Source organism: Streptomyces sp. 11-1-2, from assembly GCF_003595545.1.
GTDB lineage: Bacteria > Actinomycetota > Actinomycetes > Streptomycetales > Streptomycetaceae > Streptomyces > Streptomyces hygroscopicus_B.
This window is the reverse complement of record NZ_CP022545.1, coordinates 3,046,492-3,103,849: the sequence shown is the minus strand read 5'-3', so window position 1 is coordinate 3,103,849 and position 57,358 is coordinate 3,046,492. Positions and strand designations below refer to the sequence as shown.

The following is a 57,358-nucleotide window of genomic DNA, read 5'->3' as shown; positions in this document are numbered from 1 at the left end:
GCGGACGCCGAAGAGCAGCGGGGCGGGGGCCGAGCCCGGAAGTGGGGGTGCCCGGGCCCCCGGGGCCCGGGCCTGGGGTCAGCCTCCGTACGCGCCGGACGCCGTCAGCCGCAGCGCGGTGTCGATCAGCGGCACATGGCTGAACGCCTGCGGGAAGTTGCCCACCTGGCGCTGGTTCTTCGAGTCCCACTCCTCGGCCAGCAGCCCGAGGTCGTTGCGGAGCGCGAGCAGCTTCTCGAAGAGCTTCCGGGCCTCGTCCACCCGGCCGATCATCGCCAGGTCGTCGGCGAGCCAGAACGAGCAGGCCAGGAAGGCCCCTTCGTCGCCCTCGAGACCGTCCACCCCGGCGTCCTCGCCCGCGGTGGGGTAGCGCATGACGAAGCCGTCCTCGGTCGACAGCTCCCGCTGGATCGCCTCGATGGTGCCGATGACCCGCTTGTCGTCCGGCGGCAGAAAGCCCATCTGCGGGATGAGCAGCAGCGAGGCGTCCAGCTCCTTGGAGCCGTAGGACTGGGTGAAGGTGTTGCGCTCGGCGTCGTAGCCCCTCGCGCAGACGTCCCGGTGGATCTCGTCGCGCAGCTCCCGCCAGCGGTCCAACGGCCCGTCCACATCGCCGGATTCGACCAGCTTGACGGTGCGGTCGACCGCGACCCAGGCCATCACCTTGGAGTGCACGAAGTGGCGGCGCGGCCCGCGTACCTCCCAGATGCCCTCGTCCGGCTCGTCCCAGTGCTCCTCGAGGTAGCGGATCAGCTTCAGCTGCAGCACGCTCGCGTAGTCGTTGCGCGCCAGACCCGTCATATGGGCCAGGTGCAGCGCCTCGATGACCTCGCCGTAGACGTCGAGCTGGAGCTGGCCGGCCGCGCCGTTGCCGACCCGGACCGGCTGGGAGTTCTCGTAGCCGGGCAGCCAGGTCAGCTCGGCCTCGGCCAACTCCCGCTCGCCCGCGATGCCGTACATGATCTGCAGGTTCTCCGGGTCGCCCGCGACCGCGCGCAGCAGCCATTCGCGCCAGGCGCGCGCCTCCTCGCGGTAGCCGGTGCGCAGCAGCGAGGAGAGGGTGATCGCCGCGTCCCGCAGCCAGGTGAAGCGGTAGTCCCAGTTCCGGACGCCGCCGATGTCCTCGGGGAGCGAGGTGGTGGGCGCCGCGACGATGCCGCCGGTGGGGGCGTAGGTCAGCGCCTTGAGCGTGATCAGCGAGCGGACCACCGCATCCCGGTAGGGGCCGTGGTACGTGCAGTGCTCGACCCACTCCCGCCAGAACGCCTCGGTGGCCTCCAGCGCGACCTCCGGCTCGGGCAGCGCGGGCGGCTCGTTGTGCGAGGGCTGCCAACTGATGGTGAAGGCGATCCGGTCGCCGGGGCCCACCGTGAAGTCGGAGTAGGTGGTGAGGTCCTTGCCGTAGGTGTCGGCCTCGGTGTCCAGCCAGACGGAGTCCGGGCCGGCGACGGCGACGGTGCGGGTGTCCACCCGGTGCACCCACGGCACGACCCAGCCGTAGGAGAACCGCATCCGCAGCGCGGAGCGCATCGGCACCCGGCCGCTGACTCCCTCGACGATCCGCACCAGTTGCGGGGCGCCGTCACGGGGCGGCATGAAGTCGATCACACGGACCGTGCCGCGCGGAGTGTCCCACTCCGATTCGAGCACCAGTGAGTCGCCGCGGTAGCGGCGGCGGTCGGCGGCGGGCGGCTGGCTTCCCGAGGGGAAGGCGGGCCCGAGGCGCCAGAAACCGTGTTCCTCAGTGCCCAGCAGACCGGCGAAGACGGCATGGGAGTCGAATCGCGGCAGGCACAGCCAGTCGACCGTGCCGTCTCTGCAGACAAGGGCGGCCGTCTGCATATCACCAATCAGTGCGTAATCCTCGATACGCCCGGCCACGTGCATTCCCCATTCGAACGGCCGTACCACCCCGGAGGGCGTTTCTTACGGTCTCGGAAATTCTGACGAGCTCTTGTTCCGGGGGCGTGCTGGTGGTGCCGTGCCGGGTGGCTCGCATGCGTGCGTCCGATGAGGATACGACGGACAACGGTGATCCGCTTGAGCCCGTCCACATCGTGGCCCGTATCTCGCGGCCGATCGGGTGGCCAGGTCACCCATGGTGTTCGGGCGATTGCGCAGACCGAACGCGGGAACCAGGTCATCAGCGACCACTCCGGGGCGCTGATACCCTGGTAGCCCGTGGAGCGGCGGGCACAAAACCCCCGAACCATCAGCGACGGCACCCCCCGAATCCGGAGCGGCTGCCGTACGCCCCTCTCACGACGCGACCACGGGAGCCCCCTCTTGGCCATTGCCGCTAAGCCCATGACGACCAAGCACCTCTTCGTCACCGGGGGTGTCGCCTCCTCACTCGGCAAGGGTCTTACCGCCTCCAGTCTGGGGGCCCTGCTGAAGGCGCGCGGTCTGCGCGTCACCATGCAGAAGCTCGATCCGTATCTGAACGTCGACCCGGGCACGATGAACCCCTTCCAGCACGGTGAGGTGTTCGTCACCAACGACGGCGCCGAGACCGATCTGGACATCGGCCACTACGAGCGCTTCCTCGACGTCGACCTCGACGGCTCGGCCAATGTGACCACCGGACAGGTCTACTCCACCGTAATCGCCAAGGAGCGGCGCGGTGAGTACCTCGGTGACACCGTGCAGGTCATCCCGCACATCACCAACGAGATCAAGCACCGCATCCGGCGCATGGCCACCGACGACGTGGACGTCGTCATCACCGAGGTCGGCGGCACCGTCGGCGACATCGAGTCGCTGCCCTTCCTGGAGGCCGTCCGCCAGGTCCGGCACGAGGTCGGCCGGGACAACGTCTTCGTGGTGCACATCTCGCTGCTGCCCTACATCGGCCCGTCCGGTGAGCTGAAGACCAAGCCCACCCAGCACTCGGTGGCCGCGCTGCGCAACATCGGTATCCAGCCGGACGCGATCGTGCTGCGAGCCGACCGCGAGGTCCCGACCTCCATCAAGCGCAAGGTCTCGCTGATGTGTGACGTTGATGACGCGGCCGTGGTCGCCGCCATCGACGCCAAGTCGATCTACGACATCCCCAAGGTGCTGCACTCCGAGGGCCTGGACGCCTATGTCGTCCGCAAGCTGGATCTGCCCTTCCGCGACGTGGACTGGACCCAGTGGGACGATCTGCTGCGGCGGGTCCACCAGCCCGACCACGAGGTCACCGTGGCGCTCGTCGGCAAGTACATCGACCTGCCCGACGCCTACCTCTCGGTCACCGAGGCGCTGCGCGCCGGCGGCTTCGCCAACAACGCCCGCGTCAAGATCAAGTGGGTCACCTCCGACGACTGCAAGACGGCCGCCGGCGCCCGGGACCAGCTCGACGGCGTGGACGCGGTCTGCATCCCCGGTGGCTTCGGCGACCGCGGAGTGATCGGTAAGGTCGGCGCGATCACCTACGCCCGGGAGAACAAGCTCCCGCTGCTGGGGCTCTGCCTCGGACTGCAGTGCATCGTCATCGAGGCCGCGCGCAACCTCGCGGGCATCGAGGGCGCCAACTCCACCGAGTTCGAGCCCGCCACCACCGACCCGGTGATCTCCACCATGGCCGAGCAGCTCGACATCGTCGCGGGCGAGGGCGACATGGGCGGCACCATGCGGCTGGGCATGTACCCGGCCAAGCTGGCCGAGGGCTCGATCGTCCGCGAGGTCTACGACAACCAGCCGTACGTCGAGGAGCGCCACCGCCACCGCTACGAGGTCAACAACTCCTACCGCGGTGAGCTGGAGAAGAAGGCCGGGATCGTCTTCTCCGGCACCTCTCCGGACAACAAGCTCGTCGAGTACGTGGAGTACCCGCGCGAGGTCCACCCCTACCTGGTCGGCACCCAGGCGCACCCCGAACTGCGCTCCCGCCCGACCCGGCCGCACCCGCTCTTCGCGGGCCTGGTGAAGGCGGCGGTCGAGCGACAGACCGCTGGTCAGACGCGTAGCACCGGGGCCTGACCGATACGGTTGACGGGGGCGGGCAGCCGGCGCGGCCCGCCCCCGTCAACCGCACGCGGAAAGGACGCTGAGGCAAGCATGCGTATCCAGGACACCCCCGAGGAATGGCCGGTCACCGCCACCGCCACGCCGTTCACCGGCAATAAGACGAGCGTGCGCACCGACGAGGTCGAGATGCCCGACGGCAGCCGGGTCAACCGCGACTACCAGGTCCACCCCGGCTCCGTCGCCATCCTCGCCCTGGACGAGGACGGCCGCGTGATCGTGCTGCGGCAGTACCGGCACCCGGTCCGCCGGCGGCTGTGGGAGATCCCGGCCGGTCTCCTGGACATCCCCGGTGAGAACCCGCTGCACGCCGCCCAGCGGGAGTTGTACGAGGAGGCGCACGTCAAGGCCGAGGACTGGCGCGTCCTGATCGACGTCTACACCTCGCCCGGCGGCTCCGACGAGGCCGTACGGATCTTCCTGGCCCGGGAGATCTCCGCGGCCGAGGGCGAGCGGTTCGAGGTCTCCGAGGAGGAGGCCGACATGGAGCTGGCCCGGGTGTCCCTGGAGGAGCTGGTGCGCGGCGCGCTCGCGGGCGAGCTGCACAACACCTGCCTCGCGATGGGTGCGCTGGCACTGCAGGCCGCGCTCTCCGGCGACGGCATCGACGCCCTCCGCCCGGCCGACGCCTCCTGGCCGGCTCGCCCCTTCGCGGCGTAGGCCCACTGATGTGACGCATACGCGCTCCCCGGCCCCGGTGAAGATCCGATGGAGTGATTTTCGGTACGTGCCATGGGCCTGGAGTGCCGGGTACCTGACGCGGAGTGAACTACGCTCATAGTGGCCCCGGCCGCAGCGGCGCGGCGGGCTCGTAAGCGCAGGTGGACGGGAGTGGGCCCGTGGCGGAGCAGGCGGTCGACACCGAGGGGGAGCCGGCGGCCCCAAGGAAGCGGCAACCGCCGTCCGCCACGCCCGCTTCGTCCGCTTCCGGCCGTCCGCCGGAGGCCCGTTCCGACCGTTCACCAGAGGAAGGTTCACCCCCGCCCGACACCCCGCCGCGGCAGCGCTCCGCGGCCGGGCGCGCGGACGCCCAGGACGGCGGGGTGTGGAGCGGGGCGACCCGGGCCGTGCTGTTCGCGGCGGCGGCCACCGTGGGGCGGGGGTTCGCCGGGCGGCGGCGGGAGCTGCTCTCGCTGCGCGCCGATATCGAGCGCGCGGGCCTGGACACCCTCGCCGGCCGTAAGGCCGCCCGCAGCCGGGTGCTGCTGATCGCGGGCCGCCCCGGCTGGGGCCGTACGGCGCTGGCCGAGGAGCTCGCCCGGCGGCTCGCCGACGACTACCCCGACGGAGTGCTGAGCGCCCGGCTGACGACCTCCGCCGGCGACCCCGTACCCACCGAGCGCACCGCCCGTGAGCTGCTCGGACGCCTCGGCGTGACCGCCCCGCCGGGCGCGGACGAGGACGACCTGAGCGCGGCGCTGCGCGCGGCGCTCGACGGCAGGCGGGTGCTGTTGCTGCTCGACGACGTGGCCGGAGCCGAGCAGGTGGACGCGCTGCTGCCCGACGAGCCCGACTGCCTGGTGGTCGCCGTCTCGCGCGGCCCGCTGACCGGGGTGCCGGATGTGCGGCCGTGCACGGTGGGCGGGCTGGATGTGAGCGCGGCGGTCGGGCTGCTGGCGCAGTACACCGGCCCCACCCGGATCACCTGCGATCCGGTGGCCGCGCAGTCCCTCGTCGAGGAGTGCGCGGGCCAGCCCGCCGCGCTCGTCCTGGTCGGCGGCTGGCTCGCCGCCCGCCCCCAGGCGTCGGTCGACGACGCGCTGGCCCGGCTGCGCGAACTGCCGCCGGACGGGGGTGATCTCGACCATGGCGCCCGCCCGCTGAACCGCGCCTTCCGGCTGGCCTACGCCGCGCTGCCGTCCGCCGCCGCCCGGATGCTGCGGCTGCTGGTGCTGGCGCCCGGCGGATCGGCCGACGCCCAGATCGCATCCGCGCTGGCCGGATGCTCGGTGGCGGACGGCGAGGCGGCACTGGAGGGCTTCGCCGCGTACGGGATGCTGCGCCCGCGCGGGCCGGGCGACTACCAGGTGCCCGGCTGTCTCGATCCGCTGCTGCGGGAGCGGCTGGCGGCCGAGGAGCGCCCGGCGGAGGTGGAGCTGGCGCGGGCGCGGATGCTGGAGCGTGCCGTACGGCAGCTGCACGCGTGCCGGCTGGCCGCCGAGCCCGCCGGTTCGCCGGGCCGGAAGAAGCTGGCCGGGATGCCGAAGCCGTTGCGCTTTTCGTCGTCGGCGCAGGCGGCGGAATGGCTGGAGGCCCGGCTGGGCTCGCTGATCGAGGCCGCCCGGCTGGCCGTGGAGACCGGTGAACTCGACACCCTGGCACGGCGGTTGGTGGCCGCGCTCACGCATGCCCTCACCGCTCACCGGGGTGCCGAGGGCGCCGCGGTGGAGCTGTACGGGCTGCATCAGCTGGTGCTGGACGTGGCCCGGCGCCGCGACCTGCCGGTGGAGCGGGCGGCCGCGCTGCTGAACCTCGGCGATCTGGACGGCGGGGCGGGCCGGGTGGACAAGGCCCTCGCGCGGTACAAGAGCGCCCTGGAGGCGGCGCGTGAGTCGGGCGATCCGTATACGACCGGGCGGGCGCTGGAGTCGATCGGCGGCATGTACCAGGAGCTGGAGGACTGGCACCGGGCGGCCGACTGGTACGGACGCGCCCTGGAGCTGCGGCTGAGCCGCCGCGATCTGTCCGCGGTCGCCCGGATGTACGCCCGGCTCGGCACCGTCCACGGCTACGCCGGGCAGTGGGGCGAGGCGCTGCGCGACTGGCGTGCCGCCGCGGCCGCCTGCCGCCGGGCGGGGGACCGGCCGGGGTACGCACGGGCGCTCAGCGGCGCCGCGGAAGCCCAGGAGCGCACCGGACGGCCGAGGGAGGCGCTGCGCACCTGGGCGGAGGCCGCCGCGGCCGCCCGGACCTGCGGTGACACCGGGCTGCACGCCGATCTGGCGGGCCACGCTGCGGACGCGATGGACCGGCTCGGCGGGGACCCGGCGGTGGCGCGGTCGCTGCGGCGCACCGCCCGTAAGAGCGCCACGGCGGGGGCGGAGTACACGGGTCCGTCACCTCAGAGTGGGGAAGGAAACCCAGCCGACCTACGAAATCAGTAGTGGTCTTCCAAAAGATTGATGCATTGCAAGGCTAGACAGCGCGACGTCCTTCATTAGACTGGTCATGCCGCGATTGTTGCGGTCGTCTCCGGCATGCGGACGCGTTCCGGTTTGCCTGTCTATGATCGCTTATGTATCGATCCGTGACTGGCTGTGGCGATATGTTCATTTCCCCCCATTCAAGGACCGTGATCGACGTGAAGGTCGGTATCCCCCGCGAGGTCAAGAACAACGAGTTCCGTGTGGCCATCACCCCCGCCGGTGTGCACGAGCTGGTCCGAGGCGGCCATGAGGTCGTCGTGGAGCAGAGTGCCGGCCTCGGTTCCTCCATCACGGACGAGGAGTACACCGCCGCCGGTGCGCACATCCTCGGCACCGCCGACGAGGTCTGGGCCACCGCCGACCTGCTGCTGAAGGTCAAGGAGCCCGTCGCGGAGGAATACCACCGGATGCGCAAGGGCCAGACGCTCTTCACCTACCTGCATCTGGCCGCCTCCCGGGCCTGCACGGACGCGCTGCTGGAGTCCGGCACCACCGCCATCGCCTACGAGACCGTCGAGACCGCGAACCGCGCCCTGCCGCTGCTCGCGCCGATGTCCGAGGTCGCGGGCCGGATCGCGCCGCAGGTCGGCGCGTACCACCTGATGCGCTCGGCCGGCGGCCGTGGTGTGCTGCCCGCCGGGGTGCCGGGTGTGGCCGCCGCGCGGGCCGTCGTCATCGGCGGTGGCGTCTCCGGGTGGAACGCCGCCCAGATCGCCATCGGCATGGGCTTCCACGTCACCCTGCTCGACAAGGACATCAACAAGCTGCGCGAGGCCGACCGGATCTTCGGCACCCGGGTGCAGACCATCGCCTCCAACGCCTTTGAGCTGGAGAAGGCCGTCCTCGAGGCCGACCTGGTCATCGGCGCGGTGCTCATCCCGGGTGCCAAGGCGCCCAAGCTGGTCACCAACGAGCTGGTGTCCCGGATGAAGCCGGGAAGTGTCCTTGTCGACATCGCGATCGACCAGGGCGGCTGCTTCGAGGACTCCCGTCCCACCACCCACGCCGAGCCGACCTTCGCGGTCCACGACTCGGTCTTCTACTGCGTCGCGAACATGCCCGGCGCGGTGCCGAACACCTCCACCCACGCGCTCACCAACGCGACGCTCCCGTACATCGTGGAGCTGGCCAACCGTGGCTGGCGGGACGCGCTGCGCCGGGACGCCGCGCTGGCCAAGGGGCTCAACACCCATGAGGGACAGGTCGTCTACGGCCCGGTCGCCGAGGCGCATGACCTGCCCGCGGTCGAACTGGGCTCGCTGATCGGCTGAATGACGCTCGGAGTTCACCGGCCCGGCCGCCGGACCGGGTGAACTCCGGTTGCCGGACGGTCAACCCGGACCGTCAACCACATGTCAACAATGGGCATCCGGCCGGGTCTTGTCGAAGGATGAGGCCCGGCCGAAGGTGTGTCCGCTGTGCCCCGTATCGGGTGTGGCCCATGGCTCGGCCAACTCGCCCTAAATGCAACTATTCAGACGCTTTATGCGGCGGTGAAATCTCCGCGGCGCCGTTCACACGCCCTTGACATCGGGGTGTTCGATTGCCGACACATCATGCCGTGTCCGGTGGATTGTGTTGCTGCGGACCGCCGACACGCCATAGAGTCGCCAACCGTCGGCATGGTGTCACGCTGACCTATAGAGAAATTTCCTGGTCACCAAGGAGGTAGGACGACTTGTGAATGAGTCGACATTTTCTCCCGGGGGTGGTCAACCAGGACCGGCTGCGCGGGGCCAGGGCCCCTCGGGGCTCGAGGCTGTCGGCTCCGTCGCTGTCCGTACCTTCGCAACCCGCCAGAGCCCGACGACAGCCCACCAGAGCCACAGCATGGACGGCCATCACGTGAACGCCATGGCCGGCGACCAGGGGGGCACGGATCCCGCCCGCTTCGCCGACTACGACGACCTCCCCGACGGGCACTTCTACGACCCGGACGCGGAGTACGAGCCAGACCCCGAATACGCGGCCACGCTCGCGCCCGACGCTGCCCGCCAGCGCCGCGAGCGGATCGGCCCCACCGGGCGCCCGCTGCCGTACTTCCCGATCCCGGGGCCGCTGACCGATCACGGTCCAGCGAAGATCATCGCGATGTGCAACCAGAAGGGCGGGGTCGGTAAGACCACCTCCACCATCAACCTGGGCGCGGCCCTGGCCGAATACGGCCGCCGGGTGCTGCTCGTCGACTTCGACCCGCAGGGCGCCCTGTCGGTCGGCCTCGGGGTCAACCCGATGGAGCTCGACCTCACGGTCTACAACCTGCTCATGGAGCGGGGCATGTCGGCCGACGAGGTGCTGCTGAAGACGGCCGTGCCCAATATGGATCTGCTCCCCAGCAATATCGACTTGTCGGCCGCCGAGGTGCAGCTGGTGAGCGAGGTCGCCCGGGAGTCGACCCTGCAGCGCGCCCTCAAGCCGCTGATGGCCGACTACGACTACATCGTCATCGACTGCCAGCCCTCGCTCGGTCTGCTCACCGTCAACGCGCTGACCGCGGCGCACAAGGTGATCGTGCCGCTGGAGTGCGAGTTCTTCGCGCTGCGCGGTGTGGCGTTGCTCACGGAGACGATCGAGAAGGTCCAGGAGCGGCTCAACCCCGACCTGGAGCTGGACGGCATCCTCGCCACGATGTACGACTCGCGCACCGTGCACAGCCGTGAGGTCCTCGCCCGCGTGGTCGAGGCGTTCGACGATCACGTCTACCACACGGTCATCGGCCGCACGGTCCGCTTCCCCGAGACCACGGTCGCGGGTGAGCCGATCACCACGTACGCGTCCAACTCCGTCGGTGCCGCCGCCTATCGCCAGCTCGCCAGGGAGGTGCTCGCCCGGTGTCACGCCGAGTGAGTCTGCCGGGAGCCGACGAACTGTTCCGCACCACGGGAGGGATGGGGCTCCAGTCCTCCGCTCCCGCCGCCGGGCGCCGCCAGGCGAACGGCGAGGGCCCCCGGGTGCCCCCGCCCGCCGCCGACCCCGACGCCGAGCCCCGGGAAGGGCAGGAGCAGCGCCCGGACGGTGAGCAGTCCGGCTCGGGCGAACACACGGGACGCGAGACGGCGGCCTCCCAGGACGCGGTGGGCGAGCGGCGCCCCGGGGCCGGGGACCGGCCCAAGGGCCGCCAGGCCCAGGGCGGTTCGGCCGCGGCCGAGCAGAGCGGCCAGGCCCGCCGCCGCGCCCGTGCGGCGAACCGTCGGCCAAGCGGGCGCGAGCGCCACGACGAGAAAATCACGGTCTATGTCTCCGCCGAGGAGCTCATGGACCTCGAGCACGCGCGGTTGGTGCTCCGCGGTGAGCACGGGCTCGCCGTCGACCGCGGCCGGATCGTCCGCGAGGCGGTCGCGGTCGTCCTCGCCGACCTCGAGTCGCGCGGCGACGCGAGCATCCTGGTGCGCCGCCTCCGCGGCCGTTGACCGGGCCGGGCGATAGCCTGCCCGGTCGTACGGGCTGCCCCGCCCGGCCCTGAGCACCCTGGACCGCGATGCCGACGAACGACGATCCCGCCCCGCCGCCCCGCCCCTCTCGCCGCACCCTCGGCCGAGGCCCCGGCGCGGCGCCCCCCGACGCGGGCCCGGACCGTCCCTCGGAGCGTCCCACCGCGCCCCCGCCCCCACAGACGGCCTCTCAGTGCCCCGCGGCGCCGCCGCCCGAGCCCACGTCGCCCCCGGTGCCCGGAGAGCCGCAGAAAGGCGCTCAGGCGGCGCGTGAGGCTATTGCTGGGCCGTCTGCCGCGTCGGAGGCAGGCGAGGCGGCCCCGGGCACCGCTGCGCCGGAGGCCGAGCCCGAGGCACACGACGCAGCACCGGAGCGAAACGCAGCACCGGAGCGAAACGCCGCGCCGGAGGTCGAGCCCGAGCCGCCCCCGGCGGTCGATGAGCCCACTGCCCCGGTCCCAGCGGCCATTGAGCCCGCCGCCCCGGAGGAGCAGGCCGTGCCGAGGGGCGAGCCGGAGCCGGTGCATGCGCGGGCCGACCTCGATGTGGCGCCCTCCGGGAGTGGGCACGGTGGCGACGCGGCCGGGGCCGGGACCGGGACCGAAGCCGGCGGCGGGAGTGACACCGGCGGCGGGACCGGCCGGGGCGAGGCGCACGGCGGCGAGGTCCAGGCCGACGACGGCGGCAATCGGTTCACCGTGCGGCTGGACAACTTCGAGGGGCCCTTCGACCTCCTCCTCCAGCTGATCTCCAAGCACAAGCTGGATGTCACCGAGGTCGCGCTCTCCAAGGTCACCGACGAGTTCATGATCTACATCCGCGCCATGGGGCCGGACTGGGACCTCGACCAGACCACCGAGTTCCTCGTTGTCGCGGCGACCCTGCTGGACCTCAAGGCGGCCCGGCTGCTGCCCGCCGCCGAGGTCGAGGACGAGGCGGACCTGGCGCTGCTGGAGGCGCGTGACCTGCTCTTCGCGCGGCTGCTCCAGTACCGCGCGTACAAGCAGATCGCGGACATCTTCAACGACCGGCTGATCGCCGAGGCCACCCGTCACCCCCGTACGGTCGGCCTGGAGCCGCACCACGCCGAGCTGCTCCCCGACGTCGTCATCAGCATCGGCCCCGAGGGCTTCGCCAAGCTGGCGGTCAAGGCGATGCAGGCCAAGCCCAAGCCGCAGGTCTACATCGACCACATCCATGCCCCACTGGTCAGCGTCCGGGAGCAGGCCGAGGTGGTGGTCGCGCGGCTGCGGGAGCTGGGGGAGGCCACCTTCAGCACGCTCACCGAGGACGCTCCCGACGTCCTTACGGTCGTCGCGCGCTTCCTGGCGCTCCTGGAGCTCTACCGCGAGCGCGCGGTCCTGCTCGACCAGCCGGAGGCGCTCGGATCGCTCATGGTCCGCTGGACGGGCGAGGCGGGGCGGGAGCCGCTGGTCACCGACGAGTTCGACCAGGAGGCCCAGGCCAAGTCCCAGACCAAGCCCCAGGCGGAGTCCCAGACCAAGCCCCAGTCGGAGCCGCAGGACAAGCCCCCTGAGGAGACGGCCACGCCGGAGCCGGAGAAGGAGAAGGAGGAGGTACCGAGTTGAGTGAGCAGCGGACATCCGCCGGGCTCTCCGAGGTCGCCGAGCTGGACCTCAAGCCCGCCCTGGAGGCCGTCCTCATGGTCGTCGACGAGCCCGCCACCGAGGAGCACCTCGCCAAGGTGCTGGTACGGCCGCGCCGCGCCGTCGCGGAGGCCCTGCGCGAGCTGGCCGACGAGTACGCGACGCAGGGCCGGGGCTTCGAGCTGCGGCTGGTCGCGGGCGGCTGGCGCTACTACACGCGCCCGGCCTACGCCGCCGCCGTCGAGGGCTTCGTCCTGGACGGTCAGCAGGCCCGGCTCACCCAGGCCGCTTTGGAAACCCTCGCGGTGGTCGCGTACCGTCAGCCGGTCAGCCGTTCCCGTGTCTCGGCCGTCCGCGGTGTCAACTGCGACGGCGTGATGCGGACCCTCCTGCAGCGGGGACTGGTCGAGGAGGCGGGCACGGAACCCGAAACAGGTGCGATCCTGTACAGGACGACGAACTACTTCCTGGAGCGGATGGGCCTGCGAGGGCTGGACGAGCTTCCGGAGCTCGCACCGTTCCTCCCCGAGGCGGACGCGGTCGAGGGCGAGTCCCAGGAGGGCGTGCCGTCGTTCGATCCGGACGCCATCGACAGCGATGACGCGCACGACGACGTAGAACACCGAGCCCGTAGCGGCCACTCTCAGACGGAAACTTGATGCGAAGCAGCGGCAGGAACAGCAGGGGCAGCGGCAGCGGTAGCGGCGGCAACAACTACCGGGGCGCGGGGAACCGGCGCGACGAGCAGCAGCAGCGCGCCGGCCGCCCCCGCCCCGAGGAGCGCCGCTACGACGTGGGCGGCGGCCCCCAGTCGGGCCCCGGCCCCAAGGCGGGTCCCAAGGGAGGCTCCCAGGGCGGTCCCAAGGGCGGCCCCAAGGGCGGCACGGCCAAGAGCGGTGCCCCCAAGGGCGTCGGCGGCCGCGGCCGCAAGCCGAACGCACCGGCCCGTCCGCGCGAGTACGAGGCGCAGATGGAGGAGCGCAACCGCGCCCGCCACGACAAGCCGCGGATCGCGCTGCCCAAGACCTTCGGCGAGGTCGAGGGCGAGCGGCTGCAGAAGGTCCTCGCCCGCGCCGGGATGGGCTCGCGGCGCGCCTGTGAGGAGCTGATCGACCAGGCCCGGGTCGAGGTCAACGGCAAGATCGTGACCGAGCAGGGGCTGCGCGTCGACCCCGAGAAGGACGAGATCAAGGTCGACGGGCTGACCGTGGCCACCCAGTCGTACCTCTTCTTCGCGCTGAACAAGCCCGCCGGTGTCGTCTCCACCATGGAGGACCCCGACGGCCGCCAGTGCCTGGGCGACTATGTGACCAACCGCGAGACCCGGCTCTTCCACGTCGGCCGGCTCGACACCGAGACCGAGGGCATCATCCTGCTCACCAACCACGGTGAGCTGGCCCACCGCCTCACCCACCCCCGCTACGGCGTGAAGAAGACCTATCTCGCCGCCATCCAGGGCCCGCTCCCGCGCGACCTCGGCAAGCGGCTCAAGAGCGGCATCGAGCTGGAGGACGGCTACGCCCGCGCCGACCACTTCCGTGTGGTGCAGAACACCGGCAAGAACTATCTGGTCGAGGTGAGCCTGCACGAGGGCCGTAAGCACATCGTGCGGCGGATGCTCGCCGAGGCCGGTTTCCCGGTCGACAAGCTGGTGCGGACGGCCTTCGGCCCGATCGCGCTCGGCGACCAGAAGTCCGGCTGGCTGCGCCGGATGACCAACACCGAGGTCGGCATGCTGATGCGCGAGGTCGAGCTCTGAGAGCCGGGGACCTCTGAGGCCGGGGACCGCTGACGGCCCCGGCCGTCGTGGCGACCCGCCGCGTCTCGCCCAGCGGTCGCGCCGGGAGCCTGTCGGACCCGCTCGTTACGCTGATCGGGAGTGCGGCCGGCGACGCGGCCGCGCCCGACGCACGACAGGCACAGCGCGCACAGGGAGCGAGACGTGGCGGTACGAGCGGTCCGCGGGGCGGTCCAGCTGGAGCGGGACGAGCCGGAGCACATGCATGAGCAGGTCTCCGCGCTGCTGACGGCCATCCTGGGGCGCAATGCCCTCGGCCCCGACGATCTGATCAGCGTGTGGTTCACGGCCACCCCCGATCTGCACAGCGACTTCCCCGCGGCCGCTGCCCGCAAGCTGGGCATCACCGACGTGCCGCTGATCTGCGCCCAGGAGCTGGACATCGAGGGGGCCATGCCCCGCGTCGTCCGCATACTGGCGCATATCGAGACCTCCCTGCCCAAGTCCGAGATCGCCCATGTCTACCTCGGCGCCGCCGCCGCCCTCCGCAAGGACATCGCCCAATGAGAACCGCGCTCGTCATCGGCACCGGCCTGATCGGCACCTCCGCCGCCCTGGCCCTGGCCGGCCGCGGGGTCCAGGTGCACCTCGCCGACCATGACGCGGACCAGGCCCGCACCGCCGAGGCGCTGGGCGCCGGGACGCACGGCGAGCCCGACGGGCCCGTGGACCTGGCGATCGTCGCCGTGCCCCCGGCGTACGTGGCCGGGACGGTGGCCGATGTGCTGCGCCGCAGCCTGGCCCGCGGCGTGCTGGACGTCGCGAGCGTCAAGGGCGGCCCGCGCCGCGAGCTGGAGGCCCTCGGCTGCGATCTGACCCGCTACATCGGCACGCATCCGATGGCGGGCCGGGAGCGCTCCGGGCCGCTGGCCGCCACCGCCGACCTCTTCGAGGGACGGCCCTGGGTGCTCACGCCCACCGGCGGCACCGACACCGAGGTGCTCAACCTCGCGCTCGAGCTGGTCGCGCTGTGCCGGGCGGTGCCCGTGGTGATGGAGGACGAGGCCCACGACCGGGCGGTGGCGCTCGTTTCGCACACCCCGCACCTGCTGTCCAGCATGGTCGCCGCACGGCTCCAGGACGCCGATGAGACGGCGGTGCGGCTGTGCGGCCAGGGCATCCGCGACGTCACCCGGATCGCGGCCTCCGACCCCGCCATGTGGATCGACATCCTCTCCGCCAACCCCGGCCCGGTCGCCGATGTGCTCGCCGCCGTCGCCTCCGACCTCGATGAGACGGTGCGGGCGCTGCGCGCGCTCCAGTCCGCCGACGAGGCCAAGCGCGGCGACGGCACGGCCGGTATCGAGGACGTGCTGCGCCGGGGCAACGCCGGGCGCGAGCGGGTGCCGGGCAAGCACGGCGCCGCCTCGGCCGTCTATGAGACCGTGACGGTGCTCATCGGCGACCAGCCGGGCGAGCTGGCCCGGATCTTCGCCGACGCGGGCCGGGCGGGGGTCAACATCGAGGACGTCCGGATCGAGCACGCCACCGGGCAGCAGTCCGGTCTGATCCAGCTGATGGTCGAGCCCTCGGCGGCCCCGGGGCTCACCAAGGCCCTGCGCGAGCGGGGCTGGTCCATCCGGCAGTAGCGGCGGAGCGGACCGCGGGGCGCCCCGGGCGGACCGGGGCCGTCCACAGGGGTGCGAAGCCGTCCGTGGGAAGCCAGTAACCTTGTCCGAGGCTCACATGGCCCGTTCAACTCAGCCCCGTGCACACGAAAGGTGTCTGTCACCGTGGAAACCGCCGCCCGGACCGCCCCGGCAGCAGTGATTGTCGCGATCGACGGCCCCGCAGGCACGGGTAAGTCCAGTACCTCGAAGGCCGTCGCCGCCAAGCTGGGCCTGGGCTACCTGGACACCGGCGCCCAGTACCGGGCGATCACCTGGTGGATGGTGACCAACGGCATCGACGTCGACGACGCCGTGGCCGTGGCCGACGCCGCCGCCAAGCCCCACATCGTCTCCGGTATCGACCCGGCCGCCCCGACGATCAGCGTCGACGGCACCGATGTCTCCGGGCCGATCCGCACCCAGGAGGTCACCTCGCGGGTCAGCGCGGTCAGCGCGGTGCCCGAGGTGCGGGCCGTGATCACCGAGCTGCAGCGGACCATCGCCGCCGAGGCGCCGCGCGGCATCGTGGTCGAGGGCCGGGACATCGGCACCACGGTCCTCCCGGACGCCGACCTCAAGATCTTCCTGACCGCCTCCCCGGAGGTCCGGGCGGCCCGCCGCAGCGGTGAGCTGAAGGGCAAGGAGGCCGCCGACCTGGCCGCCACCCAGGCCGCGCTGGCCAAGCGGGACGCCCTGGACTCCGGCCGTAAGACCTCGCCGCTCGCCAAGGCGGACGACGCGGTCGAGGTGGACACCTCCGAACTCACCCTCGACCAGGTCATCGAGTGCGTCGTCACTCTCGTCGAGGAGAAGCGGACCGTCGCGTGAGCGCCACCGACGCGACGCTTCCCAGCGCGGCCGGAGCCGTCGTGGCGCGGCGGATCGGCATCGGCCTGATGTACGGGCTGTGGCGGCCCCGGGTGCTGGGCGCGTGGCGGATCCCGTCCGCCGGGCCCGTCATCCTCGCGGGGAACCACTCCCACAACATCGACGGCCCGATGCTGATCGGCACCTCGCCGCGGCCGGTGCACTTCCTGGTCAAGAAGGAGGCGTTCGTCGGCCCGCTGGACCCGTTCCTGCGCGGTATGGGGCAGCTGAAGGTGGACCGTGCGAGCGCCGACCGCGCCGCGATCGGCCAGGCCCTGGGGGTGCTGGAGCGCGGCGGGGTCCTCGGGATCTTCCCGGAGGGCAGCCGCGGCGACGGCGACTTCGCGTCGCTGCGCTCGGGGCTCGCGTACTTCGCCGTGCGCTCCGGCGCGCCGATCGTGCCGGTGGCGGTGCTCGGCACCGCCGCCCCGCGCGGCGGCGACGGGCGGGCCAGGGCGCTGCCCCGGCTGCGCAGCAGGGTCGACGTGGTGTTCGGCGACCCCTTCGAGGCGGGAGACGGAAGCGGCAGGCGGACGCGGGCGGTCCTGGACCAGGCCACCGAGCGCATCCAGAAGCGGCTGGGCGCGCATCTGGGCACCGCCAGGCGGCTGACCGGCCGCCCAGACCAGACATGAGATCCGCGAGCCCTCAGGGGCGGCCGCGGTATTGAGGGACGACGAGGAAATCTTCATGAACGACCAGATCCACAGCGGCGGCGACGAGCACGGGGAGCTTGGCGACGCCGAGTACGCGGAGTTCATGGAGCTCGCCGTGCAAGAGGGCTTCGACCTGGAGGAGGTCGAGGGCGACCTCGCCGCGGCGGGACACGGCCCGCTGCCGGTGCTGGCCGTCGTCGGCCGCCCCAATGTCGGCAAGTCCACCCTGGTGAACCGGATCCTCGGCCGCCGCGAGGCGGTCGTCGAGGACCGCCCCGGGGTCACCCGCGACCGGGTGACCTACGAGGCCGAGTGGTCCGGCCGCCGCTTCAAGGTGGTCGACACCGGCGGCTGGGAGCAGGACGTGCTCGGTCTCGACGCGTCCGTGGCGGCCCAGGCCGAGTTCGCGATCGAGGCCGCCGACGCGGTGGTCTTCGTCGTGGACGCGACGGTGGGCGCCACCGACACCGACGAGGCCGTGGTCAAACTGCTGCGCCGGGCCGGAAAGCCCGTGGTGCTGTGCGCCAACAAGGTCGACGGGCCCAGCGCCGAGGCGGACGCCGCGATGCTGTGGTCGCTCGGCCTCGGCGAGCCGTACGCGGTCTCCGCACTGCACGGCCGTGGCACCGGCGACATGCTCGACGCGGTCCTGGAGGCGCTGCCCGAGGCCCCGGCCCAGACCTTCGGGGCGACGCTCGGCGGGCCGCGCCGGATCGCCCTGGTCGGCCGCCCGAACGTGGGCAAGTCCTCGCTGCTCAACAAGGTCGCGAACGAGGAGCGGGTGGTCGTCAACGAGTTGGCGGGCACCACCCGCGACCCGGTCGACGAGATCATCGAACTCGGCGGCACCACCTGGAAGTTCGTCGACACCGCCGGTATCCGCCGCCGGGTCCACCTCCAGGAGGGCGCCGACTACTACGCCTCGCTGCGCACCGCGGCCGCCGTGGAGAAGGCGGAGGTCGCGGTCGTGCTGATCGACGCCAGTGAGTCCATCAGCGTCCAGGACCAGCGGATCATCACGATGGCCGTCGAGGCCGGGCGCGCGCTCGTCATCGCGTACAACAAGTGGGACACCCTCGACGAGGAGCGCCGCTACTACCTCGAGCGCGAGATCGAGACGGAGCTGGGGCAGATCCAGTGGGCGCCGCGGGTCAATGTCTCGGCGCGCACCGGCCGCCACATGGAGAAGCTGGTCCCGGCGATCGAGACGGCGCTGGCCGGCTGGGAGACCCGGGTCCCGACCGGGCGGCTCAACTCCTTCCTCGGCGAGATCGTCGCCTCCCATCCGCATCCGATCCGCGGCGGCAAGCAGCCGCGAATCCTCTTCGGGACGCAGGCCGGCACCCGGCCGCCGCGGTTCGTGCTCTTCGCCTCGGGCTTCCTGGAGGCGGGCTACCGCCGCTTCATCGAGCGGCGGCTGCGCGAGGAGTTCGGCTTCGAGGGGACGCCCCTGCAGATCTCGGTGCGGGTGCGCGAAAAGCGCGGCCGCAAGAGGTAACGGCGGCGGCGCGCGGTTGACGCCATCCCGGCCCCGGACTCACCGTCCGGCGGCGGGGCGGCGGCGCTGGACGCGCTCAGCGGCGGGTCGGTTCCGGCCCGCCGGGCGCGCATGATGGCACCACGTCAGTAAGTGTCCACGTCAGTAGGTGTGACCCCGCTCCTCGCCCCGGCCGGGCGGCAGGGCGGGGAGATAGCCGCGGTAGTACAGCTCGTCGGTGTGCCAGGCCCCGCTGTGGCTGTCCGGGCGGCCGTGGCCGCCGCTGATGAGGCCCCGGGGCTGGCCGATGGCGGCGAACGCCACGAAGTCCATGTTCTCCTCGTCCGAGCGGTCGCCGGGCAGCGCCCGGAACAGCCTGCGGTACTCCGCGTACAACGCGTCGTAGATCGGCGTGGCGGAGTGGCGCCAGGGATCGTGCGCTGCCTCCAGGGCGGGGCGCATGGCCGGAATGCAGCCGTATGACGGGGATCGGTAGGAGAGGTCGTATGCGTGCACGTATGTGCCAACGACCCGGCCGCCCGTCGGATGCGGCATCGGTGGCGAATGGGCTGCCCACCATGGGTCGCCGAGGTCCGGTGGGAGGTCCGGGACGGCGGCGGTCATGTGCCCGCGAGCGGCATCGACGCGCCGACCAGCGCACCGCGCGCCGCGGCCCGGTCCAGCGCCGCGCGCAGTTGGTCCTCGCGCGGCTGGGTGCCGATCGTGCCCGCGGCCGCGGCGTAGATCAGCACCTTCTGGGAACGGCCGACGGCGCTCCGCCAGCCCTCGCTGAGCGGCATCGGGCTGTGCGCCTGCCACCAGGCCACCGGTCGGCCGCCGCCCGGAGCCGGCATCAGCACCGCGTGCAGCCGCCCCATGGCCAGCAGCACCGACCAGCCGGGGTTGGGCGCGGGCGGCCGGCCCAGGTCGACCACCGGGGCGAACCCCTGCTCGCCGAGGAGCTGCAGGAACTCGTCGCCGTGCCCGGCCGAACCCGGACGGATGATCGGCGCGGTCGGCTCCACCACCAGCGCCGGGCACGTCTCCTGACCCACCAGCACCACCCCGCTGGTCACGCCGAGCACCGCCTGCTGGGGCACCGGTGCCTGACCGGACGGTGCGTGGCCGGACGGCGCGGAGGTGTGGGAGGCGGCGGCGGGCGAGGGGACCGGGGCGGCGTATGCGGGCGGGGCGGCCGGGGCGGGGAAGTGCGGCGCCGAAGCATGCGCCGCGGCCGGTACGGGCGGCGCGTACGACGGCGCGGTGTCCTCACCCGTGATGGACCGCACCGCACCGCGCAACTGGTCCTCGGAGACCGGGACGACCTGGGAGGGGACGCAGGTGGCGTGCGCGAAGGCCAGCACCGCCGTCTCCTGCCCCACGAAGAGCACGGTGCTGGTCCGCTCCTGCTCGGTGTTGCCGGGGGTGCGGCAGGACGTGCAGTCGTAGGCGCCCGGGGCGTTGTCCCCGGCGAGCAGCCGGTCGGCTTCTTCATCACCGATCTCGGCGCGTACGTCATTGCTGACGTCGAGCATGCGCGGCACGGGTGGCTCCTCGGTCTCGGTGGGTGCGCGGGGTGGGTCCCCGGCTCATACGTAGACAACGGGCCATGCGGGGCGGGGGTCACGCGGCCCGGCCGCCCCGGGGTCTGATGCGCCGTCGGGCCGGAAAGTTCCCCCGACTTCCTACCGATTGCACATCTGTTGGGGCACAAAAAGGTGATGAAACCCAACCCTGTGCCACTTTTCTCGGTCTAACACCGTGGTAGGCGGACGAGACTCCCGTCCGCGGGGAAGCCATGGGATACGGGGCCGGATGCACATCTCTTTCCTTATTCACAACGCGTACGGGATCGGCGGGACGATCCGGACCACGTACAACCTCGCCCGTTCCCTGGGGGAGCAGCACGATGTGGAGATCGTGTCGGTGTTCCGCCACCGTGACCAGCCGATCTTCGACCCCGGTCCGCGGGTGCGGCTCAGCCATCTCGTGGACATCCGGAAGAACAGCCCGTCCTACGACGGCGCCGACCCGGACCACGGCCGTCCGGCGGAGGTCTTCCCCGCGTCCGAGGGCCGCTACAAGCAGTACAGCGCTCTCACCGACCGCCGTATCGGGGACCATCTCCGCCGTCTCGAGGCCGATGTCGTTGTCGGGACCCGCCCCGGGCTCAATGTCCACATCGCCCGCGAGGCCCGCCGCGGTCCGGTACGGGTCGGCCAGGAGCATCTGACGCTCGGCACCCACTCCACGGGACTGAAGCGGGCCCTGCGCACCGTCTATCCCCGGCTGGACGCGGTGACCACCGTGACCGAGGCCGACGCGCGGACCTACCGCGACCAGATGCGGCTGCCCGGCGTACGGGTCGAGGCGGTACCCAACAGCGTGCCCGAGCCCGGTCTCGAGCCCGCCGACGGCACCGGCAAATGGGTCGTCGCGGCCGGCCGGCTGGCCCCGGTCAAACGCTACGACCTGCTGATACGCGCCTTCGCGAAGGTCAGCGCGGCCCGCCCCGACTGGCGGCTGCGGATCTACGGCGGCGGCGCCCAGCACGCCAAGCTGCGCGCCCTCATCGACCAGCTCGGCCTCTACAACAACGTCTTCCTGATGGGCCCGGCCAATCCGCTCGACCCCGAGTGGGCCAAGGGCTCCATCGCCGCCGTCACCTCCAGCTTGGAGTCGTTCGGCATGACCATCGTGGAGGCGATGCGCTGCGGCCTTCCCGTGGTGTCCACCGATTGCCCGCACGGGCCCGCGGAGATCATCGACAACGGGGTGGACGGCCGTCTCGTGCCCACCGGCGACACCGACGCCATCGCCGCCGCGCTGCTCGACCTCATCAACAACGACGAGCTGCGCCAGCAGATGGGACAGGCGGCGCTGAAGGACTCGGCCCGCTTCGACCCCTCCCGGGTGGCCGGGCGCTACGAGACGCTGTTCTCCGGTCTGGTCGCCCGCAGCGGGCTGCGGGGCTCCCTGCACCGCGCCCGCGGCTCCCTGCTCAGTGGCGCGTTCGCCACCAAGGACTCCCTGCGGAAGGTGCGTGTCGCATGAGTGCAACGGCACAGGCAGCGCAGCACGTCGAGGAGGACAGGATGAGTGAGGCCCCCGAGGCCGCCCCCGCCCGCGCCGACTGCGTGGCGGACTCCGCCGGAGGGCTCACCTTCCACATCGCCGACTGGGCCCGGCCCGGCCCGGGCGGCCTCGACGACTGGAGCGGTGCGCTGGTGCTGGTCCGCCGGGGCGCGGCGGATACCCCCGACGGCGAGGTGCGGCTGCCGCTGGGACCCACCGCGGACGGCCGGCTGCAGGCCGCCCTGCCCAGCACCGTCGCCCTGCCCGAGGGCCGCTGGGACGTCCATGTGGCCCACCGGGACACCGAGCCGCGGCGGCTCGCCCCGGGCCTGAACGATCTGCGCTCGCTCGTCGACCGCCGGCCGGGGCCGAGCACCTCCCCGCTGTCCGTCCGCATCCCCTACGCAACCAAGCACGGCAATCTCTCGCTGCGCAGCTGGCGGCGGGCGCCCCACGCCGAGGCCGGGGAGATACGGCTGGAGGACGACACGATGGCCGTACGGGGGCGGCTCTACCGCGTCGCGTACCCGTCCGAGTGGCTGGCCGAGGCGGTCGTCGAGGCCCGCTGCCGCCGGAGCGCCGCCCCCGTACGGACGGCACCGCTGGTGGTGGACGGCCCGGACTTCTCCTTCACGCTCTCCTACGCCGAGCTCGCGCGGAGCTGGGACGGCGGCGCGCACGTCTGGGACCTGTGGCTGCGCCCGGCGGACGAGACCATGGCCCCGGCGCGGCTCGCCCGGATCCTGGACGATGTCGCGGACAAGAAGGAGATCTTCACCTACCCGCCGCGCACGGTGTCAGGTCCGCACGGGGAGGCGCGGGCCCAGCCGTACTACACCCGGGACAACGATCTGGCGGTGCGGATCGAGGCGCCCGCCTGATCCCAGGAGAGCAGTCGGGCGGGCAGGGAACTTGAGGACGGAGGCTGTCCTCAAACGGTGGCAGACTCGGCCGCATGCTGGAGACCTCGGCCCGACTGCTCCGCCTGCTCTCCCTGTTGCAGGCCCACCGCGAATGGTCCGGCGCGGATCTCGCCGACCGGCTCGGGGTCACCCGGCGCACCGTGCGCCGCGATGTGGACCGGCTGCGCGAGCTCGGCTACCCGGTGCACTCCGCGCCGGGCACCGGCGGCGGCTATCAGCTTGGCGCGGGCGCCCAGTTGCCGCCGCTGCTGCTCGACGACGAGGAGGCGGTGGCGGTCGCGGTGCGGCTGCGCCAGGCCGCGGGCGGCGGGGTCGAGGGCATCGAGGAGACCTCGGTACGGGCCCTGGCCAAGCTGGAGCAGGTGCTGCCGGAGCGGCTGCGCCGCCGGGTGGGCGCGCTGAGCGCCTTCACCGTGCCGCTGTCCGGCTGGAGCCCCGGCCCCGGGGTGGACCCCGAGGTGCTGACCGAGCTGGCCGCCGCCTGCCGGGACTGCCATCAGCTCCGCTTCGAGTACCGCGACCACGGCGGTGCCCTCACCCGCCGCACCGCGGAACCGCACCGGCTGGTCGCCGCACAGCGCCGCTGGTACCTGGTGGCCTGGGACGTCGACCGCGCCGACTGGCGTACGTACCGGGTCGACCGGATCACCCCGACCCCGCCGCACGGCCCCCGGTTCACCCCGCGCCGCCCGCCCGCCGAGGACATCGCCGCCTATGTGGCCCGGGGCATCACCACCTCGGTCTACTCCCAGCGGGCCACCGTGCTGCTGCGGGTGCCCGCCGAGCGGGCGGCCGAGCGGTTCTCGCCCTTGGTGGGGGTGCTGGAGGCGGTCGACGAGCACAGCTGTCTGCTGCACACCGGCGCTTCCAACCCCGATGCGCTGGTGCTCCATATCGCGCTGAGCGGCTTCGACTTCGAGGTGCGCGAGCCGGTGGAGCTGAACGACCACATCCGGGAGATCAGGGACCGTCTGGATCGGGCCCTGGGCTGATCGAGCCCCGCGCCTTGCGGCGCGGGAAGGTCACATCGGGCGCGCCGATCTGCAGCGGCTTGATCTCGTTGGCGAACCCCGCGAAGGCCGGGGGTGAGCCGCGGAGCTGTCCGGAGCTGTCCGGAGTGTCACTCCCTCGGGGACAGCAGCGGACCGAGTGGCCCAAGGTCCAGATTGAGATCGGAGGGCGCGATGCCGTAGCGCTCGCAGAGCGTGCCCATCCGGTCCTCCAGCAGCATCAGCGTGACCCCGATCCGCTCTTCCTGGTCCTCGGTCAGATCGCCCTCGTCCACCCGGCGCAGCGCCTGCCGTTCCATGAGCTGGCGCAGCAGCTCCACGACGGTCAGCACCAGCTTCATCAGGTCGCGTTCCACGGTGTCCTGGTCCAGCTCCACCTTGCGGCTCACGGTTCCTCCCAGGGGGACGGGACGTTGGCGTTGACCGAGCTGATGAGGGCGCGCAGATCGATGCGGACCAGATCGACGTCGGCGATCCGCAGGGTCAGATCACCGGTGATCACCACGCCACCCGCGAGCAGCCGGTCCAGCACGTCCACCAGGGCGATCTGCTGATGGGCCAACGGGCCCTTTGGGGCCATCGTCATCCCTCCGCCCCCGCGCTCTTCGCTCCGTCAGGGGCGTCGGTCTCGTCCGGGGCGGTGAAGGAGTACGGCGCCCAGGGGCCGGTCAGCTCCACCCGCAGCGCCGCCGTCCGTCCGGCCAGCTCACCGACCCGCTCGGCGAAAGCGGCGCTGTCCTCGCGCCGCACCAGATACGCGGCGTTCAGCACATTGCGGTCGGACACCCCCGACAGCCGGGGGTCCTGCGGCGGATGCAGCCGGGCCTGCTCGGCCAGCCCGCTGAGGGTGTCGTGCACCAGCCGCGCACCCTCCTCCGTATCGCCCCAGCGCCGCTCGGCCGCCTGCCGCTGTGCCTTGCGGCGGCGCAGATAGTCGCGGCCGGACATGCCGCCCGGGGCATTCGGGGTCCCGGTGGGCGGCCCCTTGGGCGCGGGCGGCTCCTCCGGCGCAGGTGTCGCGGCGTACGCCTTGACGCCCCATTCGACCCGGCCCTCCAGCCGGTCCAGCGCCGAGGCGAACCGCTCCCGCCCGGTGGCGAGCATCCGCCGCAGCCCCTCCTCGCCCTGGCAGACGGTGGCCAGCCGGACCGGTATGACGCAGGACTCGGCGCCGGCGGTGTCGACCACCCGCTGATGGGTCCGGGCCACCTTCTCCAGCCACGCCATGTCCTCCAGCCGCTCCCGCAGCGGGCCCTCGTCGAAGTCCTCGGCCGGTACGGTGCCCGCCAGCACGGCGAGCCCCAGATGGCGCACGGCCACCACCGGTTCGCCCGCGACACCGGGCACCTGCTCCAGGGTGGTGAGGACATCCAGGGCGGCCTCCGGCGCGTCGGTGTCGCGCACGACCGCGTAGGCGTACCGCAGTCCTTCGGTCATTCGGCGCTCTCCCGGTTCTTCCCGCTGGTCACCTCGGTCTTCTCCGGGCCGCTCACCTCGGCACGGGCGCGTGACGAGAGCGACGGGTCGTGCTCCCACCAGTCGATGCCCATCTCCTTCGCCTTGTCGACCGAGGCCACGATCAGCCGGAGCTTGATCGTGAGAAGTTCGATGTCGAGCAGGTTGATGCGGATATCGCCCGCGATCACCACACCCTTGTCGAGCACCCGCTCCAGGATGTCGGCGAGGTTGGCCCCGCCCTCGCCGCGGCCGGCCAGCCCGTACGACCCCGAGGAGCCGAACGACGACGCCGGTGAGCCATACGCGCCGGCCGTCGGGGCCACACCGCCCCGGGTGGTCACAGAGTCCCGTTCGCCCACTGGCGTGCCTCCTCCAACCGGTCGAGCAGCGTGTCCTCCTGCCGCTCGAACTCCTTCTCGTCGATCACGCCCTGGTCGAGCTGGGCCTCCAGCTCGGCCAGGGCGCGCTGGATGTTGGCCGGGTCGTAGTACTCCCGCTCCGCGGCGGCGACGACCTGCCTCAGCACCCAGCCGATCATCAGCATCAGGACTCGACGAAGCTGTACGGCGGCAGCGGACCGTTGATCCGCAGCTTCAGCCAGGGGTGGTCCCGCTCCACGTCGGCGGCGGCCGTCAGCAGCGGGTCGGCGCCGTCCTTGGCGAGCAGCAGGGACAGGCTGAGGAACCAGCCACCGCTCTCCGGGCCGGGGCGCACGTCCTCGGCGGCCGGGGCCAGCGCCTCCTCCACCAGCTTGGCGTCCCGCACCTCGCGGGCCCGCACCGCGCTCGCCATCAGCTCGCCGAAGCGCACCCGTTCCTCATAGGTGCCGCCGCCGGCCGCCCGGTTGGCCTCCGCCATCATCCGCAACTCCGGCTCCTCGGCGAGCACTTGGTGGAGCACCGCGTCCTCGTCGTGCACGACCTTGACGTTGTACTCCACCCGGTCGGTCAGCCGGCTCAGCTGGTCCTGGTAGCGGTCGGCGTGCTCGGCCAGCACATTGCGGACGTCGTCGTCGCTGGAGGAGACGCTGCCGAAGCGCATCGGCAGCACCGGGCGGGAGTCGCTCACCTCGGCCAGCACATGCTGATGGGCCAGCAGATCGCGGCGCCGGGGCTTGAGCTCCGGCGGGCAGTCGCTGACGATCGCGGCCAGCTCGCCCTGGTTCAGTGCCCGGACCGGCAGCGGAGGGTCGCCGATGCCCAGCAGCCGATCGCCCAGGTCCCGGACCTCACCGCGCGCGATGCCGTAGACATACGTGGTCATGCGGACTCCTCGGACTTCCTCGGCGCCGCCTTACGGGCCGGACGCCGGCGAGGCTCCTCCTCCTCGTCCTCCTCCGACGGCCGGATCGCGTCGGCCACGGACTGGGCGGCCTTGGAGACGGTTTCGCCGGCGCCGGACAGGGCGCCCTTGGTCTTGGAGCGCGCACCGCCCTCGGTGATGCCCTCGACGACCTCGGGCAGGCCGGGGGACTTGTTCGGGCCCGACTCCAGGTCGAGCCGGTTGCACGCCTCGGCGAACCGCAGATAGGTGTCGACGCTCGCCACCACGATCCGGATGTCGATTTTGAGTATCTCGATGCCGACGAGGGAGACGCGGATGAACGCGTCGATCACCAGCCCTCGGTCGAGGATCAGCTCCAGGACGTCGTACAGGCCGCTGGAGCCGCCCCCGCCCCTGGATTGCTGTGCCGGGACAACAGTGGTCATGTCGGTGTTTCCTCTCGTGTCGGTGGGCGTCCGGCTCGCCGCCGTCAGCGGCGGTCGCTCCGGCCGCGCTCATAGCGACGGAGGCGGCGGTATCCGGTGAGCAGGCCGTCCGGGTCGAGAGTCACCTCGTACAGGGCCATCAGGCTCATCGTCTCCGGCACCCGGGCCAGCTCCACCACCTCGGCCTCCAGCAGCCACCCCTCGTCGGTCCGCTCCAGACGGGGGAGGGACTCGGGGTACAGGCCCGTCAGCTCGACGAGCTGTTCACGGGCGGCACGCAGGAGTGCCAGCGGGCTCGGACCGCCGGCCGCCGTCTTCTCGGGGGTTTCATCTGATCTGTCAGTCATGTTGGCTCCGATGGCGGCGGGTACCGCGTCCCGGTGGGCGTAAACCTCGACGTTCGGCCCCGAGGCTCCGGCGATTTGTGGTGGAATTGTGTGCTCCGGAGGGGTCCGGGCAGCGCTTTTCCGGCCGCCGTGTGAATTGCTCGAAAGATCTCGGCGGTGCTCCGCCGTCCATACCGGAGCCGGTCGTTTGACGCGGGATATCGACGAAAACTCGCAATCATCTTCGAGGGGTCAACACAAGCCCCGGAAGAGTGATGAAGTCGCCCACAAACCCGGGCGTGTTTTCTGTGACACAAGTGTGACGAATGGCGGCCGTGAGAGGCATGAGGCAGTGGCAGTCCTTCGCCACTCTGGGTTTGCCCCGCGTAGGGAGCCACCTACGGTGGCGTCATGGGACCTGTACCGAACCTTCCGGCCGAACCCGACGACGACCTCGACAGCTATGTGGGCCTCGATGCCCGGACCGCCGAGGAGAGGGCGCGCGCACGCGGCTGGAGCACCGTACGGACGCTTCCGCCGGGCGCGATCATCACGATGGAGTATCTGCGCGGGCGGATCGACTTCGAGGTGGACGACGGCACCGTGAAGCGCTGCTGGCGCGGCTGACCGGCCCGGATCCGCGCCGGTGGGCCGGTGTGCCCGGCGCGGACACGACTACGGCCCCGAACGCTCCGGCGAGAGCGTTCGAGGCCGTGGGGTGACCGGTCGGGCGCGGGGAAGGGAGTGCGTACCGCCCCGCGGCCCGGTGGGTGGCTCAGCCTCCCGTGGCGGTCCGGCCGCGGGAGGCGCCGGACGGGCCGAAGGGCGTCGTGGCGCGCGGCACCCGGTCGGCGTGCGGCGGCCGGCGGCTGCCGACCGGGGTGACGGGAGTGCGCTCGGAGCGCACCGTGTGCTGACGGACCGGGTGGTGGGGCCGCCCGTCGGGGCCACGGCCGGTGGCACCGCCGGACCGGACCACGGCCACGGGCTCACGGGCGGGCAGCTCGTCGTCGCGGGCGGCGCGCGGGGTGGCCAGCGGGGTCCCGGCGACCGGCCGCCCGGACGGCAGCGGCACGGGCGCCCAGCCCTCGCGCATCCGGCGCCACAGGGTCAGCAGCAGCACCTCGGCGCGGGCCATGGCGGGCTCCAGCCACGGCAGCGCCAGCAGCACCAGCACCCCGGCGGCCCAGCCCAGCACCACATCGCTCAGCCAGTGGGTGCCGAGGTAGACGGTGGTCATGCCGACCCCGAAGGCGAAGCCCGCGGCGATCAGCGAGGCGACCCGGCGCGCGACGGGGGTGGTCGCCAGATAGGCCAGAATCCCCCAGGTGACCACGGCGTTCGCGGTGTGACCCGAAGGAAATATATCGCCGGTGCCCCACATCTCATTGGAGCCGACGGTGGTCGCGTAGTGCGGACCGAGCCGGCCGAAGCCGATCTTCACCGCGCCCACGGTGGCGTTCAGCAGCAGCAGGGAAGTGCCCAGCGCCAGCAGCGGGCGCAGGGTCCGCTGCCGGTAGCAGCACCACCCCAGCCAGGCGGCGACGGCCACCGCGGTGGGTCCGCGCTGGCCCATGACCACGAAGTAGTCCAGCAAGGTGTGGAACTCGGGCCACTGCTTGTAGGGCCGGAAGAGCATGATCTGCCAGTCGAGCTTCACCAGCCATGAGGTGGTGAGCACGCCGATCACGGTCGCCGCGTAGACCGCCAGCGTGGTCCCGAGCAGCCAGAAGCGTGTTCGGGTCATGCGCGGTCGCGCGAGATCGGGCCTTCGCTCCTCGGACGCGGGGAGCTTGTCTTCGGTACGCACCTAATCGACGTTACATTGCGTGACAGGCGGGTTCAGTCGATCAGGTCGCTTTGTGATGACGATGTGATGTGGAGTACGTCTCGTCCACGGCTTTTGGCCGCCGCTTTCCGCGGAATGCACGAGGCCCGGGAGCTTTTCTGCTCCCGGCCTTCCAATGGGCGTGTCTCAGGGACTTTATGGAATTCTTACAGGGCGAGTTTATCGCCTATTGGCCGTGTCGTTCCCGGAAGTTTCCCCAGGCGTCGCCGGACGGCCGGGCGTGATCATCCGCGGGGCCCGGCCCGGCCGGACGGGGTGGCCGGATCATGGCGGTCCGGAGCCATGCAGCCAGAAGGCCCCGTACACCGCCGAGGCGAGCCCGGCCGACCCCAGGACCAGCGCGGTGCGCACCGGGCGCAGCCGGGCCAGGGCGACGGCGATCGGCAGCAGCAGCGGGAAGGCCGGTATCAGCAGCCGGGGTTTCGAGCCGAAGTACCCCTTCGCGGCCAGTGCCAGGACCAGCACCGCCCCGCCGTAGGCCAGCAGCGGCAGCGGCTGGCGCTGCCGCATACAGCGGATCGCGAGCCAGATCAGCGCCCCGACGCCGAGCAGCAGCCCGAGCCCGCCCACGAAGGGCGGCTTGATCAGCAGCCCCCCGATGAAGCCCGCGAAGGCCAGCCCGCCGTCGAAGCCGTTCCCCCAGCCGTTCTGGACGTCGAAGTAGCCGGTGACGCTGCCCGTCCGGACGGCGACCCACACCACATAGCCCAGCCAGCCCAGTGGCGCGAGCACGACGCCCGCGAGCAGGCCCCGGTCTGTCCGCCACGCCTGGCGCCAGCGCCCGCCGGGCAGGAGCTCCACCGCGGCCGCCACCCAGAGTGCCGCGACCACCGCCGCCCCCACCGGCCGGGTGAACCCCGCCAGCGCCGCGAACAGCCCCGCCCACAGCCACCGCCGGGTGAGCGCCGCATAGACCCCCCAGGCGGCCAGCGCCGTGAAGAGCGACTCCGAGTACGCCATCGACTGGACGATCCCGACCGGCAGCACGCCCCACAGCACGGCCAGCGTGAGGCCCACCCGCCGTCCGTGCAGCAGATCGCCGATCGCGAAGATCCCCCAGGCGGCGAACAGGGATGTGACCCAGCTCACCAGCAGACCGGCGTCGGCCGCGTCCAGCGGGGCTATGGCCGATATCACTCGCTCCAGGCCGGGAAGCAGGGGGAAGAACGCCAGGTTGGAGTGGACCGACCCGTCGGGCAGATGGACCGTGTAGCCGTACCCCTCCTCGGCGATGCGGGTGTACCACAGCGAATCCCAGCGCGCCGAGAGGAGCTGGTGCGGGCTCTTGCCCGCGAAGGCCCCCCAGATCGCGAGAACCACGAGCCCGAGCAGGCGCGTCCCCGCGTAGGCGAGCAATGCGGGAGCGGCCCGGCGCAGCGCGGCCCGAGCGGCGCGGCCCGGTCGGCCGTCGTCGCTGAGCGGCGCGGTGCCGGCCTGGGCGAGATCAGTCACGGCGACGATTATCAAGGATGGCCGGGACCGCCCGCCGGGGGCTGTGGACAACCCCGCGCGGAATGGCCGCGGGGGCTGTGGGCAACGGGGGAAGAACGCGGGACGGCCGCCGGGGGGCCACGGGAGGGACGGCAGAGAGACGGGGGACAAAAGGGGAAGTCCGGAACGTACGCCTCCGTAATCCTCCGCGGTCTGCTCCCAACATGACCTGCGGCACACGGCCCGCGCGGGGACTCGCGTACCCTGACCTCTCACTCGCGCCTTCGCCACCGGGGCCACCCGGACGTCCCTACGACGTGACGTACCGCCCCTCCGACGGCGGACCGCGAGCGCAAGCCCCAGGGAGGTGCGTACATGTCCGGGACGACCACGGCCCGCACTCGGCGGACGGCGGGCGTTCCCCGGCAATGGCGCGGCACCGAGGCGGGCGGCGGGGCGAACCGCTGGGTCGTGCTCCTCGTGCTCTGCGTCAGCCTGCTGCTCGTCGCCGTGGACGCGACCGTGCTGCATGTCGCGGTCCCGGCCGTGACCGAGGATCTGCGCCCCGGCGCGATGGAACTGCTGTGGATCGTGGACATCTACCCACTGGTCTGCGCCTCGCTGCTGATCCTCTTCGGCACCCTCGGCGACCGCGTCGGCAGACGGCGCGTCCTGCTGCTCGGCTACGGGCTCTTCGGCGCCGCCTCCGCGCTCGCCGCCTTCGCCCCCTCCCCCCAGATCCTCATCGTGGCCCGTGCCCTGCTGGGCGTCGGCGGCGCGATGATCATGCCCGCGACACTGTCGATCCTGCGCCAGGTCTTCCCCGACCGCCGGGAGCGGGCGCTGGCCATCGGCGTCTGGAGCGCGGTCGCCGCCGTCGGCGCGGCCGTCGGCCCGCTGCTCGGCGGTTTCCTGGTGGAGAACTTCTGGTGGGGCTCGGTCTTCCTGGTCAACCTGCCCCTGATGATCGTGGCGCTGCCCGTCGGCCGCTGGCTGCTGCCGGAGTCCACCGGCGACCGGAACGGGCCCTGGGACGTGCTGGGCGCGGTCATGGCCGCGTGCGGACTGTTCTGCGTCGTCTTCGGCGTCAAGCGGATGGGCGGCGGCGCGGATCCGCTGGACGCCGTGACCATCGCCCCGCTGCTGTTCGGGGTGGTCCTGCTGGTGCTCTTCGTGCGCCGCCAGCGCCGCCGTACGCATCCGCTGGTCGACCTCAAGCTGTTCGCCCGGCCCGCCTTCTCGATCTCCGTCGGCTGTATCGTGCTCGCCCTGCTGGCGCTCGTCGGCCTGGAGCTCATAGCCGCCCAGTACCTCCAGCTCGTGCTCGGGCTCACCCCGCTCGAGACGGGTCTGCGGCTGCTGCCGCTCACCTTCGCCGCCATGGCCGCCGGGCTCGTGGGGTCCCGGATGCTCCAGTGGCTCGGCCCGCGGCTCATGGTCGCCATCGGCTTCGCGCTCACCGCGCTCGCCGTTCTCTCGCTCACCGCCATGGGCCAGGCCGACCGGCCCGCCGTGCTCGTCGGCGGCTTCATCGTCCTGGGCTTCGGCCTGGAGACCACGCTCTTCAGCGCGTACGAGTCGATGCTCAACGAGGCGTCGGCCGGTTCGGCGGGCGGCGCGGCCGCCATCGGCGAGACCTCGTACCAGCTCGGTGCCGGTATCGGCATAGCCCTCCTCGGCAGCGTGATGAACGCCGCCTACAAGCCCGGCGTCTCCTCGGTGCCCGGCGTCCCCGCCTCGGCCAGCTCCGACGCGAGCCAGTCGCTGGGCGCCGCGTACAAGGTCTCCGACCGGCTCGGCGGCCACGCCGGAGAGGCCCTGCGCTCGGCCGCCCGCGGCGCCTTCGTCCACGGTCTGCACGTCACGCTCGCGGTCAGCGCCGGTCTGCTGCTGATGGGCGCGCTCGCCGCGCTGCGGCTGCCCAAGGCCATGGAGTGCGCCGCCGACGACGAGGAGCCCGCTCAGGGCCCCGACCAGCGCGCACAGGGCGGTACGGACACCCCGGCCCGGCACGACCGCGCTGCCGCCGTCGCCGCCGAGTCCTGACCGACCCCGCCCGACTCCCGCGCGCATCCCCCGCGCTGCGAGGTGTCCAGCGGATCTTGCCGCCCGCGGCGGGCTGGTCCCCGCCCCCTCCCCAACCGGGCTCTGCTCCGGACCCCGGGGTCCAGGGGCGGAGCCCCCGCGTGGTCCGCCGGACACCCCATAGCCCTGCCCGACTCCCGCCCCGGGCCTGCCCGCGTGCTGCCTGTGTCCTGGTGGCGCGGCGTGAGCGGGTCTGGACGTCAGGGGTTACCCGGCCGTAGCGTCGGATCGACCGGGCTGCTCACCTCGGCCGCCGGGCGGAAGGACGCGCCCCGGCGACCGGTACCCGCCCGGCGACCCGGACCCGCATCCACCGGAGGCCGCCACCCATGTCCGCTGGCACCCTGCCGTCGTTCGATCCGCGTGACCCGCTGGGGCTCGACGATCTCCTCGACCCCGAGGACCTCGCGGTCCGCGACACCATGCGGCAGTGGGCCGCCGACCGCGTGCTGCCGCATGTCGCCGACTGGTTCGAGCGCGGCGAGGTGCCCGGCATCCGGGAGCTGGCCCGGGAGCTCGGCTCCCTCGGCGCGCTCGGGATGTCCCTCACCGGCTACGGGTGTGCGGGTGCCAGTCCGATCCAGTACGGCCTGGCCTGTCTGGAGCTGGAGGCCGCCGACTCCGGGATCCGCTCCCTGATGTCGGTACAGGGCTCCCTGTCCATGTACGCCATCCACCGTTTCGGCTCCGAGGAGCAGAAGCAGCAGTGGCTGCCCCGGATGGCCTCCGGCGAGGTCATCGGCTGCTTCGGGCTGACCGAACCGGACCACGGCTCCGACCCGGCGGGCATGCGGACGTACGCCAAGCGGGACGGCTCGGACTGGGTGCTCACCGGCCGCAAGATGTGGATCACCAATGGCTCGGTGGCCGGGGTCGCGGTGGTGTGGGCCCGCACCGACGAGGGCATCCGCGGTTTCGTCGTCCCCACCGACGCACCCGGCTTCTCGGCCCCCGACATCAAGCACAAGTGGTCGCTGCGCGCCTCGGTCACCAGCGAGCTGATCCTGGACGAGGTGCGGCTGCCGGCCGACGCGGTCCTGCCCGAGGTCACCGGGTTGCGCGGGCCGCTGAGCTGTCTGGGCCACGCCCGCTACGGCATCATCTGGGGCTCGATGGGGGCCGCCCGCTCCGCCTTCGAGTCGGCGCTGGACTACGCGCGCGAGCGCGAGCAGTTCGGCCGGCCGATCGGGGGCTTCCAGCTCACCCAGGCCAAGCTGGCCGATATGGCGCTGGAACTCCACAAGGGGATCCTGCTCGCCCACCATCTGGGGCGGCGCATGGAAGCGGGACGGCTCCGCCCCGAGCAGGTCAGCTTCGGCAAGCTGAACAATGTGCGCGAGGCGATCGAGATCTGCCGCACGTCCCGGACGATTCTGGGCGCCAACGGGATCTCGCTGGAGTATCCGGTGATGCGGCACGCCACGAATCTGGAGTCGGTGCTCACCTATGAGGGCACCGTCGAAATGCACCAACTGGTGCTGGGCAAGGCGCTCACCGGAATCGACGCATTCCGGTGAGCGGCCCTGGGCGCCAGGCCCTGTCCGGGCCTAGCTCTGGTTGAAAAAGCCCGTGGTGTGGCCGGCCGGGCCGCTGACGATCTGGTAGTCCGCGGGGGTGAGGAGGAAGACGCGGTTGGCCACGCGGTCGATCGAGCCGCGCAGCCCGAAGATCAGCCCGGCCATGAAGTCCACCACGCGCTTGGCGTCGGCCGACTCCATCGTCGTGAGATTGACGATGACCGGAACGCCCTCCCGGAACATCTCGCCGATGCCGCGGGCATCCCGGAACCCTTCCGGGGTGACCGTGGCGATCCGGGTGCCGTGGTCCCGCGCGGTCTCGTCGGCCACCCGCGCTCGCGGGTCGGTCACCCAGGAGTCGCCGGGCTCGGACCCCTCGGCGTAGTCGTCGTCGTAGTAGCGCTCGTCATCGCTGTCGTCGACGAGGCCAAGCCAGGCACTTGCCTTGCGTACCGATCCCATAGACGCCTCCTCTCCCTGATGGTGTGTACCGTCCGCCCCTCTATGGTCGTCCATGATGCGGATGGTCTGCCACGTGGATTGCGGCCGCACAGGGGATTCGTGACGTTACTGGTGCACAACGGCTGGCGCCATATCAGAGTTCCACCTGCTTATGGGGGCTGACGGAGCGATGGGTAGACTCCGCGGCGGCCGGACGGGTGACGTCGGGGACATATGGGTGAACGGGGTTCGTGGTGTTTGGCATTATCCGGCCTTGTCGGCATCGGCTGTCGGAAAACCTGCGCACCGAGTGGATGGCGCATTTGTGCGGGCTGTGCCTCGCGTTGCGGGGTGACCACGGGCAGTTCGCCCGCGTCGCCACCAATTACGACGGCCTGGTGATATCGGTGCTGGTGGAGGCCCAGGCCGGGCGGTCGGACGGCTGGCGGCGCACCGCCGGGCCCTGCCCGCTGCGCGGGATGCGGACGGCGTCGGTCGCCCAGGGCGAGGGGGCGCGTCTTGCGGCCACCGTCTCGCTGGTGCTGGCCTCGGCGAAGGTACGGGACCATGTCGCGGACGGCGACGGGGCGTTGGCCCGGCGGCCGGTCGCCGCGGCGGCCCGCCGGGTGGCCGGGCGGTGGGACCGGGCGGGGGAGCGCAGCGGCGCCGCGCTCGGCTTCGACACCGCCCTGCTGCTCGACGCGGTCGGCCGGCAGGCGGAGCTCGAGTCCCACGCGGGCCCCGGCACTTCGCTGCTGACCATCACCGAGCCCACCGAGACCGCGACCGCCGCGGCCTTCGGGCACACCGCCGTCCTGGCCGGGCGGCCCGGCAACCGGGCCCCGCTGGAGGAGGCGGGCCGGCTCTTCGGGCGGCTCGCGCATCTGCTGGACGCGGTGGAGGACCTGGCCGAGGACGCGCAGACCGGTGCCTGGAACCCGATCGCGGCCACCGGCGCCGACCTCGCCGAGGTCCGCAGGCTGTGCGACGACGCGGTGCACGGGGTGCGGCTGGCGCTCAAGGACACCGAATTCGCGGGCAAGGGCTCCGGCCGGCTCGCCCATGTGCTGCTGGTCCACGAGCTGGAGCGCGCGGTCGACCGCACCTTCGGCACCACCGGCTGTGCGCACACCGGCCACGGCTCCGGCACCCCGGAGTCCTCCTACGGGCCGCCGCAGTCGCCGTGGATCACCCCGGGCGGCCCCGGCGGCGCCCCGCCGGAGCCGCCGGGGCGCCGCCGGGGGCTGCTCGCCGGCTGCCTGGTGTGGACCGGGCTCTGCTGCACCTGCCAGGTGTGCTGCCGGGATCCGTACCACGACCCGTGGAGCGGGCAGCCGCGCGAGGGCCTGTGCCATAAGTGCGGTGACTGCTGCGACTGTTGTGACTGCTGTAGCAACTGCGGCGACTGCTGTAGCTGCGACTGCTGTGATGGTTGTGACTGCGGCTGCGACTGCTAAGACAATCCAGCCCCTCCGGCGTTTGAGGAGCGGGGGCTGGGGCCGGGCCCCCACGCGGCGGAGCCGCATACCGATGCTGGGGGAAGGGGCGGGGAGGGGTGGAGTACTGAGGTGTGTGGGAAGGCCGAAGGCGCGTGACGACGCGGATGTGCTGCGGCCACACCGGGGGAGGGAATCCGGCGGGCGCGGGCGAAGCCTCGAAAGCGCTGAGGAAGGGAGTCCCCCTACGGCAGCGGAGGCGGGCGGTCAGCCCGAACAGGACGACGACCACACTCGACCGAAGTCGATGTGGTCGCGCGTGACCAGCCGCTGCCTTGAGTTCATGGGACAAGTGGAGCAGCCATCCGCTTCCGCGTCAACCGCGGTGAGACGCGCTGCTCACAGTTCGGACAGTCTTGACAGCGCACCGTGGGGACGCCTTAACCTCTGGCCCATGTCGAGCTGAGGGGCTCGCCTGCCGAGCTGAGGGGCTCGGCCGTGTGTGAAGGCCATGCGTGTGTTCACTTCAGAACTCACGGAGCCTCCGCATGTCCGCGAACCCGGACCAGCCTTCCCGATCACCCGCCACGATCGTCATCGTCGGCGCGGGCCCGCGTGCCACCGGTCTGATCGAGCGCCTCGCCGCCAACGCCCCCGAACTGCACGGCGACGGCGCCCCGTTCGAACTGCACCTGGTCGATCCGCATCCGCCCGGCGGCGGCCGGATCTGGCGCCCGGACCAGTCCCCGCTGCTGTGGATGAACTCCATGGCCGAGGACGTCACCATGTTCACCGACGAGTCGGTGGAGCGCGAAGGACCGATACGCCCCGGCCCCTCCCTCGCCGAATGGGCCGGAAAGGTCCGCGAGGGAGAGCCGCCCGGCGCCCGCGCCCTGCCGCCCGAACTCGCCGCCGAGGCCGCCGCCCTGACCGGGCAGAGCTTCGCCACCCGACGCCTCCAGAGCGCCTATCTGCGCTGGGTGTACGAGCGGTCGGTGGCCGGTCTGCCGCCCGGGACCACCGTCCATGAGCACCGGGACCGGGCCGTACGCGTCACCGGGCCGCGCGACGGACGTCAGCAGGTGTGGCTGGAGGGGCGGACCGCCCCGCTCACCGCCGACGCCGTGGTCCTCGCCCTCGGCCACCTCGACGCCGAACCCGACGCCGAGCAGCGGGCGCTCACCGCGTTCGCCGCCGAGCACGGCCTGATCCACCTCCCGCCGGAGTTCACCGCCGACAGCGAGCTGAGCGTGCTGCGCCCGGGTGAGCCGGTGCTCGTGCGCGGCCTCGGCCTCGCCTTCGTCGATCTGATGGCGCTGCTCACCGAGGGGCGCGGCGGACGCTTTGAGCGCGGCCCGGACGGGGAGTTGGCCTACCGGCCGTCGGGCCGCGAGCCCGTGCTGTACGCGGGTTCGCGGCGCGGCGTCCCGTACCACGCCAAGATCGGCTACTCGCTGAGCGGTGAGCGGCCACCGGTGCCGCGGTTCTTCGGCCCCGCCCAGGTCGACGCGTTGCTCTCGCTCCCCGGGCGCCCGGACTTCCGGCGCGACGTCTGGCCGCTGATCGCCAAGGAGCTGGGATTCGCCCACTACCACCGGCTGTTCACCGCCCATCCGGAGCGGACGGCCGGGGAGTGGCCCGCGTTCGAGGAGAAGTACGCCGCCTGCCCGCCCGGCAGCCCCGAACTGGACGCCCTGGTCGCCGCGGCCGTCCCCGACCCGGCCGACCGGCTCGATCTCGACGCCCTCGACCACCCCCTGGCCGGGCTGCGGTTCCCCGACCACGAGGCGCTGCAGCAGGGGCTGCGCGCCCATGTCGAGGCCGACCTCGCCCGCCGGCACAACCCCGCGCACAGCCCTGACCTCGCCGTCTTCCTCGCCCTGCTCTCCGTCTACGGCCAGCTCATCCGGCTCGGCGACATCGGCGGCTGGTGGCACGGCTTCTTCAGCTACCTCGCCTCCGGCCCGCCCGGCCCACGGCTCGAGCAGCTGCTCGCGCTCTCCCGCGCCGGAGTGGTGCGCTTCCTCGGCGCCGAGACGACCGTGACCGCCGATCCGCTGCGCGGGGTGTTCCGGGCGAGCTCCGCCAGCGTGCCCGGCCCTGCCGTCGAGGCCCGTGCGCTGGTCGAGGCCCGGTTGCCGGAGCCGACCGTGGACCGCTCCCGCGACACCCTGCTGCGCTCCCTGCACCGCGACGGGGCCGCCGCCACCCCGGCCGGACTGCTCGCCGTCAGCCCCGCCGACGGCCGGATCCTGGACCGGGCCGGAAGTCCGCATCCGCGCCGCTTCGCGCTCGGCCCGCACACCGACGCCCGCGCGTCGGGCGCCTTCGCCCGGCCCCGTACCAACGCCCCCGCGTTCCGGCAGAACGACGCCACCGCGCGGGCCCTGCTGCGCTGTCTGCGCGACCTGTCCTGTCGCGCCTCGCTCACCGCCTGAGCGCCCCGGCAAATCTCACCGCCTGGGCATCCCCCGGAAGACCGTTCCCGGGAAAACCTCCGCTCTCCCCCGAAGGACCCCAAGGACCCTCCATGTCGCTGACGTCCGATCCACCTGTCGACAAAGCCGCCGAAAGCGGCGGCGCCGAACGCGAGGACTACTCCGCACTCAAGGTCGTCCCGGTACGCCACCCCTGGCGCTGGGCCGCCGTTGCCGTCACCGCCGTCCTGGTGGCCCAGTTCGCCAACGGCCTGATCACCAACCCCGGCTGGGAGTGGGACGTCTTCGCCGACTTCTTCACCACCCGGACCATCCTCAAGGCGGTCTGGATCACCATCCAGCTCACCTTCTACGGCACCGCGCTCGGCTTCGCCCTCGGGATCGTGCTCGCCTTCATGCGGCTGTCCCAGAGCCCCTTCCTGAAGTCGGTGGCCTTCACCTACATCTGGGCGTTCCGCTCCATCCCGCTCATCGTCCAGCTGCTCTTCTGGTTCAACCTCACCTATCTCTACAAGCGGCTCGACTTCGGCATCCCCTTCGGCCCCGGCTTCTTCTCCTTCGACACCGCGGGACTGGTCGGCGCGATGAGCGCGGCGGTGCTCGGACTCGCCCTCCACCAAGCGGCCTACGCGGCGGAAATCGTGCGCGGCGGAGTCCTCGCCGTCGACGGCGGACAGTTGGAGGCGGCGGCCGCGCTCGGCATCCCCCGGCTGCGGCAGTTGCGCAAGATCGTGCTCCCGCAGGCGATGCGGTCGATCCTGCCGAACGCCGCCAACGAGGTCATCTCGCTCTTCAAGGGCACCTCGATCGTCTCCGTCATGGCGATCGGCGAGCTCTTCTACCAGGTGCAGGTCATCTACGGACGCAACGGCCGGGTCGTGCCGCTGCTGATGGTCGCGACCGTCTGGTACATCATCCTGACCACCGTGCTCTCGATCGCGCAGTACTACGTCGAGCGCCGCTTCTCGCGGGGAGCCACCCGATGACCGGCATGGTCGACATTCGTTCCGTCCACAAGAGCTTCGGGTCGCTGGAGGTGCTGCGCGGCATCGACCTGGAGGTGCGCTCCGGGGAGGTGGCCGTCGTCCTCGGCCCGTCGGGCTCCGGCAAGTCCACCCTGCTGCGCGCCATCAACCACCTGGAGAAGGTGGACAGCGGCTGGATCAGCGTCGGCGGCTCGCTGGTCGGCTACCGCCGCCAGGGCGACCGCCTCTACGAGCTGCGCGAACGCGAGATCCTCAAACAGCGCACCCGGATCGGCTTCGTCTTCCAGAACTTCAACCTCTTCCCGCATCTGACGGTGCTGGAGAACATCGTCGAGGCGCCGGTCTCGGCCCTGCGCCGCCCCAGGAAGGAGGCGGTCCACAGCGCCGAGACGCTGCTCGCCCGGGTCGGTCTGGCCGACAAGGCGGCCGCGTACCCCCGGCAGCTCTCCGGCGGACAGCAGCAGCGGGTGGCGATCGCCCGCGCCCTCGCCCTGGAGCCCGAGCTGCTGCTCTTCGACGAGCCGACCTCCGCCCTCGACCCCGAACTGGTCGGCGAGGTCCTCGACGTCATCAAGGACCTGGCCCACCAGGGCACCACGATGATCGTCGTCACCCATGAGATCGGCTTCGCGCGGGAGGTCGCCGACACCGTCGTCTTCATGGACGGCGGCCGGATCGTCGAGCAGGGCCCACCGGCCGAGGTGCTCGACGCCCCGCGCCAGGAACGCACCAAGGCGTTTCTCTCCAAGGTCCTCTGAGGCCGGCGATGTTCATGAGATCACCGAGGCCCGCGAGACGACCGATGTCCACGAGACCACCGATGTCCACCCATGCAAGGAGCACCCCCGTGAAGACCCGCCGCACCCTCGTCACCGCCGTCGCCGCCCTCACCGCCGCCGCCCTGCTCGGCGGCTGCGGCGACGGCGATGTCCAGGAGACGGTGGGCTCCAAGGGCACGAAGGGCAGCACCATCAATATCGGCCCCGACCAGCACCGCGTCAGAGGGAAGAAGGTCGACTCGATCGCCGCGAAGGTGCCGGCCGCGATCCGTGCGCGCGGCACCCTGCGCATCGGCGGCAGCGCCGACGCCTCCCCGCCGCTCGGCTTCTACGCGACCGACGACAAGACCCGGATCGGCTCCGAGATCGACCTCGCCACGCTGGTCGCCGACACCCTCGGGCTCAAGGTCGACTTCCAGGCGGTCTCCTGGGAGAACCTCTTCGTCGGCCTCGACAGCTCCAAGTTCGACGCAGTCTTCTCCAATGTGACGGTCACCGAGGAGCGCAAGGAGAAGTACGACTTCGCCACCTACCGGCTGGACGATCTCGCCTTCGAGGCCAAGAAGGGCACCTCCTGGCGGGTCAAGGGCCCGGGGGACGTGGCGGGCAAGACCGTTTCGGTCTCCTCCGGCACCAACCAGGAGAAGATCCTGGTCGACTGGAGCAAGGAGAACGAGAAGGCGGGCCGCAAGCCCGTGGACATCAAGTACTTCCAGAAGGACACCGACTACTACCTCGCCCTTCAGTCCGGCCGCATCGACGCCTACTTCGGCCCGAATCCCACCTCCGCCTACCACGTCGCCTCGGCCGGCCAGACCCAGGTCATCGGCCGCTTCTCGGGCGGTGGCGACCAGGTGCAGGGCAAGATCGCGGCCACCACCAGGAAGGGCAGCGGCCTGGTCGACGCCTACGCCGAGGCCATCGACCATGTGATCAAGGACGGTTCGTACGCCAAGGTCCTGAAGCGGTGGGGGCTCTCCAGCGAGGCGGTGAAGAAGTCCGAGATCAACCCGCCCGGTCTGCCCACGCCGTGACCGTGACCCCCCACCCCTGACCGAGGAAGGCCCCGACCATGGCCGTACCGACCGGCACCCTGCACCTGGCCGCCGCCATCGACGGCGACGGGCAGTACCAGGCGCCGTACTACGTGGAGCTCGCCCGCCTCGCCGAGGAGGGCACGCTCGACTTCATCACCCTGGACGACACCTTCGGCCCTCCGGGGCCGGGTCGGGGCAGGCTCGACGCGCTCGCCGTCCTCGCGCGCGTCGCGCCCGCCACCGGGCGGATCGGACTGGTGCCGACCGTCACCACCACCCATACCGAGCCGTTCCATGTCTCCTCCGCCGTCGCCACCTTGGACTGGGTCAGCCGCGGCCGGGCGGGCTGGCGGGTCGAGGTGTCGGCGACGGAGGAGGAGGCGCGGCTGGTGGGCCGCCGCCCCGCCGCCCCGGCCGGGGAGCTGTGGGCCGAGGCGGGGGAGGTCGCCGATGTGGTGGCCCGGCTGTGGGACAGCTGGGAGGACGACGCCGAGATCCGTGACACCGCCACCGGCCGTTTCATCGACCGTGACAAGTTGCACTATGTGGACTTCGAGGGCGCGCGTTTCTCGGTGCGCGGCCCGGCCATCGTGCCCCGGCCGCCGCAGGGCCACCCGGTGGTGGCCGTCGCCGCCACCGACCCGGTGACCTGGCAGACCGCGGCCCGACACGCCGATGTGGTGTACCTCCGCGCCACCTCCCCGGAGGAGGCGGGCCGCATCCGCGACGAGCTGAAGCGCCGGGCGGTGGCACACGGCCGGGAGCCCGGCACGCTCACCGTGCTCGCCTCCATCGCCGTGGACCTGGCCGACGGGGAGGGCGCGGCCGGGAACGCCCCGCCGGTCACTCTGACCGAGACGCCCGGCGGACCGCCGCTGTACCGAGGGGGACCGGTCGAGCTCGCCGAGCTGATCACCGGCTGGCATACCGCCGACGCGGTGGACGGGTTCCACATCACCCCCGTCGCCCCACGCCATGACCTGGAGCGTTTCGTCAACGGCACCGTGGCGCTGCTCCAGCACCGAGGGCTGTTCCGCACCTTCTATCCGGGTGCGACACTCCGCGACCACCTGGGGCTTTCCCGCCCGGCCGGCCGCTACGCCCTGGAACGGGAGGCCGCCCGATGAGCAGGCAGCACAAGCAGATCCATCTCGCGGCACACTTCCCGGGCGTCAACAACACCACCGTCTGGACCGACCCCCGGTCCCGAAGCCAGATCGACTTCGACTCCTTCGAACATCTCGCGCGCACCGCCGAGCGCGGGCTGTTCGACTTCTTCTTCCTCGCCGAGGGGCTGCGGCTGCGTGAGCACAACGGCCGGATCCACGACCTCGACGTGGTCGGCAGGCCCGAGTCGATCACCGTGCTGAACGCGCTCGCCGCCGTCACCGAACGGCTGGGGCTGGCCGCCACCGTCAACGCCACGTTCAACGAACCGTACGAACTGGCCCGTCGGCTGGCCTCCCTGGACCATCTCAGCGGGGGCCGCGCCGCCTGGAACGTGGTCACCTCCTCCGACGCCTTCACCGGCGAGAACTTCCGGCGCGGCGGCTTCCTGGACCGGGCCGACCGCTACACCCGGGCCGCCGAGTTCGTCGCCACCGCCCGTGAGCTGTGGGACTCCTGGCCGCCGGACGCCACGCCCCGCCCGTTCGCCCACACCGGCCGGCACTTCACCATCGACGGCGAGTTCGGCGTGGAGCGCTCACCGCAGGGCCATCCGGTGGTGATCCAGGCCGGGGACTCCGACGAGGGCCGGGAGTTCGCCGCCTCCGCCGCGGACATCATCTTCACCCGGCATGGCTCGCTGGAGGCCGGGCGCGCCTTCTACGCCGACGTCAAGCGGCGGCTGGCGCGGTACGGGCGCGCCCCGGAGGAGCTGAAGATCATGCCCGGGGTGACCCTGGTCCTCGGCGACACCGCGGCCGACGCCCAGGAGAAGGCCGCGGAGATCCGGCTCCAGCAGGTCTCACCGCAGACCGCGCTTCTCACCCTGGAACAGATCTGGGGTGTGGACCTGTCCGGCTACGACCCGGACGGGCCACTTCCGGATATCGACCCCGACCCCGACTCGCAGTTGACCCAGGGCCGGGTGCGGCATGGCGATCCGCTGGCCGTCGCCGCCAAGTGGCGGGCGCTGTCGGAGGAGAAAGGGCTGTCCATCCGGCAGACCGTCATCGAGGCGAGCGGGCGTCAGTCGTTCATCGGCACCCCGGAGGCGGTCGCCGCACAGCTGGCGGAATTCGTCGCCGCCGACGCCGCCGACGGCTTCATCCTCGTCCCGCATCTGACCCCCGGCGGGCTCGATGACTTCGTGGAGCGGGTGGTGCCGCTGCTTCAGGAGCGCGGGGTGTTCCGCACCGCGTACACCGGTACGACACTCCGTGACCACCTGGGACTTCCCTATCCGGGGGAGCGGGGCTGAGCGGCTCGGCACCGGCCCGGCCGCGGGGATGTGACCGGCCGACGTCATAGCGGAACCCGATCGCCCGTGCGCCCGTCTCAGGGGTTACCCAGGGGATGGGAGCACAAGCCCCGGCGGCCTGAACCCGCCGGGGCTATGTGGCGTGTGCCCGACAGCCGTTCCGAATTGTCCTCTTGCGCGGTCCGCCCATGGCCACGAATACTTCCGGAAGCGCTTGTCAGGGGCACGTCGAATCGGGTCGTATCGGTCATCGACGTGCTCATTGACTGCGCCTCACGGGCCTGCCCACCCAGGCGGACCCCCGATTCCCCCGGAGGAAGAGTTGAGGATCAAGCGCAACGCCCCCCACGGTAAGCAGGCGAGACGTATCGCCCTGATCGCCGCGACCTCCGCCCTGGTGGCCGGGGCGGCGCTCGCCGCCCCCGCCGCCTACGCCGGAAGCGACGGCACCCGCACCTTCAGCGCGGCTGAGGCCAAGTCGGCGAGCAACGCCGTCCTCGAGGCCGATGTCGCGGGCACCGCCTGGTATGTCGACAAGGCGACCAACAAGCTCGTCGTCACCGCCGACGGCACGGTGTCCCAGAGCGAGATAGCCAAGATCAAGAACACCGCCGGCGCGAGCGCCGACGCGATCGAGGTCAAGCGGACCTCCGGCAAGATTCAGAAGCTGATCTCGGGCGGAGACGCGATCTACGCGGATAGCTGGCGCTGCTCCCTCGGCTTCAACGTGCGCAACAGCAGTGGGGCCAACTACTTCGTCACCGCCGGTCACTGCACCGACGGTGCGGGCACCTGGTGGTCGAACTCCGGCCACTCCACCACCATCGGCCCGACGGCCGGCTCCAGCTTCCCGACCAACGACTACGGTCTGGTCCGGTACAGCGGCTCGGCCAGCCCCGAGGGCACCGTCGGCAGCCAGGACATCACCTCGGCCGCCAACCCGACCGTGGGCCAGACGGTCACCCGGCGCGGCTCCACCACCGGCATCCACAGCGGCCGGGTCACCGCGCTGAACGCCACGGTCAACTACGGCAATGGCGACATCGTCTACGGCATGATCCAGACCACGGTCTGCGCCGAGCCCGGCGACAGCGGCGGCCCGCTCTACGCCGGCTCCACCGCCCTCGGTCTCACCTCCGGCGGCAGCGGTAACTGCACCTCCGGTGGCACCACGTTCTTCCAGCCGGTCGTCGAGGCGCTGAACGCGTACGGCGTGAGCGTCTACTGATCGGCGCCGTCCCTTCGCTGATCGTCTCCGCACCAGGCTGATCGAGAGCCCCCGTCCGGGCCTCCGGACGGGGGCTCTCCGCGCCTCCGGAAGGGGGCATTCCGCATCCCCTCCCCACTGTCCGACGGGCGGACTATCGTGGACATGTACCCCACGAGGGGCATTGTTCACGATACGGACGGCAGGTGGCCGTGATGGTCGATGCGCTCGTGACATTGATAGTGGTACTGGCTTGCCTCGGCGCCCTTGGCGCGCTGGCCGCGGCCCGGGTGGTCAAGCAGTACGAGCGGGGTGTGGTCTTCCGGCTCGGGAGGCTGCGCTCGGATATCCGGGGGCCGGGGTTCACCATGATCGCTCCGATGGTCGACCGGCTCCAGAAGGTCAATATGCAGATCGTGACGATGCCCGTGCCCGCCCAGGAGGGCATCACCCGGGACAATGTGACCGTGCGGGTCGACGCCGTCGTCTACTTCAAGGTCGTGGACCCGGCCGAAGCGCTCATCGCGGTCGAGGACTACCGCTTCGCCGTCTCCCAGATGGCCCAGACCTCGTTGCGGTCGATCATCGGAAAGAGCGATCTGGACGATCTGCTCTCCAACCGGGAGAAGCTCAACCAGGGCCTCGAGCTCATGATCGACAGCCCGGCCGTCGGCTGGGGCGTCCATATCGACCGGGTGGAGATCAAGGACGTCTCGCTGCCGGAGACCATGAAGCGGTCGATGGCCCGCCAGGCGGAGGCCGACCGGGAGCGCCGTGCCCGGGTCATCAACGCGGACGCGGAGCTGCAGGCGTCGCATAAGCTGGCCGAGGCCGCCGCCCAGATGGCCGACACCCCCTCGGCCCTCCAGCTACGGCTGCTGCAGACGGTGATGGCGGTCGCCGCCGAGAAGAACTCCACGCTGGTGCTGCCCATCCCGGTCGAGCTGCTGCGCTTCCTGGAGCGGGGTGCGCAGGAGATCCCGGCCGCCGCCCAGATGGCCGCCCGGACGGAGGGCGATGCGGAGGGCGGCGCCCCGGCCGCCGGTCCGGCCACCGCCCCGGAGCCGGAGGCCGCGCCCGCGCAGCCGGCCCAGCCCGCCCGGCAGGCGATGCCGACGCTCACCGAGCGCGAGCCGGAGCCGCGTGCCGTGGACCGGTGATTGAAGTGAAGCCCGTCTCTCCCGCCGGAGGTGAACCACCAAGGGGCCCTCGCCAAGGGGGCTCGCCAGGGGGGCTCTTGCCAGGGGATCGCGCGCGGTTGATTCGCCCGGTTTGACGGCTCGTCCGGATACCTGATTCGGTGCCCGTACACCCAGAAGGTGTGCGGGCACCGCCATGTCCGGACATGAGGCCGCCGGGTAAATTTCACGGCGATGACGCGAACGCACCCTTGTGCGCGGCCGGTGGTGGTGGGAATACTCGGCGGCGCAATTTGGCATGGACGCGCCCCTGAGTGGGGAGAAGCGCCATGTCGTTACGCCCTCCGGGCCCTGGCACCCCACTGCCGTCGGGCCCAACCCCCCACTGGAAGGCAGAGACTTGAAGCACCGCCGCATACCCAAGCGTCGTGTCGCCATAGCCGGAGCCGGCATCGCGGCCCTGGTCGCCACGGGCATCACCCTGCAGAGCGCCAACGCCGCTCCCGGTGAGACCCAGCCCGACACCCTCTCGGTCGGCGCCGCCGGAAAGCTCGCCAACACCCTCACCTCGTCGCTCAAGAGCGACACGGCGGGTGCGTACTACGACGCCAAGGCCAAGAAGCTCGTCGTCAATGTGGTCAACAAGGGTGTCGTGGACAAGGTCCGGGACGCCGGGGCCGAGGTCAAGGTCGTCAAGCACACCCTGGCCGAGCTGAGCGAGGCGCGTCAGACGCTCAAGGAGAAGGCCACCATCCCCGGCACCTCGTGGTCGGTGGACCCCAGAAGCAACAAGGTCGTCGTCACCGCGGACAGCTCCGTCAAGGGCGCCCGGATGGCCACCCTCGACAAGGTCACCGACGCGCTCGGCGACAAGGTCGAGGTGAAGCACTCGGCCGGTAAGTTCTCCACCTTCATCGCCGGTGGCGACGCCATCTGGGGCAACGGCGGGCGCTGCTCGCTGGGCTTCAACGTGGTCAAGGGCGGCCAGCCGTACTTCCTGACCGCCGGTCACTGCACCGAGGCCATCAGCAGCTGGTCGGACTCGCAGGGCGGCGAGGAGATCGGCACCAACGAGGGCAGCGACTTCCCCGGCAACGACTACGGGCTGGTCAAGTACACCAAGGACACCGACCACCCGAGCGCGGTCGACCTCTACAACGGCAGCACCCAGGCCATCTCCAAGGCCGGTGACGCCACGGTCGGCCAGAAGGTGACGCGCAGCGGTTCCACCACCCAGGTGCACGACGGCGAGGTCACCGGCCTCAACGCGACCGTCAACTACCAGGAGGGGACGGTCGAGGGGCTGATCCAGACCACGGTCTGCGCCGAGCCCGGCGACAGCGGCGGCGCGCTCTTCGCGGGCGACACCGCGCTGGGTCTGACCTCCGGCGGCAGCGGTGACTGCTCCTCGGGCGGCGAGACCTTCTTCCAGCCGGTGCCGGAGGCGCTGCAGGCGTTCGGCGCCGAGATCGGCTGACCTGGGACGCGTTTCGCTCCCGCGGTCCGCTCCCGTGTGAACAAGAGCAGGCCCCCGGACACCCGTGGACGGTGTCCGGGGGCTTTCCCTTTGCCGTGCTCAGCCCGTTGTGCTCAGGCTGTTGTGCTCAGGCTGTTGTGCTCATTGCCGTGTTCGGTGGTCGTTCAGCCGGTCAGAACTCGAAGACCAGCGTCGGGGCCGCGCTCTTGAAGCAGTTGTTCGCGAAGGTGTGCTCGTACGACACCCGGCGACCGTCCCAGATCCCCTCGGCGGTGACCGTGATGGGGTGCCACTCCTTGGTGCACACCCGGCCGGGCTCCGCGCCGGTGCGCAGCTGGCCGAACGTGCCGCCCACGGAGCGGAGTTCGGCGCATGCCTTGGCGGGGGCCGGGTGGGTGCCGGTGGCGGTGGGGCGACAGCTCAGTGTCACCGCTCGCTGGACCTCGGTCGTGGCCGCGTCGTCCCCCCAGCCGACGGTGAGGACCAGCGCGGAGGGCGGGTACAGGCTCTGCGGCTTGGCGGGCTCGGCGCTCGCCGTGCCGCTCGTGCCGATCCCCAGCACAGCGCTCACGGCCAGAGCGGCTCCGAGCCCGATCGCCCCAGTAGTCTTCCGCATTTCGAACACTCCCTTGCTCGTCGTTGCAGATACCGGACGGAGTCTTACGTGGTGCGCGTCAGGAACGCACGTCGATCGAGCACTTCCGGTCGCTACAAGTAGTCGTTCGGTGGCTTATTGTCGCGCGCGGGAGATGGCCGGGCGCGGAACGGCGCGTGGCGACCGGGTGCGCGACAGCGCGCGGTTGCGCCCCCCAGGGGACCCCGGCGCCGTTTCGCGCCCCCGGTGGATGGCGTGCTCAGCGAGGTGCCCGAGGCGCTCAAATCGATTCAAGGGCGCTCAGGTGAGCAGGGCCGAGTGATGTCCGTGATGCCTCTGGGGTGAGGGCTGCCGCGTACCCCGCGAGAGCGAGAACCTGCCAGGGCAAGCTGGCCGGTGGTGGCCGCTCTAGCCCAGCTCGCCGCTCAGGGCCCCGGCCTGCCGGCCCCAGCCGTAGCCGCGCCCCACGCGCAACCGCAGCACCAGCCGCCGCTCGGCCACCATCGCGGTGCGGAATTCCTCCCAGTCCGGATGGTCGCCCTGGATCGCGCGGTAGACCTCCACCAGCTCATCGGCGGTGGCGTCATGGGGGTCGGTGGCGACCGGCGTCAGCTCGGCATCGCCCTCGGCCACCAGATAGGAGGAGTGGTCCTCGCTGGTGACGTAGAAGCTCGCACGCGGATCGCGGCGCAGATTGCGGGTCTTGGCGCGGTCGTCGGTGGCCGAGATCCGGATGAGGCGTGTCGCGGGGTCATAGGTGAAGGCGACATTGGAGAGCTGCGGCCGCCCATCGCGCTTGAGGGTGACGAGCGCGCCGGTGCGCTGCCCCCGTAGCAGGTCGAGCAGGGATCCCTCCGTCATGGTGATCAGCATACGCGCGGGCCGGTGACCGGCCCATGGATTCGACCGACCGGCTTCCGTGCGTCGCGTTCGCAAGGCGACGCGCGGGATTAAAGGGTGTTTTGGGTGCTTATGGTGGAGAAGGGAAACGCGCTCGAGCCGACTCGCACGTCTGTTCGAGAATGGGGTTATGGTGGGGCGTGGGACAAGCAGGGTCGGTCAGGGGGTGTGAGCAGCGGGAGGTGCGGATGCCAGGCTTCACGCATCTGCACACCGCGTCCGGGTTCTCCATGCGGTACGGGGCCGCGCACCCGGAGCGGCTGGCGCAGCGGGCCGCCGAGCGCGGCATGGACGCGATCGCGCTGACCGACCGCGACAGCCTCGCCGGAGCGGTGCGGTTCGCCCGGGCGTGTGAGCGCGCGGGAGTGCGACCGCTCTTCGGGGTGGACCTTGCCGTACGGAGGGAGGACCCGGAGCCGGGGCGCACCGTTCGGCGCCGTACGCCGGTGCGCGGCGGGGCGTTCATCGACGAGTCCACGCCCCGGGCGGTCTTCCTCGCCCGGGACGGCGCGGCCGGCTGGGCCGCGCTGTGCGGGCTGGTCTCCGCCGCCCACGCGGGGCTCGCCCACTCCGGATCCGCCCGGACGCACGGCGACGGGCCGCCCCTGCTGCACTGGCGCGACCTGGTGAGCGACCCCGGCGCGCTCGCCCCGCTGACCGTGCTGCTCGGCCCGGACTCCGACGTCGGCCGGGCCCTGGCCGCCGGGCGCCCCGACCGGGCCGAGCGGCTGATCGCCCCCTGGCGTGAACTCTTCGGCCACGCGCTGCGGCTGGAAGCCGTATGGCACGGCCGCACCGGCACCGGCCCGGGCTCGCTGCGGCTTGCCGCCCGTACCGTCGGCTTCGCCGCCGACCAGGGCATCCCGGCCGTGCTGAGCAACGCCGCCCGCTACGCCGATCCGGGGGAGGGGCCGGTCGCCGACGTCCTGGACGCGGCCCGCCGGCTCGTTCCCATCGACCCGCGCACCCCCGGGGCGCTCGACAGCGGTGAGCGCTGGCTCAAGGGGCCCCGGGACATGGCGAAGGCGGCCGAGCGGATCGTGGAGGCGGCCGGGATGCGGCGGGACGCCGCGCACCGCCTGCTGGAGGAGACCCGGCGCACCGCCGCCGCGTGTCTGGTCGACCCCGAGGACCACATTGGCCTGGGCAGCGTCCACTTCCCCGAGCCCCGGCTGGTCGGGGCCGGGCGGCGGAGCGCCGAGCGGGTGCTGCGGTCGCGCTGCGCCGCCGCCATGGTGCTGCGGGGGTACGACCGGGACCGGGTGCGCTGGGAGCGGCTCGAGGACGAGCTGCGCACCATCGAACGGCTCGGCTACGCCTCGTACTTCCTCACCGTCGCGCAGGTCGTCGACGACACCCGGGAGCTCGGCATCCGGGTGGCCGCCCGTGGTTCCGGCGCCGGATCGTTCGTCAACCATCTGCTGGGCATCACCCACGCCGACCCCGTGGCCAACGGCCTGCTGATGGAGCGCTTCCTGTCGGTGCGGCGCGCCGCGCTGCCCGATATCGACATCGATGTGGAGTCCGCGCGCCGGCTCGACGTCTATCGCGCGATCTTCGAACGGTTCGGTTCGGAGCGGGTCGCGACCGTCTCGATGCCCGAGACCTACCGGGTGCGCCATGCCGTACGGGACGTGGGCGCGGCGCTCGGCATGGACCCGGCCGAGGTGGACCGGCTCGCCAAATCCTTCCCGCATATCCGCGCCCGCGATGCCCGCGCGGCGCTCGCGGAACTGCCCGAGCTGCGGGCGCTACGAGAAGCGACCGCCGAGCAGGAACGTTTCGGCAAGCTCTGGGAGCTGGTCGAGGCGCTCGACGGACTGCCCCGTGGCATCGCCATGCACCCCTGCGGCGTACTGCTCTCGGACGCCGGGCTGCTGGCCCGTACGCCCATCGTGCCGACCAGCGGCGAGGGCTTTCCCATGTCGCAGTTCGACAAGGACGACGTGGAAGAGCTCGGACTGCTCAAGCTCGATGTCCTCGGGGTGCGGATGCAGTCCGCGATGGCGCACGCGGTCGCGGAGATCCGGCGGACCACCGGGCGGGTCGTGGACATCGACGACCCCGGGCAGGTCCGGCCCGGCGATCCGGCCACCTACGACCTGATCCGCTCCACCGAGACACTCGGCTGCTTCCAGATCGAATCGCCCGGTCAGCGCGATCTCCTCGGCCGACTGCAGCCCACCTCCTTCCACGATCTCGTGGTCGACATATCGCTCTTCCGGCCGGGCCCGGTCGCCGCCGACATGGTCCGGCCCTTCATCGACGCCCGGCACGGCCGCAAGCCCGCGCGCTATCCGCATCCGGACCTGGAGGACGCGCTGCGCGAGACCCACGGGGTCGTGGTCTTCCATGAGCAGATCATCAAGATCGTGTCGATCATGACCGGATGTGAACGGGACCTCGCCGACGAGGCGCGGCGCGCGCTGTCCAACCCCGAGCGGCAGGGGCGGGTGCGGGCCTGGTTCCACGCGGAGGCGGAGAAGCGGGGTTACGCGCCGGAGGTGCGGCTGCGCACCTGGGAGATCGTCGAGGCGTTCGGCTCGTACGGCTTCTGCAAGGCGCATGCCGTCGCCTTCGCGGTCCCGACGTATCAGTCCGCCTGGCTCAAGGCGCACCATCCGGCCGCCTTCTACGCCGGGCTGCTCACCCATGACCCCGGGATGTACCCGAAGCGGCTGCTGCTGGCGGACGCGCGGCGGCGCGGAGTGCCGATCCTGCCGCTGGATGTGAACCGGTCGGGGGCCGCCTATCGAATCGAACTGACGTCTGGTGCTTCTCGTGACATCAGTAACAAGGAGGACAGGCGCGGCAAGGGGGATGGCCGCGGCAAGGGGGACATCGGTGTCCGGCTGGCGCTGAGCGATGTCCACGGCATCAGCGAGGCCGAGACCGAGCGGATCGCGGCCGGACAGCCCTACTCCTCGCTCCAGGACCTGTGGCTGCGCGCCCACCCCGGGCGGCCGGTCGCCGAACGGCTGGCCCAGGTCGGCGCGTTGGACGCGTTCGGCACCAGCCGCCGCGATCTGCTGCTGCAGATCGCCGAACTGCACCGGCAGCAGCGGGGCGCCGCCGCCCGGCATAACGCGGAGGGCCAGCTTCCGCTGGCCGAAACCGGCCCCGCCGCCCCCGCCGGGCTCCCCGACCTCGACGCGGACGAACGCCTCGGCGCCGAACTCGGCATCCTCGGCATGGACGTCTCCCGCCATCTGATGGGCGACCACCGGGACTTCCTGGAGGAGCTGGGCGCGATCCCCGCGAAGCGGCTGCGCGACGCGCCGCACGGGGAGGTCGTGCTCGTCGCCGGCGCCAAGGCCGCCACCCAGACCCCGCCGATCCGCTCGGGGCGCCGGGTCATCTTCACCACGCTCGACGACGGTACGGGGCTGGTCGACTGCGCCTTCTTCGACGACAGCCACGCGGCGTGCGCGCACACCGTCTTCCACTCCTGGCTGCTGCTCGTACGCGGCGTGGTCCAGCGGCGCGGCCCGCGCAGCCTCAGCGTCGTCGGCTCGGCCGTGTGGAACCTCGCCGAACTGGCCCAGCTCAGGAAGGAAGGCGGCCTCGAAGCGGTCGCCGCCGAACTGGCGGGGGCGGGCCCGGAGACGGCTGAAGCGGGCTCCGGTAGCGGCCGCGAGGCGGACTCCGGCCCTGGCCGCGACTCCGACTCCGGTCGCGACTCCGACTCCGGCCGCCGGATCGAGATGCCCACCGGTTACGCCATGCACCCCTGGGCCGACCTCCAGCCCGCGGGCGACCAGGCCGCCACCGGCCGCAAGCTGTGGCATGCGAGCCCGGGGAGCGCGGGATGATTTTCGGCCACAATTCCCTCCCGCCCCGCCCGCCGGGCACGCCCGCGCCGGGTGCTGTGACCGGGACGCGCCCGGCCGGGCCGGTGACCGTGGCCGGGGCGCCCGCGCCTAAGGGCCGCCAGCCCTGTCGTGTTTCCAGCGCCACCTCGCCCGGCCTCCTGGCCGAGGCGCGCTCGGGCGCGCCGGCGCCCGGGCGCGGGGTGGGTGCTGTGGGCGTGTCCGCCGCGCGACTGGCCGGTGTCGTCCCGCTTGGCGCTCGGGCCGACATGCGCCAGACGGCGTCGGCCGAGCCGACCGTGTCACGGGGGACGGCCGAAGCGGCGCCCGGTGCCGTGGCCGACGTGGCGTCCCCTGGCGGGTCTGCCGGACGCCCGGCCGGCGCCACCACGCCCGGGGGCGTGGCCGATGTGTGCTCGGGCGGTGGTGATGTGCACTCGGGCGGCGGTGAGGAGTTGAGCGGTGAGGTCGCTGAGGGGACGTCGGCCGGCAGCTCGGGCCGGGCCTCGGGTGGCGTCGGGGGAGCGACTGGAGAGGGGGAAGTGGCTGAGGATTCATCGGCCAGGCCCCGGGGCGGAGGCACGGACGGCGGAGGCCCGGGCGGCGGGGGTTCGGCTGAAGCGGTCGGAGGTTCGGCTGAGGCAGGGGCGGAGGGTCCGGGCAGTCCCGGTGGGGACGGCAACGCCTCGGACTCGGTTCGTGAGGGCGACGTGCCGCATGTGTTGTACGTGCGGTTCCATCCCGCGCCCGGGGAGGACGTCTACCAGGGCCTGCTCACCCTGCTCGGTGAGCTGACGCCCGTCGTCGAGGCGCTGCCGCCCGATGCCGCGTTCGCGGATGTGCGGGGTGCGCTGCGGTACTTCGGGCGGGACGCGGCGGGGCTGGCCGAGATCGTACGGGTCCGGGCGCTGGCCCGGTACGGCGTGGACTGCACCGTCGGCGTCGCCGCCAACCCCCTGCTCGCCCGCATGGCCGCCCAGGAGGCCCAGGAGCCCGGCGCCCCCGCTTCCAGGGGCGGCCGGTCCGGCGGCGGGTCCGGCGGCAGGTCCGGCCAAGCGGCCGGGTCCGTCCGTACCGTTCCCGGCGATCCGGACGCCGTCGCCGCGTTCCTGGCGCGCAAGCCGCCCATCGCCCTGCCCGGGGTGGGGCCCGCGACCGCGCGCACCCTGAGCGCGTACGGGCTGGACAGCGCCGCGCGGATCGCCGCCGCACCGCTGTCCACTCTGCAGCGGATCCTCGGCGCGGCGACCGCGCGCCGCGTCCACGCGTGGGCGCGCGGTATCGACCCGGCGCCGGTCACCCCGAACGCCCCCGCCCGTGCGATGGGCGCGGAACACCGCTTCCGTCACGACGAGTTGGACCCCGTCCGCAGGCGCCGGGCGCTGCTCACCCTCGCCGACGGGCTCGGTGTCCGGCTGCGGACGAGCGGGCAGGTCGCGGCCGCGATCAGCCTCACCGTCCGCTACGCCGACCGCTCCACGACCACCCGCTCCCGCACCCTGACCGAGCCGACCGCGCACACCCCGGCGCTGACCGCCGCCGCGTACGCGCTGCATGACGCGCTCGGGCTGCAGCGGGCCCGGGTGCGGTCCGTGGCGCTGCGCTTCGAGGGGCTGATGGACGCCGAACTCGCCTCCCATCAGCTCACGTTCGACCCCGCGGACGAGAAGTCACGCCGCCTGGAGGCCGCCGCCGACCGGGCCCGGGCCCGCTTCGGCATCTCCGCGATCCGGCCCGCCGGATTCCTCGACGTCGCGTAACCTCGCCAGCACCACGGATGTCGTGTAACCCCACCAGTTTCCTGGTTGTCACGTAACCCATCGGATTCCTGGACGTCACGTGAAAAGGGTGTAGACGTTCCTTCACCGGCAAATGGCTGGATGCCTTTGCTACTCGCGCGTAATTTCGATTGAGCGCACCACTTCTTGTGATCCGGATCGCAGGGCGCAGCGCAAGCGCACCGTCAGCGCGACTCTCTCCCCCACCAGCGAGGAGTTCATGTGATGCTGCCCCGGAGGCGTATCCGGCGATTCCGGAAGACCAAGCCCCGTACGTTATTGCCCGCCCTGGCCCTCGCGGTCGCGGCGACCGTGGCGACCCCCACCGCCGCGCTTGCCACGGACACCGCGTCGCAGGGGGTGAGCAGCGGCTGGAACGACTACTCCTGCAAGCCCTCGGCCCAACACCCGCGCCCCGTCGTCCTGGTGCACGGCACCCTCGGCAACTCCGTCGACAACTGGCTCGGCTTCGCGCCCTACCTGGTCAAGCGGGGTTACTGCGTCTTCTCCCTCGACTACGGCCAACTGCCCGCCGTGCCGTTCTTCCACGGTCTCGGGGCGGTCGACCAGTCCGCCAAGCAACTGTCCACCCATGTGGACCGGGTGCTCGCCGCCACCGGCGCCGCCAGGGTCGACATGGTCGGGCATTCGCAGGGCGGGATGATGCCCCGCTACTACCTCAAGTTCCTCGGTGGCGCGCCGAAGGTGAACGCCTTGGTCGGCATCGCCCCCACCAACCATGGCACCACCCTGTCCGGGCTGACGAAGCTGCTGGACTACTTCCCCGGGGTCGGCGATCTCATCGCCAAGGGCGCCCCGGGGCTGATGGACCAGGTGGTCGGCTCGGACTTCCTGCGGCGCCTCAACGAGGGCGGCGACACCGTCCCCGGAGTGCGCTACACCGTCATCGCGACCAAGTACGACGAGGTCGCGACCCCCTACCAGGCGCAGTTCCTCTCCGGTCCGAACGTCAAGAACGTGGTGATCCAGGATCTGTGCGCAACCGACATCTCGGAGCATCTGGCCATCGGCCTGACCGACGGGCTGGCCTTCCATGAGGCCGTCAATGCCCTCGATCCGGATCACGCCACCCCGACCACCTGCGCGTCGGACGACTGACGCCTGCCCGTCATGGCGCGCCCTGTCTCGGTCCGTACGAGCAGGGCGCGTCGCCCGTCGGGCTGGTCCGCCTCGCGCCGCGACCAGCCCGCCCTCGACCGCCCCGGCGACGAGCGGCCGTCGTCCGATTACTCGGCGACGAGCTCGACCTCGAGGTTGCCCTTCGTCGCCTTGGAGTACGGGCACACCTGGTGCGCCTGCTCGACCAGCTTGCGGCCGGTCTCGTTCTCCAGATCGCCCGGCAGCTCGACGCGCAGCGTCACCTTGAGCCCGAAGCCGCCGTCCGCCTCGTCCTTGCCGATGCCGACCTCGGCGGTGACGGAGATGTCCTTGGTGTCGACCTTGGCCTGGCGGCCGACGAGGCCGAGCGCGGACGCGAAACAGGCGGCGTAGCCCGCGGCGAAGAGCTGCTCGGGGTTGGTGCCCTGGCCGTTGCCGCCGAGGGCGGGCGGCATGGCGAGCGGCAGGTCGAGCTGTCCGTCGGAGCTCACGGCCCGGCCGTCGCGTCCGTTGGCAGTGGCCACCGCGGTGTAGATCGCGTCCATGAAGACCATCCCTTTCGTGTCAGGCAGTCGGGAGGTGGGCGCCCGGTGCGCCCTGCCTCCGGATGGAAGTACAGCACACAATTAAGTTGTGCACAACTAAAGGGTACGCTGGACACATGTCACACCAGCCCGACCGCACCACCACCGACACCGATCGCACCACCCCGGAGCCGCACCCCGCCGATGAACTGCTCCGGCTCGATCGGCAGCTCTGCTTCTCCCTGCACGCCGCCTCCCGCGCCTTCGACGGCCTCTACCGCCGGGTGCTGAGCGACACGGGCCTGACCTATCCGCAGTACCTGGCCATGCTGGTGCTCTGGGAGTACGGGGAGATGCCGGTCAAGCGGCTGGGGGAGTTCCTGCGGCTGGACTCGGGTACCCTCTCGCCGCTGCTCAAGCGGATGCAGACGGCCGGACTCGTCCAGCGCGAGCGCAGCGCACACGACGAGCGCTCGGTGACGGTCCGGCTGACGGCGGAGGGCGCGGCGCTGAAGGGGCGCGCCCAGGGCGTACCCCTGAAGGCGATCGAGGCCAGCGGCCTCGGCCTGGCGGAGGCGGTGGACCTGCAGGCCCGGGTGCAGCGGCTGACGGCGGCCCTCGACGCGGCGCTGGCCGACGAGGAGGCGTAGGCGGAGGAGAACGAGGCGGGGGAAACGAGGAGAGCCGGTCCCGGGGGTGGCGTCATCCTCCCCGGGACCGGCTCGCTTCGATCGGCCGCGGTGACGTTACGGCCTTAGCCGTATGACCTCAGCCGTGACGTACGGCCTCGGCGGCGACGTACGGCCTCGGCGGCGACGTGCGGCCTTAGTCGCCGTTACGGCCTACGGCCTCAGCCGCGGCCGCGGCGTACGGCCTTGCGGCGGTTGGCGGCGGCGAACAGCACGGCCGCGCCGGCGGCGAGGACCGCGGCGCCGCCGATGGCCATGGGGGCGGTGGATCCGTCGCCCCCGGTCTCGGCGAGACGCTGCCCGTCGGCGGCGCTGCCGTCCTGCGGTTCGTCGTTCGCGGCCATGACCTTGGCGCTCTTGGCCTCGGGCTGGTTCGCCTCCGTGCTCTTCTCGTCCGCAGCCTTCGGCTGGTGGTTGGCCTCGGTGCCGTCGTCACCGCCGTGGCCGTGGTGATCGACGGTCGACTTCTCGGCGCCCTCCGCTATCTGCGCGTCATTGGGCGCGGCGGCGGTGGGTGCGGAACTCGCGCTCGTCCCGGCCCCCTTGGTCGCCGCGGCTCCGGCTCCGGCTCCGCCGAAGGTCACGTCCGAGCAGGT

The 57,358-nt window shown here is 71.9% G+C and carries 52 protein-coding genes (1 of these 52 cut by a window edge); 34 read left to right on the top strand and 18 right to left on the bottom strand.

Features of this window, described 5'->3' with window-relative positions:
• Positions 1-78 precede the first annotated feature (78 nt).
• Positions 79-1,887, bottom strand: coding sequence for a glycoside hydrolase family 15 protein (locus CGL27_RS12995; protein ID WP_078640690.1), 1,809 nt, complete (start codon positions 1,885-1,887; stop codon positions 79-81).
• Positions 1,888-2,307: 420 nt separating this feature from the next.
• Here CGL27_RS12995 and CGL27_RS12990 point away from each other — a divergent pair, with 420 nt between their 5' ends.
• The 14 genes from CGL27_RS12990 (at position 2,308) to der (ending at position 18,621) form a co-directional block, all read left to right on the top strand.
• Positions 2,308-3,963, top strand: coding sequence for a CTP synthase (locus CGL27_RS12990; RefSeq protein ID WP_119986743.1), 1,656 nt, complete (start codon positions 2,308-2,310; stop codon positions 3,961-3,963).
• 78 nt (positions 3,964-4,041) lie between these two features.
• Positions 4,042-4,668: an NUDIX hydrolase gene (locus CGL27_RS12985; RefSeq protein WP_119986741.1), complete on the top strand. Its 627-nt coding sequence runs from the start codon at positions 4,042-4,044 to the stop codon at positions 4,666-4,668.
• A gap of 179 nt (positions 4,669-4,847) precedes the next feature.
• Positions 4,848-7,112 (top strand): tetratricopeptide repeat protein, encoded by a 2,265-nt coding sequence (locus tag CGL27_RS12980; RefSeq protein ID WP_119986739.1) that lies wholly within the window; start codon positions 4,848-4,850, stop codon positions 7,110-7,112.
• 197 nt (positions 7,113-7,309) lie between these two features.
• Positions 7,310-8,425, top strand: a complete 1,116-nt coding sequence (gene ald / locus CGL27_RS12975) for an alanine dehydrogenase (protein WP_078647319.1) — start codon at positions 7,310-7,312, stop codon at positions 8,423-8,425.
• A 409-nt stretch (positions 8,426-8,834) separates the two neighbouring features.
• Positions 8,835-10,001 carry a ParA family protein gene (locus CGL27_RS12970; RefSeq protein ID WP_078559094.1) on the top strand — a complete coding sequence of 389 codons (1,167 nt, stop codon included), beginning with the start codon at positions 8,835-8,837 and terminating at the stop codon, positions 9,999-10,001.
• Positions 9,986-10,564 (top strand): hypothetical protein, encoded by a 579-nt coding sequence (locus CGL27_RS12965; RefSeq protein WP_078640686.1) that lies wholly within the window; start codon positions 9,986-9,988, stop codon positions 10,562-10,564. Before CGL27_RS12970 ends, CGL27_RS12965 begins: the two co-directional genes overlap by 16 nt.
• Before the next feature lie 68 nt (positions 10,565-10,632).
• Complete coding sequence (locus CGL27_RS12960) at positions 10,633-12,174, top strand: ScpA family protein (protein WP_119986737.1); 1,542 nt, start codon at positions 10,633-10,635, stop codon at positions 12,172-12,174.
• Positions 12,171-12,851: an SMC-Scp complex subunit ScpB gene (gene scpB / locus CGL27_RS12955; RefSeq protein ID WP_119986735.1), complete on the top strand. Its 681-nt coding sequence runs from the start codon at positions 12,171-12,173 to the stop codon at positions 12,849-12,851. Before CGL27_RS12960 ends, scpB begins: the two co-directional genes overlap by 4 nt.
• Positions 12,851-13,951: a pseudouridine synthase gene (locus CGL27_RS12950; protein WP_119986733.1), complete on the top strand. Its 1,101-nt coding sequence runs from the start codon at positions 12,851-12,853 to the stop codon at positions 13,949-13,951. Before scpB ends, CGL27_RS12950 begins: the two co-directional genes overlap by 1 nt.
• Before the next feature lie 183 nt (positions 13,952-14,134).
• Positions 14,135-14,497 (top strand): chorismate mutase, encoded by a 363-nt coding sequence (gene aroH, locus CGL27_RS12945; RefSeq protein ID WP_119986731.1) that lies wholly within the window; start codon positions 14,135-14,137, stop codon positions 14,495-14,497.
• On the top strand, positions 14,494-15,579 hold the full coding sequence (locus CGL27_RS12940; RefSeq protein WP_119986729.1) for a prephenate dehydrogenase: 1,086 nt from the start codon (positions 14,494-14,496) through the stop codon (positions 15,577-15,579). The genes aroH and CGL27_RS12940 overlap by 4 nt, the downstream gene beginning before the upstream one ends.
• A 132-nt stretch (positions 15,580-15,711) precedes the next feature.
• Entirely contained in the window at positions 15,712-16,428 is a 717-nt protein-coding gene (gene cmk, locus CGL27_RS12935; RefSeq protein ID WP_078505479.1) for a (d)CMP kinase, read from the top strand.
• Positions 16,386-17,102, top strand: a complete 717-nt coding sequence (locus CGL27_RS12930) for a lysophospholipid acyltransferase family protein (RefSeq protein ID WP_078640679.1) — start codon at positions 16,386-16,388, stop codon at positions 17,100-17,102. The genes cmk and CGL27_RS12930 overlap by 43 nt, the downstream gene beginning before the upstream one ends.
• Before the next feature lie 55 nt (positions 17,103-17,157).
• Positions 17,158-18,621, top strand: coding sequence for a ribosome biogenesis GTPase Der (gene der, locus CGL27_RS12925; protein ID WP_119986727.1), 1,464 nt, complete (start codon positions 17,158-17,160; stop codon positions 18,619-18,621).
• Positions 18,622-18,762: 141 nt separating this feature from the next.
• Here der and CGL27_RS12920 read toward each other — a convergent pair whose 3' ends face one another.
• Together CGL27_RS12920 and CGL27_RS12915 are read right to left on the bottom strand one after the other, a co-directional pair.
• Positions 18,763-19,062 (bottom strand): hypothetical protein, encoded by a 300-nt coding sequence (locus CGL27_RS12920; protein WP_335755999.1) that lies wholly within the window; start codon positions 19,060-19,062, stop codon positions 18,763-18,765.
• Positions 19,063-19,220: 158 nt separating this feature from the next.
• Positions 19,221-20,135, bottom strand: a complete 915-nt coding sequence (locus CGL27_RS12915) for a hypothetical protein (protein ID WP_205587917.1) — start codon at positions 20,133-20,135, stop codon at positions 19,221-19,223.
• 280 nt (positions 20,136-20,415) lie between these two features.
• Here CGL27_RS12915 and CGL27_RS12910 point away from each other — a divergent pair, with 280 nt between their 5' ends.
• The 3 genes from CGL27_RS12910 to CGL27_RS12900 all read left to right on the top strand — a co-directional run bounded on the left by CGL27_RS12910 (position 20,416) and on the right by CGL27_RS12900 (position 23,590).
• Positions 20,416-21,654, top strand: a complete 1,239-nt coding sequence (locus CGL27_RS12910) for a glycosyltransferase family 4 protein (RefSeq protein WP_119986723.1) — start codon at positions 20,416-20,418, stop codon at positions 21,652-21,654.
• A 41-nt stretch (positions 21,655-21,695) separates the two neighbouring features.
• On the top strand, positions 21,696-22,556 hold the full coding sequence (locus CGL27_RS12905) for a hypothetical protein (RefSeq protein ID WP_078640674.1): 861 nt from the start codon (positions 21,696-21,698) through the stop codon (positions 22,554-22,556).
• 74 nt (positions 22,557-22,630) lie between these two features.
• Positions 22,631-23,590 carry a WYL domain-containing protein gene (locus CGL27_RS12900; protein ID WP_119986721.1) on the top strand — a complete coding sequence of 320 codons (960 nt, stop codon included), beginning with the start codon at positions 22,631-22,633 and terminating at the stop codon, positions 23,588-23,590.
• A gap of 128 nt (positions 23,591-23,718) precedes the next feature.
• On the opposite strand, the gene CGL27_RS12895 is transcribed toward CGL27_RS12900, so the two are convergent.
• The 8 genes from CGL27_RS12895 to gvpO all read right to left on the bottom strand — a co-directional run bounded on the left by CGL27_RS12895 (position 23,719) and on the right by gvpO (position 27,122).
• Positions 23,719-23,949 carry a gas vesicle protein K gene (locus CGL27_RS12895; RefSeq protein WP_232546884.1) on the bottom strand — a complete coding sequence of 77 codons (231 nt, stop codon included), beginning with the start codon at positions 23,947-23,949 and terminating at the stop codon, positions 23,719-23,721.
• A gap of 44 nt (positions 23,950-23,993) precedes the next feature.
• Positions 23,994-24,194: a gas vesicle protein gene (locus CGL27_RS12890; RefSeq protein WP_205587685.1), complete on the bottom strand. Its 201-nt coding sequence runs from the start codon at positions 24,192-24,194 to the stop codon at positions 23,994-23,996.
• The gene (locus CGL27_RS12885) at positions 24,191-25,045 is read right to left on the bottom strand and encodes a GvpL/GvpF family gas vesicle protein (protein WP_119986718.1); all 855 of its coding nucleotides are present in this window, start codon (positions 25,043-25,045) and stop codon (positions 24,191-24,193) included. Before CGL27_RS12885 ends, CGL27_RS12890 begins: the two co-directional genes overlap by 4 nt.
• Positions 25,042-25,323, bottom strand: a complete 282-nt coding sequence (locus CGL27_RS12880; RefSeq protein WP_119994370.1) for a gas vesicle protein — start codon at positions 25,321-25,323, stop codon at positions 25,042-25,044. Before CGL27_RS12880 ends, CGL27_RS12885 begins: the two co-directional genes overlap by 4 nt.
• Before the next feature lie 80 nt (positions 25,324-25,403).
• Positions 25,404-25,610: a gas vesicle protein GvpG gene (locus CGL27_RS12875; RefSeq protein WP_078640671.1), complete on the bottom strand. Its 207-nt coding sequence runs from the start codon at positions 25,608-25,610 to the stop codon at positions 25,404-25,406.
• On the bottom strand, positions 25,610-26,329 hold the full coding sequence (locus CGL27_RS12870; RefSeq protein WP_119986716.1) for a GvpL/GvpF family gas vesicle protein: 720 nt from the start codon (positions 26,327-26,329) through the stop codon (positions 25,610-25,612). Before CGL27_RS12870 ends, CGL27_RS12875 begins: the two co-directional genes overlap by 1 nt.
• Positions 26,326-26,775, bottom strand: coding sequence for a gas vesicle structural protein GvpA (locus CGL27_RS12865; protein WP_119986714.1), 450 nt, complete (start codon positions 26,773-26,775; stop codon positions 26,326-26,328). The genes CGL27_RS12870 and CGL27_RS12865 overlap by 4 nt, the downstream gene beginning before the upstream one ends.
• A 44-nt stretch (positions 26,776-26,819) precedes the next feature.
• Positions 26,820-27,122 carry a gas vesicle protein GvpO gene (gene gvpO, locus CGL27_RS12860; protein ID WP_078640668.1) on the bottom strand — a complete coding sequence of 101 codons (303 nt, stop codon included), beginning with the start codon at positions 27,120-27,122 and terminating at the stop codon, positions 26,820-26,822.
• 390 nt (positions 27,123-27,512) lie between these two features.
• Between gvpO and CGL27_RS12855 the strand changes: the two genes are divergently transcribed.
• Positions 27,513-27,728: an I78 family peptidase inhibitor gene (locus CGL27_RS12855; RefSeq protein ID WP_014059684.1), complete on the top strand. Its 216-nt coding sequence runs from the start codon at positions 27,513-27,515 to the stop codon at positions 27,726-27,728.
• A 148-nt stretch (positions 27,729-27,876) separates the two neighbouring features.
• Here the strand turns inward: CGL27_RS12855 and CGL27_RS12850 are convergent, their stop codons facing one another.
• The gene (locus CGL27_RS12850) at positions 27,877-28,911 is read right to left on the bottom strand and encodes a phosphatase PAP2 family protein (protein ID WP_162952971.1); all 1,035 of its coding nucleotides are present in this window, start codon (positions 28,909-28,911) and stop codon (positions 27,877-27,879) included.
• A gap of 303 nt (positions 28,912-29,214) precedes the next feature.
• A complete protein-coding gene (locus CGL27_RS12845; RefSeq protein WP_205587684.1) occupies positions 29,215-30,402 on the bottom strand; it encodes a mannosyltransferase family protein in 1,188 nt (395 codons plus the stop codon).
• Between the two features lie 354 nt (positions 30,403-30,756).
• On the opposite strand from CGL27_RS12845, the gene CGL27_RS12840 reads away from it, so the two are divergent.
• The gene (locus CGL27_RS12840; protein WP_119986709.1) at positions 30,757-32,427 is read left to right on the top strand and encodes an MFS transporter; all 1,671 of its coding nucleotides are present in this window, start codon (positions 30,757-30,759) and stop codon (positions 32,425-32,427) included.
• Between the two features lie 368 nt (positions 32,428-32,795).
• A complete protein-coding gene (locus CGL27_RS12835; RefSeq protein ID WP_119986707.1) occupies positions 32,796-33,983 on the top strand; it encodes an acyl-CoA dehydrogenase family protein in 1,188 nt (395 codons plus the stop codon).
• A gap of 30 nt (positions 33,984-34,013) precedes the next feature.
• Here CGL27_RS12835 and CGL27_RS12830 read toward each other — a convergent pair whose 3' ends face one another.
• Positions 34,014-34,445 (bottom strand): cell division protein SepF, encoded by a 432-nt coding sequence (locus CGL27_RS12830; RefSeq protein ID WP_119986705.1) that lies wholly within the window; start codon positions 34,443-34,445, stop codon positions 34,014-34,016.
• Positions 34,446-34,678: 233 nt separating this feature from the next.
• Here CGL27_RS12830 and CGL27_RS12825 point away from each other — a divergent pair, with 233 nt between their 5' ends.
• From CGL27_RS12825 to CGL27_RS12780, 10 genes are all read left to right on the top strand, one after another.
• Entirely contained in the window at positions 34,679-35,881 is a 1,203-nt protein-coding gene (locus tag CGL27_RS12825) for a DUF5685 family protein (RefSeq protein ID WP_078647317.1), read from the top strand.
• 527 nt (positions 35,882-36,408) lie between these two features.
• On the top strand, positions 36,409-38,298 hold the full coding sequence (locus tag CGL27_RS12820) for an FAD/NAD(P)-binding protein (RefSeq protein WP_119986703.1): 1,890 nt from the start codon (positions 36,409-36,411) through the stop codon (positions 38,296-38,298).
• A gap of 92 nt (positions 38,299-38,390) precedes the next feature.
• Positions 38,391-39,284: an amino acid ABC transporter permease gene (locus tag CGL27_RS12815; protein ID WP_078640661.1), complete on the top strand. Its 894-nt coding sequence runs from the start codon at positions 38,391-38,393 to the stop codon at positions 39,282-39,284.
• A 5-nt stretch (positions 39,285-39,289) separates the two neighbouring features.
• On the top strand, positions 39,290-40,042 hold the full coding sequence (locus tag CGL27_RS12810; protein ID WP_203348719.1) for an amino acid ABC transporter ATP-binding protein: 753 nt from the start codon (positions 39,290-39,292) through the stop codon (positions 40,040-40,042).
• A gap of 89 nt (positions 40,043-40,131) precedes the next feature.
• Positions 40,132-41,097 carry an ABC transporter substrate-binding protein gene (locus tag CGL27_RS12805; protein ID WP_119986699.1) on the top strand — a complete coding sequence of 322 codons (966 nt, stop codon included), beginning with the start codon at positions 40,132-40,134 and terminating at the stop codon, positions 41,095-41,097.
• A gap of 38 nt (positions 41,098-41,135) precedes the next feature.
• Complete coding sequence (locus CGL27_RS12800) at positions 41,136-42,227, top strand: LLM class flavin-dependent oxidoreductase (protein WP_119986697.1); 1,092 nt, start codon at positions 41,136-41,138, stop codon at positions 42,225-42,227.
• Entirely contained in the window at positions 42,224-43,525 is a 1,302-nt protein-coding gene (locus CGL27_RS12795; RefSeq protein ID WP_078640657.1) for an NtaA/DmoA family FMN-dependent monooxygenase, read from the top strand. Before CGL27_RS12800 ends, CGL27_RS12795 begins: the two co-directional genes overlap by 4 nt.
• Positions 43,526-43,847: 322 nt before the next feature.
• The gene (locus CGL27_RS12790; protein ID WP_078640656.1) at positions 43,848-44,753 is read left to right on the top strand and encodes a S1 family peptidase; all 906 of its coding nucleotides are present in this window, start codon (positions 43,848-43,850) and stop codon (positions 44,751-44,753) included.
• Between the two features lie 194 nt (positions 44,754-44,947).
• Complete coding sequence (locus tag CGL27_RS12785; RefSeq protein WP_119994368.1) at positions 44,948-45,892, top strand: slipin family protein; 945 nt, start codon at positions 44,948-44,950, stop codon at positions 45,890-45,892.
• Between the two features lie 379 nt (positions 45,893-46,271).
• Complete coding sequence (locus tag CGL27_RS12780) at positions 46,272-47,348, top strand: S1 family peptidase (protein WP_078640655.1); 1,077 nt, start codon at positions 46,272-46,274, stop codon at positions 47,346-47,348.
• A 172-nt stretch (positions 47,349-47,520) separates the two neighbouring features.
• Here the strand turns inward: CGL27_RS12780 and CGL27_RS12775 are convergent, their stop codons facing one another.
• Positions 47,521-47,964 carry a subtilase-type protease inhibitor gene (locus CGL27_RS12775; RefSeq protein WP_119986695.1) on the bottom strand — a complete coding sequence of 148 codons (444 nt, stop codon included), beginning with the start codon at positions 47,962-47,964 and terminating at the stop codon, positions 47,521-47,523.
• Positions 47,965-48,351: 387 nt separating this feature from the next.
• The gene (locus CGL27_RS12770) at positions 48,352-48,804 is read right to left on the bottom strand and encodes a PPOX class F420-dependent oxidoreductase (RefSeq protein WP_240450482.1); all 453 of its coding nucleotides are present in this window, start codon (positions 48,802-48,804) and stop codon (positions 48,352-48,354) included.
• A gap of 227 nt (positions 48,805-49,031) precedes the next feature.
• Here CGL27_RS12770 and dnaE point away from each other — a divergent pair, with 227 nt between their 5' ends.
• The 3 genes from dnaE to CGL27_RS12755 all read left to right on the top strand — a co-directional run bounded on the left by dnaE (position 49,032) and on the right by CGL27_RS12755 (position 55,549).
• On the top strand, positions 49,032-52,655 hold the full coding sequence (dnaE, locus tag CGL27_RS12765; RefSeq protein WP_119986691.1) for a DNA polymerase III subunit alpha: 3,624 nt from the start codon (positions 49,032-49,034) through the stop codon (positions 52,653-52,655).
• A gap of 707 nt (positions 52,656-53,362) precedes the next feature.
• Complete coding sequence (locus CGL27_RS12760) at positions 53,363-54,412, top strand: helix-hairpin-helix domain-containing protein (RefSeq protein WP_119986690.1); 1,050 nt, start codon at positions 53,363-53,365, stop codon at positions 54,410-54,412.
• A gap of 243 nt (positions 54,413-54,655) precedes the next feature.
• Complete coding sequence (locus tag CGL27_RS12755) at positions 54,656-55,549, top strand: alpha/beta fold hydrolase (RefSeq protein WP_119986688.1); 894 nt, start codon at positions 54,656-54,658, stop codon at positions 55,547-55,549.
• 128 nt (positions 55,550-55,677) lie between these two features.
• Here CGL27_RS12755 and CGL27_RS12745 read toward each other — a convergent pair whose 3' ends face one another.
• On the bottom strand, positions 55,678-56,094 hold the full coding sequence (locus CGL27_RS12745) for an organic hydroperoxide resistance protein (RefSeq protein WP_078647314.1): 417 nt from the start codon (positions 56,092-56,094) through the stop codon (positions 55,678-55,680).
• A gap of 116 nt (positions 56,095-56,210) precedes the next feature.
• On the opposite strand from CGL27_RS12745, the gene CGL27_RS12740 reads away from it, so the two are divergent.
• A complete protein-coding gene (locus CGL27_RS12740) occupies positions 56,211-56,723 on the top strand; it encodes a MarR family transcriptional regulator (protein WP_078640650.1) in 513 nt (170 codons plus the stop codon).
• Between the two features lie 200 nt (positions 56,724-56,923).
• Here the strand turns inward: CGL27_RS12740 and CGL27_RS12735 are convergent, their stop codons facing one another.
• Positions 56,924-57,358: the final stretch of a lytic polysaccharide monooxygenase gene (locus tag CGL27_RS12735; RefSeq protein WP_119986686.1), read on the bottom strand. Its footprint extends 618 nt past the window's final position; 435 of the gene's 1,053 nt are visible here — the last part of the coding sequence; the start codon falls outside the window, past its right edge — the gene reads right to left on this strand; its stop codon occupies positions 56,924-56,926.

Coding starts and splice junctions, on each gene's coding strand:
- CGL27_RS12785 (WP_119994368.1), top strand. CDS start 44,948: ATGGTCGATGCGCTCGTGACATTGATAGTGGTACTGGCTTGCCTCGGC.
- CGL27_RS12995 (WP_078640690.1), bottom strand. CDS start 1,887: ATGCACGTGGCCGGGCGTATCGAGGATTACGCACTGATTGGTGATATG.
- CGL27_RS12830 (WP_119986705.1), bottom strand. CDS start 34,445: ATGGGATCGGTACGCAAGGCAAGTGCCTGGCTTGGCCTCGTCGACGAC.
- CGL27_RS12795 (WP_078640657.1), top strand. CDS start 42,224: ATGAGCAGGCAGCACAAGCAGATCCATCTCGCGGCACACTTCCCGGGC.
- CGL27_RS12755 (WP_119986688.1), top strand. CDS start 54,656: ATGCTGCCCCGGAGGCGTATCCGGCGATTCCGGAAGACCAAGCCCCGT.
- CGL27_RS12890 (WP_205587685.1), bottom strand. CDS start 24,194: ATGACGATGGCCCCAAAGGGCCCGTTGGCCCATCAGCAGATCGCCCTG.
- CGL27_RS12915 (WP_205587917.1), bottom strand. CDS start 20,135: ATGCTCGACGTCAGCAATGACGTACGCGCCGAGATCGGTGATGAAGAA.
- CGL27_RS12870 (WP_119986716.1), bottom strand. CDS start 26,329: ATGACCACGTATGTCTACGGCATCGCGCGCGGTGAGGTCCGGGACCTG.
- CGL27_RS12940 (WP_119986729.1), top strand. CDS start 14,494: ATGAGAACCGCGCTCGTCATCGGCACCGGCCTGATCGGCACCTCCGCC.
- dnaE (WP_119986691.1), top strand. CDS start 49,032: ATGCCAGGCTTCACGCATCTGCACACCGCGTCCGGGTTCTCCATGCGG.
- CGL27_RS12855 (WP_014059684.1), top strand. CDS start 27,513: ATGGGACCTGTACCGAACCTTCCGGCCGAACCCGACGACGACCTCGAC.
- CGL27_RS12960 (WP_119986737.1), top strand. CDS start 10,633: ATGCCGACGAACGACGATCCCGCCCCGCCGCCCCGCCCCTCTCGCCGC.
- CGL27_RS12910 (WP_119986723.1), top strand. CDS start 20,416: ATGCACATCTCTTTCCTTATTCACAACGCGTACGGGATCGGCGGGACG.
- CGL27_RS12745 (WP_078647314.1), bottom strand. CDS start 56,094: ATGGACGCGATCTACACCGCGGTGGCCACTGCCAACGGACGCGACGGC.
- CGL27_RS12740 (WP_078640650.1), top strand. CDS start 56,211: ATGTCACACCAGCCCGACCGCACCACCACCGACACCGATCGCACCACC.
- CGL27_RS12770 (WP_240450482.1), bottom strand. CDS start 48,804: ATGACGGAGGGATCCCTGCTCGACCTGCTACGGGGGCAGCGCACCGGC.
- CGL27_RS12950 (WP_119986733.1), top strand. CDS start 12,851: ATGCGAAGCAGCGGCAGGAACAGCAGGGGCAGCGGCAGCGGTAGCGGC.
- der (WP_119986727.1), top strand. CDS start 17,158: ATGAACGACCAGATCCACAGCGGCGGCGACGAGCACGGGGAGCTTGGC.
- CGL27_RS12985 (WP_119986741.1), top strand. CDS start 4,042: ATGCGTATCCAGGACACCCCCGAGGAATGGCCGGTCACCGCCACCGCC.
- CGL27_RS12840 (WP_119986709.1), top strand. CDS start 30,757: ATGTCCGGGACGACCACGGCCCGCACTCGGCGGACGGCGGGCGTTCCC.
- CGL27_RS12900 (WP_119986721.1), top strand. CDS start 22,631: ATGCTGGAGACCTCGGCCCGACTGCTCCGCCTGCTCTCCCTGTTGCAG.
- CGL27_RS12810 (WP_203348719.1), top strand. CDS start 39,290: ATGGTCGACATTCGTTCCGTCCACAAGAGCTTCGGGTCGCTGGAGGTG.
- CGL27_RS12820 (WP_119986703.1), top strand. CDS start 36,409: ATGTCCGCGAACCCGGACCAGCCTTCCCGATCACCCGCCACGATCGTC.
- CGL27_RS12905 (WP_078640674.1), top strand. CDS start 21,696: ATGAGTGAGGCCCCCGAGGCCGCCCCCGCCCGCGCCGACTGCGTGGCG.
- CGL27_RS12815 (WP_078640661.1), top strand. CDS start 38,391: ATGTCGCTGACGTCCGATCCACCTGTCGACAAAGCCGCCGAAAGCGGC.
- CGL27_RS12895 (WP_232546884.1), bottom strand. CDS start 23,949: ATGAAGCTGGTGCTGACCGTCGTGGAGCTGCTGCGCCAGCTCATGGAA.
- CGL27_RS12800 (WP_119986697.1), top strand. CDS start 41,136: ATGGCCGTACCGACCGGCACCCTGCACCTGGCCGCCGCCATCGACGGC.
- CGL27_RS12920 (WP_335755999.1), bottom strand. CDS start 19,062: ATGCGCCCCGCCCTGGAGGCAGCGCACGATCCCTGGCGCCACTCCGCC.
- CGL27_RS12885 (WP_119986718.1), bottom strand. CDS start 25,045: ATGACCGAAGGACTGCGGTACGCCTACGCGGTCGTGCGCGACACCGAC.
- CGL27_RS12990 (WP_119986743.1), top strand. CDS start 2,308: ATGACGACCAAGCACCTCTTCGTCACCGGGGGTGTCGCCTCCTCACTC.
- CGL27_RS12775 (WP_119986695.1), bottom strand. CDS start 47,964: ATGCGGAAGACTACTGGGGCGATCGGGCTCGGAGCCGCTCTGGCCGTG.
- CGL27_RS12875 (WP_078640671.1), bottom strand. CDS start 25,610: ATGCTGATGATCGGCTGGGTGCTGAGGCAGGTCGTCGCCGCCGCGGAG.
- CGL27_RS12835 (WP_119986707.1), top strand. CDS start 32,796: ATGTCCGCTGGCACCCTGCCGTCGTTCGATCCGCGTGACCCGCTGGGG.
- CGL27_RS12865 (WP_119986714.1), bottom strand. CDS start 26,775: ATGACCACTGTTGTCCCGGCACAGCAATCCAGGGGCGGGGGCGGCTCC.
- gvpO (WP_078640668.1), bottom strand. CDS start 27,122: ATGACTGACAGATCAGATGAAACCCCCGAGAAGACGGCGGCCGGCGGT.